Genomic DNA, 57,671 nt, shown 5'->3' on the forward strand with positions numbered 1-57,671 from the left:
TGGTTTTATTGAAGTAGGCACAGTAACACCTCGTCCACAGCCGGGTAATGATAAACCACGTATCTTTAGATTACCTCAAGCCAACGCGATTATTAATCGTATGGGCTTTAACAATAAAGGTGTTGATTACCTAGTATCACAAGTACAAGCGGCTAATTTTAAAGGTGTTTTAGGAATCAACATTGGTAAAAATAAAGATACCCCAGAAGAAAATGCTAAAGATGACTACCTTCACTGCATGCGTAAGGTTTACGATTTAGCGACTTACATTACCGTGAATATATCATCGCCTAATACCCCAGGTTTGCGCTCGCTACAATACGGTGATGCATTGAATGATTTATTGATAGTTTTAAAGGCTGAGCAGAAAATACTTGCTGATAAATACGGCAAGTATATCCCGCTTACGGTTAAAATTGCGCCTGATTTAACGGAAGATGAAGTAAAATCTATCGCTAAGTCATTAATTGATAATGGTATTGATGGCGTTATTGCTACTAATACCACGTTAGCCCGTGATGGCGTTGAAGGCCTTGAATTTGGCGGCGAACAAGGTGGCTTAAGTGGTCAACCGGTAAAAGATAAAAGTACTCAGGTTATCAAGATATTAAGTGAAGCGCTTGATAATAAACTACCCATTATTGGTGTTGGCGGCATAGCATCAAGTGATGATGCTAATGAAAAATTAGCCGCAGGGGCAAGCTTGGTGCAAGTCTATACGGGCTTTATTTATCAAGGACCGCCGTTAGTTAAAGAGATAATTAATGGTTTGTAAGTGATAAAAAAGAAAGTGGCACTTTGTAGTATTTAACTTTTTGTTTTTGTTACAAAATGTCGCTTGCTGTCAAGTCAGATTAAGCTACACTAGCCGAGTAAAAGTCTTTAAATAATCATTATTAAGAGAGATATGATGTCGATAAATGTCCTGAAAAAGAGTTTTGTAGCTATTACCCTTGCCACTGGTTTAGTCGCAGCAACTGCCGCTATGGCGCAACCAGCCAGCTCTGAAAAACATGCAATCAAAGCAACTGAGTTACGTCAATCAGTGTTCAAATTACTGGGTAGTAATATGGGTACGTTAGGTGCTATGGCGAAAGGTAAAATTCCCCTTGATGCCGTTGTTGTTGAAAAAAACGCCACCCGCATACAGCAATTATCCTTGATGATTGCCGATTATACCCGTACTGATACCTCTAAATTCGATGTTAAAACGGAAGCTTTAGCCAAAATTTGGCAAGAAACAGATCATTTTAGCAAAGATATTGATAAGTTAACCTTAGCTTCAACTAACTTAATTGCTGCAGCAAAATCTAACGATGAAAGTGCCATTAAAAAAGCGATTGGTGGAGTCGGTAAAACTTGTGGCGGTTGTCACAATGACTTTAAGAAAGATTAATTGATAGAGTTGTCTGCCAAGCTCATTTTCTAAAAGCCCTTGCCAGTTGCAAGGGCTTTTTTGTAGCACTTAATTAATCAGTAAGCCATTATTTAACGGTTAAAAGTCTAATAATGGTTTACTCGCACTAGCCGAAATTTCTTAAGTAATTAATGACTTAAATACTAGAATTAATAAAATTTATGTATTAAACTTGTTTGGCTTAATTTTAATAATAAGTAACATTTAACAAAAATTTACAGGGATTTATCATGAAAAAACTACTAATTGCTTCTACGTTATTAATATCTACTTCTGTACTAGCTGATGCACCGGGTAGCCAATCTTGTGGTTGGGGTAACATGCTTTTCGCGGGGCAATCTGGCACTCCTAGCCATGTGTTAGCTGCGACAACAAATAATTCAACAGGTAACAATACTTTTGGTATGACATTCGGTACTAACGGCTGTTCAACTAAAGGTACATTGACTTACGGTGGTAAGGAAATGATTGATATTAGCATGATTATGGATGAGTTCAGTGAAGACGTTGCTCGTGGTGATGGTGAAGCATTAACAGCCGTTGCTGTTTCTTTAGGTGTATCAGAAGCTGACCGTGCTTTATTTAAGTCGACGCTACATAACAACTTCAATACATTATTCCCTTCAGAAGAAGCAACTACTAAACATGTTGTTAGCTCAATGTTCACCTTGATGAAAAATAACGAAATCTTAGCTAAATACACAGTATAGTATTTATCTTTTTTAATGATAAAAGGCTGCTTTAAGTAGCCTTTTTTAATTATATAACCTTACTGTTTTAAGCGTAAATGCATTGCAACGGCATTCTTATCATATAAATATTATGAATTATAAAACGACCATTTTATCATTATCATTATCCTTATTTTTTTTATTGGCTGTAACAGCTAATGCACAGCAGCCAAATAATATTAGTCAATTGGCTAAAACAGAACAGTGGCACGCGTTATTGCATATTAATACGCAAGTAGAAGGTAGCGATATTGAAAGCTATGTTGATGACGCTAGTTTCTTTTTAGCGAACGATGGCGCAACAAATCCGATAAATGAATTATTAGCGACGATTTCTGCTTTGAAAAATCAAAGCGAAACTCAATGTAAATTTCCGGCCAGAACCCTGTTTTTATTAGAAAATATTCAAGGGCTTGCCAAAGAAGTTAAACCCTTTGTTTGTCAGGAGTATCTAGACTGGCGTAAAAAACTCAATACCACGAGTGTGGTGTTGGTCTTTGCCTCAGCACAATTAAATAGTCCATCCTCTATGTATGGTCACACTTTTTTTCGCTTTGATCCTGAAAATGTTGAGAAAAATTCTACTTACCTTTCTTATGCCTTGAACTTCGGCGCGACAGTACCTGCAGGTGATGGAGGTTTTTTATATGCGGCCAGAGGGTTAACCGGTGGTTACCCAGGTAACTTTGCCGCTAACCCGTATTTTGAAAAAATCAAAGAGTATAACCGCTTGGAAAACCGTGATTTATGGGAATATAAATTAAATTTAAAGCCCAATGAAATTGATGCAATGTTAGCCCATATTTGGGAATTACAAGGTATTAGCTTTGAATATTACTTTTTTGATGAAAACTGTTCCTTTCGTTTGCTTGAATTACTTGATGTTGCTAGGCCCGGTTTATACCTAGCGAATAATTTTCCGGTTACCGCTATGCCACTAGATACCGTAAGGGTGGTAGAAGAAGCTAATTTAATAACAGATACTCATTACCGACCGTCAATTTTAACAGAGTTAAAAGCGCAATTAGCTATGTTAAGTGATGATGAAAATGCCTTGGCACTGGCTTTATCTAAAGATATTGAGGTATTAAATAAAAACGAATTTATTAGTTTGGCGACTAAGCAGCAACAACTTATTGTTGATAGTGCCTATCGGTTTTTACGTTATCAAAATACTTTTAATGGTCGTCCTAAAGACACCACTCGTCGAAGTTTTTTATTACTAAGGCGCTTAAGCGAAAACCCAAGCAAGCTAACTATCCCCATTGAACAACCCTTGCGCCCTGATCTTGGTCATAAAACGTCTATGCTGGGTGTTAGCTTTGGCCAAAACCTAGACCAAGGTTTTGTCGAATTTAAATACCGAGGCAGTTATCATGACTTACTTGACCCTATTGGCGGTTATTACCAAGGTATGTCATTAAATATGGTCAATGTCATGATCAGAGCTTATAAGGGGGGGGATATTAAACTTGAAAAAGCAGAGTTACTCGATATTGTTTCTTTATCAACAAGGGATAGCTATTTCTCTCCTTGGTCATGGAAAGCCAATATAAGTGTAGAACAACAGTGGACAGTTGATAAGGAAGTATTAGTCAGTCAAGGCTCAGGGGGCGGCGGTGTTAGTTACCAAATATTAGATAATACCCATGTTTTTGCCTTTGTCACGGGGCGATTAGAGTTTAATCGTAAGCTGGATAGTTTTGCCGCCGTTGCGCCCGGTGCACATATCGGCTTTTTACATTACTGGCCCAAAAGCACGCTAATGATTGAAGCCGAGCATTATCAATTTTTATTTGATCAAACACAACGCAGCCGGGTCAGTTTGCAACACAGTATGCAACTTAGTAATAAGGATAGCTTGAGGATTTCCGCTGACTTTCACCGTGTCGAAGGTAAGGACCATGCCCGTCATAGTTTTCAAGAATTCAAAGTGGAATATCGCCATTATTTCTAGTGCTTGTATATGGCTGGCGCTATATTACTATTATAAAATCGAGTTAAGCCAAGGGTATAAAAACACAAAAGGTTAGCCAAGTGGCTAACCTTTTTCAGATCAAAACTGCTGTATAGCGATAGCGTGTAACAAGTATTTAATAGTAAAATTCTTCTAGTACTGGTGCATTAATGATAACAAGCCAATAAACAAAAACAAGACAACATACGGCAACAATGCCGCCGAGAATAAGCTTCGAATGTGGAATAGCATCAATAGCGTTTACTTGCTTAGCGGATTTTTTTCCGGTGATCATAGGCAATACTAAATTTTGTTTTTTTATGCACCAATAGTAAGTAATGGCAGCAAGGTGCAAAGCAATGGCGGCAATCATAAAGTCAAAGGTGTTGTGATGTAAAAAAAACATTATTTTCTCTAAATCATTACCAATACTGCTGTAGTATGGCCCGGAGGAAAAAATATCATCATTGATAAATAAGCCGCTAACGGCTTGTAAAGTGATTAATACAATCATCAATACCACCATCAAGGCACCTAAGGGATTGTGACCAGCGGTATTTTTACTCTCCTTTGCCGGGTGTAAATAGTGAATAAGCGTCTTGGGCGAGGGGATAAACTGAGCAAAGCGTGCATGTTTTGGCCCGATAACGCCCCATAGAATGCGAAATACAAGCAAAGCTAAGGCAACGAAACCCAACTGCATATGTAAGTCGACCATTTCTCCCTCTTGCTCTGAGGTATACCAGCAAGCTAAGATGGTAAAGGCAAAGCTCCAATGAAAAATGCGTAAGGGTAAATCCCAAATAAGATGTTTTTCTGTCACGTGATAGCCTTTAATTGCCCGAGTGAATAGTAATTGAGGGCGCTATTTTACCCTAAGTTACTAGGTAATGTTAAGCCGCTAAATGTTACCAATCATCATTTTTTTTTTGTGTTTAGTTTTGATATTTATTTTTTGTCTGTTATTGAGGCATGTTAAAGTGAACTTATTAGCTGCTCAAAATATCAATAACAATAGAAATATCATGAAGAAACTTCAAATGATTAGTGCCATTACATCACTGTTAATCGCTACGCCCCTTATGGCGCAGACAACCATAATAAAAAATATCAATGGCTACACTCTCAGTGGTGAGACCTTAATAAAATTTTCTGCTATATCGTTCACTAATGACACCATCAATAAAACATATCAACCAGGTGAAACTGTTGATATAGCCAGTGATGTGGTGGTTATTGATGGTCATGGTAAAACGATGCTGCCTGGCTTAATTGACGCACATGGCCACGTTCTTGGTTATGGGCACAGTTTACTGCGGGTTGACTTGGTTAATAGCGCATCAGAAGCCGATGCCGTTAACCGGACAATAGTTTATGCCAAAGATAATCCTTCCCAGCACTGGGTGCTTGGTCGAGGCTGGAATCAGGTGCAATGGCTTAATAATAGTTACCCCAGTGCTAAAAGTTTAGATAAGGCTTTTCCAGACAAACCTGTGTGGCTTAGACGAGTTGATGGTCATGCTGGTTGGGCAAACTCTAAAGCTATGGCCTTAGCGGGGATAACCTCAGCGAGTAAAGGCCCTGCTGGCGGGGAGATAATAAGAGATGAAAATGGCCAGCCTACCGGTGTTTTCATTGATAATGCTATGGAGTTAATCATCGCTAGCATTGCCCAACCATCACGTAGTGAAGATAAGCTAGCTTTAACAAAAGCAATGCATTCATTGGCAAGTTTGGGATTAACCAGTGTCCATGACGCCGGAATAGATCAAAATAATATTAACTTATATAAAGAGCTAGCCAGTGAAAATAATATGACCATTCGTATTAATGGCATGTTGTATTTACCCAGCGAAAACTGGCAGCAACAATTAGCACAGGGCCCTTTTAAAACTCACGATGACATGTTTATTTTTAACAGTGTGAAAATTCAAGCAGATGGTGCTTTAGGCAGTAGGGGAGCCTCATTAATTAACGATTATAGCGATCACGCTGGTCATAAGGGCTTGTTATTACATGATAAGGAAACCTTACAACACTATATTGATTTTGCTATGAATGCTGGTTTTCAAGTTAACACCCATGCTATTGGTGATAATGCCAATAAATTGATATTGGATCTGTATCAGCAAGCCATTGCTAAAAGTAACACTAAGTCATTACGGCATAGAATAGAGCACGCACAAGTACTGCGCTTAGTTGATATCCCTCGCTTTGCCTCACTTAATGTTATTGCCTCAATGCAAGCGACACATGCCACTAGTGATAAAAACATGGCAGTTACTCGTCTTGGTGAACAACGGATTTTAGGTGCCTATGCATGGCGAAAGTTGCTTGATAGTAATGCTGTTATTGCTGCTGGTTCAGATTTTCCGGTAGAGTCGCCCAATCCGTTTTATGGTTTACATGCAGCCATTACTAGGCAAGATCACAACAACTCACCCCAAGGCGGTTGGTATGGTGATCAAAAGATGACACCAGTTGAAGCGTTGAGAAGTTTTACTCTAGATGCCGCTTATGCAGCCCATCAAGAAAAGCTAATAGGCAGCTTAGAGGCAGGTAAAAAAGCCGATTTCATTCTGCTTAGCGATGATATATTTACTATGCCAGCAAGCCAAATATGGCAAAGTCAGGTGTTACAAACATGGGTAGCAGGTAAAAAGGTTTTTTCTTTAGCCGAGCCATCCGTAGCTAAATAGCATCTGCTGAATAGGCTCGATAAAAAATACAAAAGCCGATATTAGCCAATATCGGCTTTTTATGATCTTGCTAGTTAAACAAGCGCGTTACCAGCGGTTATTAATAACTTTCGTTATGTACACTTAATACCGCACGACCGGATGGATCAGCATTATTTCGAAAGCTTTCATCCCAAGCTAGCGCTTCTTCGGTACTACAAGCAACAGATTTACCACCCATTACACATTCAGCAGCCGTAACTAACGGGAACTTTTCTTCAAAAATTGTACGGTAGTAATAACCTTCTTTGTTATCAGGGGTATTTATCGGGAATCTAATGTGAGCATTTTCAAGCTGTTGTTCGGTAACCAGTGTTTCAACATGGGCTTTTAAACCGTCAATCCACGAATAACCAACACCATCAGAAAATTGCTCTTTTTGACGCCATAAAATTTCTTTCGGTAAATAACCTTCAAAAGACTCACGTAAAATAGATTTTTCCATTTTACCGTTACCACATAGCTTATCTTCAGGGTTGATGCGCATAGCAACATCCATAAAGTGTTTATCTAAGAAGGGTACACGTGCCTCAATACCCCAAGCCGACATAGACTTGTTAGCACGTAGACAATCAAACTTATGTAAGCGGTCAAGTTTACGAATTAACTCTTCATGAAAGGCTTGTGCATTTGGTGCTTTATGGAAATATAAGTAACCACCAAATAGTTCATCCGCGCCTTCACCCGAAAGTACCATTTTAATACCCATGGCTTTAATCTTACGTGCCATTAGGTACATCGGAGTAGAAGCACGAATTGTGGTGACATCGTAAGTTTCTAAGTGATAAATAACTTCTTTAAGGGCATCAATACCTTCTTGCTCGGTAAAAATAATGCTGTGATGGGTAGTACCAATATCGTCAGCAACGGTTTGCGCGGCAATCAAATCAGGAGAGCCCGCTAAACCACAAGCAAAGGAGTGAACTTTTGGCCACCATGCCTCGCTTAAATCATTATCTTCGATTCTGCGGGCGGCAAATTTTTTGGTAATGGCTGCGATTAAGGACGAGTCTAAACCACCAGATAATAATACTCCGTAGGGTACATCTGTCATTAAGTGACTTTTTACTGACTCTTCCAAGGCTTCACGAATTTTAGTGGTGCTGGTGGTATTGTCTTTAATGGCACCATATTCTTGCCAGTTACGTTTATAATATTGTTGTAATTTACCCACACGGCTATCTAAGATATGGCCAGGAGGAAATTCAGAGACTGTTTTACAAATAGGCATTAACGCTTTCATTTCTGAAGCGACATAAAAGTTACCTTCGCTATCATAACCGGTATAAAGTGGAATAATACCAATATGATCACGGGCTATTAGGTAAGAATTGTCTTTTTCGTTATATAAAATAAAGGCGAACATACCTTGTAGTTTATCAATAAAATCAACACCAAACTCTTCATAAAGTGGCAATATGACTTCACAATCAGACGCCGTTTGAAAGGTGTAATCTACATTTAAGTCATTGGCTAAGGCTTTATGGTTATATATTTCACCATTTACCGCCAAAACATTGCTTTTATCCTTGTTATATAACGGTTGAGCGCCATGCTCAGTATCAACAATAGATAAACGCTCATGTACTAAGATAGCATGGTCGTTGCTGTAAATGCCTGACCAATCAGGACCACGGTGACGTAAAAGACGAGAATATTCTAACGCTTGAGGACGAAGTGCTGCTGCACCTGTTTTTATATCTAATATACCAAAGATCGAACACATTGAAGCGCTACTCCTTTATTAATATTGTTATGTAAACTGATTATATTGACTCTTTAGGTCACATAATTAATTTAAGCCGAATTGTAGGGCAGGTTTTTTTGTAAGAGGGTAACCTGACCATACCTCTGCTAATTATCTATCTCTCAATGAATCATTAAAAGTGAGAATAAACAAGCACATTCACTTTGACAGCTTTCATCGAAAGATCAATATCAAATAATAAAGTTTTTACACTAAAGGTAATAAGCATAGCAATGTTAGTGACGGTATTCTCATTTAGGGTCAGATTCTCATATATCCTGTATATAATGATTTAGGATGATTTTTAAGATTACCTGTAAATGTAATGGTCAACTACTTGTCTATTCTTCTTAATAATATACTTTCATAGTCTGCCTTTATATGCAGGCACGATACTATGATCCCGTTATAGGGCGTTTTTATTCGAATGATCCGGTTGGGATTACCAATATTCACACATTTAATCGCTATGCTTATGCAAATAACAACCCATATAAGTATGTTGATCCCACAGGAGAAGCCGCTGAGATCACTTATAAAAAAAATGGCAGTATTCAAATTAACATTCCGATTTCTTATTCAGGTTCAGGATATACCTATGACAATATATCGTCGATCAAAAAATCTATCGCCAATGTTTGGTCAGGTACTTATCTCGTAAATGGAAAAGATACATATGTCAATGTTCAAATTACAAAAGGTAACGATTTAGGAGTAGACAACAATGTTGAACTGATAAACGGACCTACTAGTGATATTGAAACGCAAGGTAAGTCTTTTGTTCAAACTTATACTGATGGTACAACTTCAGGCGAATGGCGAACAGATAAAAACAATTTAACCAATGGTAGTATTGGCCATGAAGCTGGACATTTAATGGGTGCAGTTGATCAATATGATAAGATGAAGTGGCATAGTTAATTTTATTAGACATTGATGATTTGAATTTCGCCGATCAGTTACTCAGGATAAATCGGGGAAAAGGAAATAAAGAGCGTATTGTTCCTATTAGTACAAGAGCCTGTGAATGGCTTGCTTTGTATATCAGTAAAATCAGGACGAAGGTGTCACATATTGGCTCAGGAGGTACTTTATTTTTAGCTAACAATGGTAAGCGATATAATGCTAATAAACTCTCAGAAATGGCAGGACGTTATGTCAAACTTTCAGGGTTTAAACGTGCGGGAGCTTGTCATTTATTTCGCCATGCTACGGCTACTACGATGCTTGATAATGGTGCAGACATTAGACATGTGCAAGAGATGCTAGGTCATGCTGATATTTCAACGACACAGATTTATACACATGTATCGAGATCTAAATTAACTGAAGTTTATAATAAAAGTCACCCCTCTGCATTGAGCGGTAGTAACATATTTCATTAACTAATCTTGCAATGGTAATGCAGTTGCATTACCATTACTTTGTAAACCTAATAACTTGGAGGTTACTATGATACATGCAACTTTAGAAACAGAATCCACATTAACCGATCGATTCCAAACAACCGTACCAAGTGTTGTTCGTCAAGCACTACATTTGAAGAAAAAAGATAAAATAAAATTTATCATTCAGCCAAATGGTAGCGTCATACTTTCTCGTGTTGAACCCAAAGAAAGTGATCCTGTTGTTGAATCGTTTTTAGCTTTTGTTGCTAATGATATGCAAAGACATCCTAAAAAGCTTCAGTCACTTACCGCAAGTATGCGTGATCGTATTGAAGTATTAACCTCTGGTATTGAATTAGATTTAGATGCCCCATTATCCGATGAGGATGAATGATTTTGTCTGATAATGTCGCTATTGTCGTCAATGGGTGGACGTTATATACGCACCCATTATTTGTTGAGCAATATGAGATTTTAGAGAAAAAGGTCGTAGCGCTTAAGGCAAAAGATCCAAGAGGTTATATTAAAAAGAACGCTACAAAAAGGCTAGCAGCTATTCATAAGCTAGCTTTTGAAGTGATTCCACAAGATCCAACAAAATCGGATTATCGCCAAGGTAAAACATTAGGCGAAAACAATAAACACTGGTTCAGAGCTAAGTTCTTTCAACAGTACCGATTGTTTTTTCGATACGATATCCAATCAAAAGTAATTGTCTACGCTTGGGTAAATGATGATAGCAGCAAACGAGCTTATGAAAGTAAAACAGATGCTTATAAAGTATTTGCGAAAATGCTGAAATCAGGCAACCCACCAGATAGCTGGGAAGATCTATTAAAAGCCGTCAAAAAAGAAAAATCCTCCAATAAATGATTTTAGGGAGTTATTACCACTAAGGAATAGTGGATCATAAAACCAATTACTGTATATGCAGGTACGATAGTATGATCCAGTACCCGTACATTTCTTCTTTTTAAAAACCTTAAAAACCAGATATAAATAGCACCATCTAACGTCTTCTTGGTGAGCTTACTTGACGTTAGCGCTTGTTTCTCTAACGGCAGCTCTTCCGACGAAGCAGATGAGATATTAGTGGAATATACCGACAACCTATCAATAATTAGAAGACTGTGTTGCTGGAAATGAAATCCAATCGGTTGTTAATTTTTCACAAAAATTCAACTATTTTTGAATGGTAAGTTAAATTAAAATCAACATTAATACTCATTATTTAACTAAAAAACATGCTAAATTTTTCTATTCGTTTTCTATACGGTAAGAAAATAGAAAACCAATAAGACTTCTTTTCAGTCAATTTCATAATATCTCCTTATCAATTTAATAAGGAGCTATTATGAAAAAAATCATCACCACTTTAGTTATAGGGTTCACTACAAATCTATGGGCAAATTCGCTGCCAATAGAACCCGTGTTAGTGCCAATAGTAGAAGCAACAAAAAACATAAATATTCAAATGGGTAAGTACGAAGTTACTGTTGAAGAGTTTACTCGTTTTGTTAACGCCACAGATTATAAAATGTCAGGTAAATGTTATTTATATAACGCTAAACATGTACCTGCTGACGGTACCGGTACAGCGAATGATAAAGACTTAACAGCAAATCCTTTTCGGCCTATTGTCTGTATTGGTCCGTATGGTGCCATGGATTATGCAAGTTGGTTAGCAAAAACCACAGGAAAACCCTATAGATTACCCGAAAAAAATGAATGGCTGTATGCCTCATCCGAAGGTAAATCAAGTCGCTTTGCTTTTGGCGACGATTTTAACTACAGCGAAATGTGCGACTATGAAAATATTGAAGATGCAGCGAATAGTGCGGGATTAAAACAACATCATAATTACAGAAATAGAATCAGTGCTAACTGTAATGATGGCGCTATCTATCACACTGTTGTGGGTATGTATCGTCCAAATAATTTTGGTTTACATGACATGATGGGTAACGTGAGGGAGTTTCTGCAAACTTGTCATGTATTTAATAAGGCGGAGCCTAAACAATGTCAGGAGTATGTATTAGCAGGGAGTGGTTGGCATTGGATGCCAAGACCTACCGATGTATTCGACAGTATGGGTGGTAACTTTGTTGGCAGCATTGAAGGCTTTCGTGTAGTACTTGATAGTTCGACAAAACATTCTCAATCGGTACAAACTCAAACCTTTGTTAATAACCTAGTGGTAGCCCAACAGCACGAAAAACACAAGCATGATAGGTTAAAATCTTTACCGACCAGACCACCCGGATTATATGCAAAACTGGGAAATAAAAATCAAGTGAGCCTCAGTTGGTTACCTAGCACTGGTGAAAGCGTGAGTTATTCTTTGTATCGTAGCTATCTAGATCCTAGTGCAAAAATAAGCCGAAAAATGACGAAAATAGCCGAAGGCATTAAGATGCTCTACTATGTTGATAATTTACCGAGCGGTAGTGCGGCAAGTTATCAAGTATTTGCAGACAATGAGATAGGACAAAGTCAGGCAAGTAATGAAGTGAGTATTGGAAAATATCCAGTGTTTCATGTTGATGAACGAATTCAAGCGGAGTTTTATAACCAATATCGCAATACTAAAATATTTGAGAAAGAGCAACAACAAAGTGTTCTTTTTGATGGTAATGCCGGCGATAACATGCAAAATCAACGGCCATTTGTTCCATCATGGTTAAAGTATAAATTTAACAGTGAAAAGGCAGGCCAAGCGATGCTAAAAATGAACATTCGAGGGCAAAAAGGGGCTATTATTGAGTTTTGGCAAGGTAATCATTTAGTGGCTAAAACAGCGATTGAGGGCGGTGAAAATTATGCTGAGCAAAGCATTCCTGCTCAATTGATGGCAGGAGATGACCCGATACAAATTCGTGCCGCCAACAAACTATATTTTATACTTGATTGGTTTGAACTGCGTTACCAATAAGCTAAAGGTATAACGGCGCTAGGCTAAGACTTCAATTACCTAGCGTTTGTTAAGTAATGACTAACACTGCTATTCTTTATCCATTTTTTTCATCTGCTCATTCAGCCACGCTTTCAAAGCATTGCGTTCTAAATAGTCCATATACTCTGCTTGTATTTTTGGGGCATGGCTATTTAGCTGATATAGCCCAAAAGCTGCATGGACAGCCATATGAGTATTGTGCTCTAGCCGCGCTAATTCAAAGGCTTTTAAAAAATACGTGCGTGCTTCATTTTTGTTATCCGTGGCATGATGTAACTTGGCTGTTAACACCAGAGATGCTGGAGATTCAGGTCTGCTTTGCAAAAGCGACCTAGCTAAGTCGAAATCTTTTTGCACTATGTATTGCTCGATGAGTAACTCAGTTGAATGCTCGATAACCCAGGTATTATGAATTGTTCTAGGTAAAAGTAATATTTTCTCCAAATAAGGTAATGCCTTACTGTTATCTTTGGTGAATATCACGAAGTGATAATAGACGACAGCGAAATTAGATTCATTTAGCTTATGTTTCAGTAACAGAGCTTGTGCTTCATTTAGGTGAGCATATTTTTTGTGTCCGTCACCGGCTTTTTTAGCCAGTATTGAATAGGTAATATGTAACTCGAACAAACTTAGCGCGTTAACGTGTTTCTGACTAAACTCAAGACCTTGCTCTAGTATTTCAAACATTTTTTCAAAATCGTGTAGCTCTTGAGCTACCCACGCTCTTGCACTTATGTTTTCATATTTCAAAGCCCACAATGGTGTATCAGCTAATATAGATGATACTTTCTTTAAACTATTCGAGGCTAGTTTATATTTTCGATGCACTTTATAAATATCACTCATTAGTCGCTGAGCCTTAGCTCGATAAGGACTAAAACCATAGGACTCGTCTGCATTAGCTAGCTTTTGTGCATAAGTCATTGCCACTTCCAGCTGTTTTACCTCAAAATAATGATTTGCTAACCGGAATAGTAAATCCGGATCATTGGGTGAGGTTTCCATCATCGATGTCATTGTGCTGATATTTAACTTAATATTTGGCTTGGTAAATAAACCGAGTTGATCTAGCTCGATTAAGCGTTCTGACAATTTTTGAGTAACTTGTTCATGAGTTTTTCCAAATACATAACCACGCCAATAAGCGTCGCCATTTGATACCCCATAATTTAAGAAAACTCCGTTTGAAGAAGCGAAGTTTTCTGTCCATAACAACCACTCACTATCCGGAATATTCGATAACTTCCATGTTAGTTTAGGGGTATGAAAAGATTGTCTGGATGAATGATTGACAGTGGTATATTTGACCTCAAACCTGTTATCTTTGAGGATGCTTTTCTTAATTAAATCAGTAAAGTTTGCTGAATTTTGAGAGTTTTCTTTGGTATTATGTACAAGGTGTAATATTACTTGTTCTTTTAGTGTAAATGTTTGAAAAAGGTAAACAACTATTGCTAAAAAAACAGCTAAAAAGTAAATAAGCCAGTGCGACTTTACCAACGAGCGAGAGGCTTTATCAGCCTTAATTATATTTGGTTGTACGTCTACAGTTGAAACATTCTGTAATGGTATCTCCCACTTATAACCTTTTTTAGAAAAAGTCTTAATAGCATCAGAGCCCAAAATGGCTCTAAGTTGGCTGATGGTTTGAAAAACAACTTGTTCAGAGACAATTTTATCCTGCCAAACAGCGTCCATAATTACATCTTTGCTGTGAATACCATCAGGATTAGTGATGAAGAAATCTAATAATAGTGCTTGGTTACGTTTCAGCGGAATAATTTCTTCATGTTTATAAAGGATGAGTTGATCGCGTAAGAAACGGTATTCTGAAAATTTAACGTCCATATAATTATTGCTTAAGGAATTCATTACTATAGATGATTTTAATGGTGACTAACTTAGCATAGTAATGCAAATATGTAGAAAAATAATATTGGTATGAATTAGGCACCAAAGTTGTCTTTAAGATCTCAATAGCTAACGTCCGGTAAGTGGTACTTACCGCCATTAGCATCTGATTTTAAAAAATCAGTAAATTTCAAATGAAGTAGCCCTTTTGCTAAGGGTAACTTTGTGCGCTTAGCGGAAGTTAGCAATAATTTTTTTGCCCTATATTTGCTAATGAATGAATGAATCATTCACATAATGTTACTAAGACGTATCCATAATAAGCTGTTATATGCAAATGGAGTTCGCATGAAGTATTTACCCTTATTACTTATTATCCTTATATCAGGTTGTTCATCTCAACAAGTTGGTAATTTCATCTTGGGTGGGGTCTTTGACAAAGCAACTAAAACTGAAGTTAGTCACAACGCTGCAAGTTGCGTTAATGTAAAACGAAACTGTTCAAATGGTAATTATGAAGAGTGGTATCAAAAAGATGGGAACAAATCTTGTGCTTGCAATAAGTGATTTCATATAACAAGCTGTTTAATAAGGACAAAATACAGTTGGCTGTGTTTCGTTCCTCAACATGCTAACCAACAATATTTTGCCCATTAACGAGGGCGTTAGGCGTCACTTATATTTCGGAATCATTTGATTTATCTTATGTTTTTATCACTTTTCTATGTTTTTGTCTTTAAATTATGAATTTAATCCCCAGTATAATTAATGGGCACCTGTAATCTACATGTTATCAGGGTTTAATAATCACAATTAAAATGAGAATACATATGACAAAAGAACAAGTAATAACTCAATGGTTAACAGATAATACAGATCTATCTTGGACACGAACTGGTGGCGACACGCCAGCAGTAAAATTAGATCGACTGTACATCAATCGAAGTGAAGCGTATGAGATCAGAGACTTTATTTTAAAGTATTACAAGGAATGTAATTTGGAACATAAATCAGATAATTATAAAATAACGCTTAAGAAAATCATGTCGTATAAGTCAGGTGATAGAGTGAAAACTCAAGACATGCTTGATCACCTTACAAGCAAATTAAACGCATAATTTAGCAGCAACCTAACAAAAACCTCAATCAGACGGCTTTTACTGTCGCTTAGGTTGGCGTTAGACAGTATAAAGGATCTTAATTACATGAATTATCATGACTCTCATAAAAACCATATTTTTGATAAGATTGATGCCGTTAAATCAGCAATTTTTGAAAAACTACTACCTGTATATAATGATATTGAAACAGAAGCAGAATCAGTTTCGAAGGAAAAATATAAGGAGTTAGGCAAAAAATTTAACCCTGAGACTATGGATGAAAGTAGTGCTGCTGAAAAAGCATGGGAAGAAGGAGGTAAATATTATGAACTGCAACATGCTATGAAAGCTGAATTTTTACTAAGTACAGCCACATGGCTTTTTCATCTTTTTGAGAAAGATTGCAGAGAAATGTGTTCGAGATTGTATAACAAACATGATGAGCTTAAAATAAAACTTGAAGAAATGGGCATTAATTGTGATGATAACTCTGATTGGTATAAAACAAATACTGAACTCCGTTTAGTCGCCAATACCATTAAACATGGAGAAGGTAGCTCATCTAGAAAACTTCAACTAATTAAACCAGAATATTTTGACACAAAATCATCATACTTGACAGATAGTAAAATTGAAATTACAGATCAAGATATCCAACTTTATATCGAATATATGAAATCATTTTGGATTTCTTTTTTTGATAAAGTATTACGAAAATCAACATAAGTCTAACAAATAAAATGCACCGGGAAGACAAAGCTACAGTCGTGCCTCCTTCCGCTTTGTCTTCCCGGTGATTTTGGCCGTTAGCTGCCGAATAAATTATGGATATAGCATCATACATAGAAGATGGATTCGGTTTATCTGAATCAACTCTTATTTCAGATAAATTTATCGTTGAAAATGACGATTTGATGTGGATTAAGTTCGAGTGCATATTCTCATGCATCGCGATCACCTAATACCCTCTAAGCCGATCACCTAATACTATCCATCGCGATCACCCAATACCATCGATGCCGATCACTTTTCGTCAAAAGGGTATTGAGTGATCGGCTTGAATAGTATCGTTCTATTTTTGTACTTTTTTGTCTAGCCAGTAGGTGTTTTTAACCGTTATTCTTTTCATTTTTGATGATGAGAATAACCATGCCAACGGCAACTATTTCAATGCGTAAACTTAAAGAGATTTTAAGACTAAAATACGACTGTAAACTCAGTCATCGAAAGATAGCAAATAGCTTATCAATTTCACCGTCAATTGTGTCTAAATATGCCTGTAAATCAGCAGAGCTAGGGATCACTTGCTGGCCGCTTGATACAAAGTGGGATGATCACTCCCTGCAACAAGCGTTCTTCAAAACAAAGCCTAGATTAAAAGGTTTTTCGATCCCTGACTGGTCATTAGTTCAGCAGGAGCTGCGGCCCAAAACGATGACGCTATTACTGCTTTGGCAAGAATACAAAGAGCGACACGAGGAGGGTTTTTACAGTTATACCCACTTCTGCCGCCAGTACAAAGCATGGCTTAAATGTCAAAAACCTTCCATGCGCCAAAATCATAAAGCAGGTGAAAAACTGTTTGTCGATTACTGTGGGCCAACCATGAATATTGTTGATGCCAGTACCGGTGAATACCGCACGGCACAGGTATTTGTCGCCGTTATGGGGGCCTTGAGGCTACCTATAGTCAAAAGCTCGAAGATTGGGTGATGAGTCACGCCCGTTGTTTTGAGTTTCTGGGTGGTGTGCCTGAGCTGGTTATTCCTGATAACCTTAAAAGTGCGGTAACAAAACCCTGTCGGTATGAGCCTGACTTAAATCCAACCTACCAGCAATTGGCGACACATTACAATACCGTCATTGTTCCTGCTAGACCCTATAAGCCCAAGGATAAAGCCAAAGCAGAGGTAGGTGTGCAAATTGTCGAACGCTGGATCATGGCACGGCTTCGCAATGAAAGCTTCTTTAGCTTGCGCCAACTAAACTTAAAAATACAAGAATTATTGGTCGATTTAAACCAGCGGCAAATGAAAAAGCATCCTGGTTCAAGGCTCAGTCAGTTTGAAGCTATCGACAAACCAGCGTTAAAACCGTTGCCTGCACAAGCTTACAGCTACACCTTAGTCAAACAAGTTAGCGTGCATATTGATTACCATGTTGAAGTTGAAAAACACTATTATTCCGTGCCGTATACCTTGATCAAACAAAAGCTTGAAGCCCACGCCACCGGACAATTGGTGACACTTTACCATCAAGGCGTTCAAGTCGCTGTTCACCCAAGATCCCACCGACAAGGTGCTCACACCACACTTGATCTACATATGCCAGTCGCTCATCAAAAGCAACAGCAATGGACACCACAACGTTTTGAACGTTGGGCAAGTAAATTCGGACCATCAACAGAGCAGTTCGTTATGCAATTGATGCAAGCTAAAAAGCATCCAGAGCAAAGCTACCGCGCTTGTATGGGGTTATTAAGTTTAGGTAAGAAGTTTACCGACCAACGACTAGAAGCAGCCTGTTATCGCGCCTTAGCCACAGGCGTAACGCGGGTAAAACAAGTGAAAACTATCTTAGAAAAAGGCTTAGATAAACAAGACTTGCCTGAAGAGCAAGGTAACTTACTGAAAGATATTGACCATGAAAATATCCGCGGCAACCACTATTACCATTAAACCCAATCCCCATAAAACAAAGGAAACCCAATGCAAAATATAACGCAACAAGTAAATAGTCAATTAAGTAACTTAAAGCTAAGCGGCATACGTGATGCGCTACAGCAACAGTATGAACAGCCCAATCTATACGTAGAGCAGAGCTTCGAGGAGCGGTTAAGTTTACTGCTTGATGTTGAGATAACACAGCGTGATCAACGAAAAATTGATCGATTAACTCGACAAGCTAAATTCAGAGTGGGTGGCACGCTTAGTCAGCTCAATTATGGTGCAGAGCGACAACTAGATAAAACCCAGATCCGCTCATTGGCCCAAGGTGAATGGCTTCGCCTTCATCAAAACATATTGATCACAGGTGCAACGGGGTGCGGCAAAACGTATCTCGCTTGCGCGCTTGGTCAAAACCACTGCCAACAAGGGCATAGTGTTTACTATTTTAGGCTCAAAGAGCTATTAGAAAAAATGTTTCTGGCACAGGCAGATGGCAGTTATCGTAAGCTAATTAACAAGCTTAGCTCGGCCAGTTTACTGATCTTAGATGATTGGGGATTAGAGCCATTAACGGCTCAACAACGCAGTGATTTATTGGAGTTAATTGATGCGAGATATGATACCAAATCGACCTTGATTGCAAGCCAATTACCGATAGAAAATTGGTATGAAATGATCGGAGAATCTACCCATGCAGATGCGATCCTAGATCGGCTTGTTCATGGGGCAATAAAGTTGGAATTAAAAGGCGAATCGATGCGAAAAAAGCTAAATTCCTTGACGGATGGCGATCACTCAAGTTAGATTTTACGGAGGTCTACTGATTAACAAAAAAGTGATCGGCTTGAATAGTATTGACCGATCGGCATCATGGTATTACGCATCGAGATAGATCACATGGTATATGTTCCAAGTTATATACGGTGGTGCATCAAAAATAAAGATATAGATGGTAATCTTATTTGTGACAATACTATTAGCGCTCTTGCTGAATTTGGACGAATGAAAAGCTCAAATTCCGCTGCTCTATAGAGCAAAAAAAGCTAATGTTTTTGTTTTTGTCTTGGTGTGAGGCTAATTTAGATTTCTGTAATATAGAGCAAATACAACGCTCTCTTAAACAGTGGCGAAAAAGCAGCTAAGCAAATTAATCAGGACAAATAACAGTTGGTTTTTGCTCCTGCGTCGCCTATTTTAACCAACTATCATTTGCCCATTATTTGGGCGTTAGGAAAATACTGTAATCCTCAACCTACATGGAGCCGTTATGATTGAAGATATAATAAAAAAAGCAACTGGTGGTCTAGACGGTATAGTCGATGATTTACTAAAGTCTGCCAAAGGAAAAATTCAAGAAAAAATATCTGAAGCATTCGCTATTGGTAAGCTTAAGGCCTTTAAGAATAATGTTGACCGAATAGGGCAAGTCAAAACAATATTAAACCCTGATTCAATCGTGAATTTAAATAATATATTCTTTGATGAAGCAGTGCTTTTTGACGGTGAAAAAATTGAATCTTTTAGTCAATTTGGCACGAAACAAATTTTAGTTGAGGCAGGTCCTGGGCAAGGAAAATCTTTATATCTTAGAAAACTATGCATAAAAGAAGGAGCAGGTAGTAACTTTATCCCTATTTTTATCGAATTCAGAAATTTGAGCTATAAGAAAAAGCTCAAAGAAGAATTGATGGATGCAATCGAAGATCTTGGAGTGAAGCTTGATAATTCATTATTTGATTTTTTGGCAAAATCAGAAAAAATAGTTTTATTCTTAGATGGTTTTGATGAAGTTCCAAATAACGAAAGAACTCGAATCGCGAGGGAACTAGAAACTATTGTAAGAACTTATCCTGATTTACGGATTGTAATTTCATCAAGGCCAGACTCAGGAATGGGATCATCATTCTATTTTTCTAAACGAAAAATAAGTCCTATGTCACTTGATACACAAAAGAGATTTGTAAACCATTTATATAAATCAGATAAGCAGTCAGAGAGTATTAATACGATCCTTTCAAACAGTAAGTTTATATCTGAAGTAACTACTACTGCTTTATTACTGACGCTATTTACTATCACTTATAATGCGAGACAGTTTAAACCAGATAGTCTCTCTGAATTTTATAGTTTAATTTTTCCAACAATGCTTTATAGACACGATAGAATGAAAATTGGCTTTGAAAGAGAAAGAAAGGCTGGTTTAACTGATTATCAAATGCAGCGATTATTCAATTCCTTAAGTTTTTTGTCTTTAAACGATAATAACACACGATTCTCCAGCTATTTATTTCAAGATTATTTACATAACTCAGCAAAACTGAATGGACTCCCTGAGAATTTGGAAGATCGTTTAATTGACGATATAACAAGTATTACGGCTCTAATTGTTCGAGATGGCTTTAATGAATTTTCGTTTACTCATAAGAGTATTCAAGAATATTTTGCTTCTGTATTTATTTCAATGCTTAGTGAAGACCGTAAAATAGGCTTTTATAATTTAGTCATCAATGATTTTAATGAGTTTAGAAAGTGGCAAAATACCTTAGCGTTTCTTGAAACTATTGATGAAAGAAATTACACCAAATATTTTCTTATTCCATACAAGAAAAATGCACTTTGCTTAGATGATAACTCAAGTATTAATATAAATTACTCCTCGTTAATGAAACTTGTAGGTAGCGACTCAAAAGTCCGTATTGATGAATCGGGTAAACTAAAAGATTTTTATTGGGGTGATACTTTGTCTTCTGTTTTATACGTTCAATACTCAGAGTTCGCCAAAAAAGCTATAAGCACATACCTACAAAATAAATCGTTGATGCTCGCTGAGTTTTTATCTTATTGCGATGAGCCTGATTATGTCGATTCTCAAGATTTGGAAGGCGATTACGTTATTGTTATTGATAAGTTTTTTAAAGAAAATAGAATACAAAAATAAGTAACTAAATATCTATCTAAAAAGTTTGAAAATAGCTCCTTTAAAACGGAAGTTTTAAGCTTAGAGAGTGAACTGGATATATCAGACAAAGTAACTGACGCTATTTTGCCATTTTAAAAAATTTGCCAACTATAAGTTGCTCAAACGGACACGTACAGTTTGCTCGCGCTCCGCGCATTATAGCAAATTGTACTTAGCCGCTTAGCAAGGCGTTATCGATACAAAATCTAATCCAAATCACCGCTACTGATTAAATGCTAATGTCCGCAATGTGGTAATAGTTGTCAAAACGGGGTTACTTAGTGTTATTGACGGTAAATCGGTTGTAGCTTGGTTGAAATAATTAGGCACTAAAAAAGCTAACTATAAGGTAGTAATATGAGTAATGATAAAACTTACAAAACAAGAGGAATTGTACTGGGGATATCTCTGGTTATTTTGCTTTTGCCTGTCATAGTTTACAGCTATCAATTTGGCATTGGTATGTGGACGTCTCATTCTGAATGGGCTGAAATGGGAAGCGCTCTCGGAGGGATTTATTCTCCAATCCTAACTGTGTTAATGGTTTTACTTTTATTTAAACAAACGAATATTCAATCAGACATGGCTAAACAAACCTATGATACTTATAGAATATCGCAATCAAAAGAACGGCTGGACTACCACAAAATAAATATACTTAAGGTCTTATCAATCAAAGGTAATGATGGCTTTTTAATGAGCTTAAATAAAGTTAGGCAAGCTTGTAATGATATATCTGTATTGACTAAGATTGATGACTGGTTCGATAGTCACTTGAATCAACTTTCAGTGGATTGGGTCAATATACAAGGAATTCTTGCGGGGCTTAATCAGCCTGAAGAGTCGGAATATATATTACACTTTTCAATTATTAAAAGTATGTTAATCAGTGAGTTAAGCCATGAGGTTTGTACAGGGTTAGATAATATTTGCTATAATAAAGAGATGCATCAAAACAAAGATTTTTATTTTTTTATGAAGTAATGAAAAATCAAAAGTGAAACACTTCTCTACGGAACTGTTGCACATCTCACAACCTTTCGGCTAATCCATGACCGAAAGAATAAGGCATGTAGCCGCACCTTAACGCGGCGTTATCGATACAAAATCTAATCCGAATCAATATTGCAGGTTAAATTCTAATGTCTTCTTTGTGGTACTTACCGCCCTTAACATCTCATTATAAAAAATTAGTGAATTCCAAATGAAATAGCTCTTTTGTTAAGGGCTTATTGGTGCGCTAAGAAGACATTAGCAGTAAATATTTTTCCCTATATTTTCTAATGAATTACTACTGTCATTTTACTAAGAAGTCTCAGTGATGCCCAAGTCTTAAAAAAGTTGAAAATATGTAGTTTATAATGCTTTGGAATTGTGGGATATTAAATGAAATTTATGGACGGTCTTTGCTAAGAAGTATTCATAAAACGTTAAATTTTAAAGGAGTATTAAATATGTTTTCAGAGATTACAAATGATGTTGTTAATTTAAGAAAGTGTAATGGAGAAATTGTCAAAGATATAAAAGCTAGTGTTCAGGCCAATATGATATTTATCGAAGGATCGCATATTCTTATTGAAACAGGTGACTTAATTCAACGAGTAATGAGCAATAGTGGAGTTGAAACATACGAAGTTATAGACCCTGGGTTCAAAGAGGCATTTGGAAGTGATATACCAGCTCACTATCAAATAAAGCACCGAAATCTAGGCTTACCTGAAGCTGAAAAAGCAATACGACAAATAACTTATAATTTTAATGGTCATAACGCTAGGGTCAATAATAACTCTGTTGATAATTCTGTGAATACAGCCAACATTAACTCGGATATTGTTGAGCATATTGAACTACTTCGTTCGGAAATCACTCGACTTGTAAAAACACCTCAAGAAAAGCAAGATGCGCTTGAAGTCGTTGGTGCTCTTGAAGGGCAATTTCAAGCAGAGAAACCAAGCAAAGTTGTAGTAAAGACACTTCTTTCAGCATTACCTCATGCTGGGAGCATTGCATCGATTAGCTCATTTTTATTAGCTGCTATCGGTGGTTAAGCAATTTAGCAAGTTGCTTAAACGGAAAAGTAACAGTTGGCTATCGCTTTGTAATTATAGTTATGTGAGCGTTATAACTTTAGGCAGTTATTCGTGAATAAACTAAATGATGCAGTTTTTATACTTGATGGACTGGCCGGAGATCTAACCGGCTCAGTTCTATTACTAAAGGAAACGAGAAGATACAATTTTCTCGCAAATACCCCTATACAACACAAGCATATCTTTAGACTTTGTTTTACGTCTATCTTCATGAGCTGCACTAAGTATGTTGAATATTGTGATAAATATGGAAAACTTATAAATGATGAAGCTCCTCAATTATCTAAACTGCAAAACAAGTTCAAAGAAGAAATAAAAAATAGAGGGATTGTTGCTTTTAGAAATGATTATATTGGTCATATTCATTCTAAAAAATTGGGTAGAGCGTTAAGTAACATAGAAGCGCAAGACAAATTAGAAAGCTGTATTGGAGGTCAAAATTCGTTACCTTTTCTAAATTGGATTTACCCTGATGAAGTAGAGTTAGAATGTAGGGAAAATTATTTAGTGGGCGCTATTGAGTTGTTGCACAATGCATTACAAGCAAAGTTATAATAAATTACTCAAACGGTCAAAAAGCAGTTACCTCATACTCGCTGATTTTAACCAACTATTTTATTGTCGCTTAGTAAAGGATTACAAAATCTAATCCAACCTTTCCAATTAGCTGTAATTGCTAATGTCTTCTTTGTGGTAACTGCTGTCCTTAGAATTTGGTTAAATTTCTCTTATGGTCTTTTAAGTGGAGGTTAGAAATATAGCCGATAGTAATGAATAATGATTTATGAATCTCATTTTTATTGACTCAGTCTCATGGTTTGTGATTGTATTTTATTTAAACACTAAATCTTAATCATCAGTTTCCCCCTTTGTTTACGCTACTTTAAAATGAGACCAGTCTCATTTATTTTGCGCAGTCACAGGCGTGTTATTATCGCGCGGCAGATTTGAATAAAAACAACGGGTATAAATGAGGTTAATGTCAATAATTCTAAGGGGGCACAGTGAACGTTATAGCAAGATATGCATAACGTTCACTGCTCGTTACCTTGAGTAGGGGGGATACAGTGAGTGGCTGCTATTTTTTAGCCAATTAGCCAATTAGCCGCGAAATATACACAGATATACCCCACGGTATAGGCGATAATCAAAGCGAAAATATTTTGCAAGTAACTGATGAAGTTCAATTCGTTAATTTTGCTCATGGCAATAATACCTGCGGCTGAGCCTATAACGAGAATAGAGCCACCGACACCCGTGGCATAGGTGAGCATTAGCCACTCGGTGACTTTCATATCAACGCCAGATTTTAATAACGCGGCGGTTAAGGGCACGTTGTCAATTGCAGAGGACATAAAGCCAACTAAATAGTTAACTGTTATGGCGGGTAAGTACTGATAGAGTTCAGTAAAGCCCTGTAGTACGCCAATTTCTTTTAAAATCCCGACCAGTAATAATACCCCTAAAAAGAACAGTAGGGCATCATATTCTACTTCGCGTATATAGTTTAAAGCATCTTTATTATTTTTATTGGGTAGCATATTAGCCACTAAAAACATCACAGATAAACCAAACAAAAAACTCAATACGGGTGGAATATGAAACAAGACATTGGCAAGTAAAGTACCTGAAATAGTTAAAACAAAAATTAGGGCGATAATGATATCCCCTTTATCAATCTTAATACGTGTTTGCGCTAATTTAACCTCGCCGGTGAGTTTGAATGATAATAAAGTCGCTAAGGTTAATACCCCCAAAAATGCCGGTAGAATTAAAATAAGCAAGTTAGCAATGGTGACTTTGTTTTCCATGAATATCATTAAGGTAGTGACATCACCGGTGATCAGCGAAACACCACCACTGTTAACGGCAAATATTATTAGGGTGGCATATTTTAAGCGTTTTTTTACTTCTAATTGTAAATTTACCACCACAGTAATAGACACCAGTGTTGCGGTGACATTATCGGCGAAAGAAGAGAAGACAAAAGCAAAAATGGCAATGACAAACATCAAACCACGTTCAGAGATGGTTTCCGGCAATATCCGTTGCACTAGCGCGGAGATAAAACCTTTGCTATTTAAATAAGCAACAAAGGTCATTGCCGACATCAGAAATAACCACAGGGTGGCAATTTCAAGTAAATTTTCATTCAGTTGCTGAGTTGTTTCACTGGTAAGGCTTTGGTTTATTGGAAAGATAAATGCGAGTATCCAACAAAGGGTGCCAAAAAAGAGGGTTGTTTTGGCCTTGTTGATGTGAATTAAGTCTTCAAAAATAATCATCAAAAAACTGATCACCACTAGGGTGAGAATAACGGTATTAATCATAATAATGGGCTGCTAGGACAATAAGAATCTGTTATCACCATTAAAAAATAGTGACAAGAAGTCTCCAAAAAAGAGAAAATACTATGCTTTATCGCGGTTTATTTATCGCTTGGCTGATAGTATTGAGTGCTGTTTTTGTAACGTTTAAGAGGCCGGTGGGTCACGATTACAGCAAGGTAATCTTTGCAGGTTTAGGCTTTCTAAGGGGGGATGAACAATGAGTAGGCTAGGTTTGTCAAACCTTTTTATAGTAAGGTGACTGCATAAAAGCGCACTAGGCTCATGATTATCTTCTAACTCAAGTTGGCCATAATAGCCGTTGCTTACGTTAGTTTCTGCTAAGCAGGGCTGAGCTAAGCTTGTACTTAAAAAGCAAAAGCATAATAAAAAACACAATAAGGCATAGGGCTTATTGAAGGTCATTTTTTTATCATTAATTAACACCATGGCGGCGCATTATATACGCAAGTTTACTCTAAGGAAACGTTAATTTACTGCTCTAAGTGAATAAGACAAGCACGCTGAGGCAGGGCCACATAGTTAAGTGTTTTCCCATTAAGCCGAGTAAAACTAGCTTAATAAAAGCCGATGGCGAGATTAAATATCGCCATAGTGTTTTGTTTTAAGGTAAAATAACCCCTATGGAAATTGGATTTAACCTTGATTAAGCCATCATCAGTCACTCTGTCGAACAAGGTTAATATCAAGACAATTAAAGGCAATAATGAAAGCGATACAATCCACCGTTAAAAAATCACTGCAATTACACCAGCATAAATTAACCGCTAAATTTAAGCTTGTTTTGTTCGTTGTTGTTCTTAGTAACCTTAGTGCTTGCAGTAGTTTGGGAGTAGAGCCGTGGCAGAGGGATTTATTGGCGAAAAAATCAATGGCGCTAACATCCAGCTCTATTGATGCTGCTTTGGACGATCATATTTATTTTTCCAAAGAAGCCTCTAGCGGAGGCAAGAGTTTTGGCGGTGGCGGCTGTGGCTGCAATTAATTTTAGACAATAAGCACTAAGTATAATAATCGATGAGTTATCCAGACAATAAAAACACTAAACAACATAACCAGTATAAAAAAACCAATCTCAAAACCGCTTTATCTATGGCGGCGGGCGCTTTATTAGGTACTGGCGCTATAGTGCATGAGGCAAAAGCTGAAGTGTTAAAAGATTGGCAATTTGATAGCGCCTTTTTATATTATTCCGAAGCCGAGCGGGTAACCGCGGCTGAGATCATTGTCAGCGGCAACAAAACCTTTGCCAATGATGAAGTATTAAATGTAAAGCTGACTATCGATTCCTTAACCGGCGCTTCTGCTAATGGCGCTGTGGTGCAAGCTCAGGCGCAAACCTTTACCCGCCCCTCAGGTGAGGGCCAATATGTTACTCCCGCAGGTGATAACCCCCTTGATGACACCTTCAAAGATACTCGAGTGCAGTTAAACGCCCAGTGGACACAACCGCTAGCTGAAAACTATACCGCCAGTATTGGTGGCCATTTATCGAAAGAGTTTGATTATTTATCCCTGGGTATTAATGGTAATTTAGCGCTGGATTTTTATAAGAAAAACTCAACAATTTCATTAGGTTTGAGTCATTTTCAAGATAGATTTACCCCTATTGGTGGCATACCTAAACCTTATGCCGCTATGCTTATTGGTGATAGCAATGCACCTAGTTGGCATGAAGATTTTGCGGCAACGCGAATAGCCAGTGGCGATAATAAGATCACCACTGATGTCTTAGTGGGTTTTACCCAAGTTATTAATCGCCGGATGATCACCCAGTTTAATTACTCCTATTCTATGGTGCGGGGTTATTTAACCGATCCCTTTAAAATTGTCAGTGTGTTGAACCAAGCGGGCACGGCCCAAGATTATATTTATGAACACCGGCCGGATGAGCGCAAAAAGCAAAGTATCTTTGCGCAAACTAAATACCATTTTGACCAAAGCCTGTTGAATAGTGTGCTGGATGTTTCTTATCGTTATATGTGGGATGACTGGCAAATTAAATCGCACACCCTAGATAGCACTTTGCATATGCCTCTTGCTAGTCGCTTTGGTAAAGAAAGCTATCTACAGCCACATATTCGCTATTATCAACAAAGTGCCGCTGAATTTTATCGCCCCTATACTTTTGTGGAGCAAACAAGTAATTGCTCATCAGAAGAAAACTTTATCAGCGCCGATTACCGCATAGGGGAAATGACCGCGGTAACGCTTGGGCTGAAATATGGTTTCAGTCTCAATAACGGTAACAATTTTTCCGTAAGGTTAGAATATTATCGACAAATGCCAAGCAATGCTGGTTTTGACCAACCTAGCGAGCTGGCTAACTTAACTGTCTATCCCGTGGTGCAAGCCGTTATATTCCAGTTAAGTTATTCGTTCTTATAATTGCTAACATGGAAAGTACTATTGAAGTTACTATGGCAGTTGATATGACAGTGAATATTAAATTTTATCCTGATAATAACCTTAAAGAACAAAGCTATTAATAAAGTACGTTACAACAGCCAGCGCACCCTGGCGGTCAAAGCTCAAGAGCAAGGCTATGTGATATCTTTTTACGCAATGGCCAGCCCTTGTGAAGTACTGATCCAAACAAAGGATCATCGCTTGGCTAAACGCGTCGCCAGCGCGGTCAGTGATGAGGTTTGGCGTATTGAAGATAAATTTAGTCGTTATAATAAACACAGTGTTTGTTACCAAATTAATAACAGTGCCGGACAGAGCATTGCCATCGATGAAGAATGCTACCTATTATTAAATTTTGCTGAGCAGTGTTATCAGCTCAGTGATGGTTTGTTTGATATTAGCGCCGGTATTCTAAATCAAGTGTGGCACTTTGATGGCAGTGATAAAATCGCCACAAAAAAGCAAGTTGCCGCTGTTTTACCTTTAGTTGGCTGGCATAAAGTTAGCTATCAGAAAAATAGCATTACCTTGCCCCAAGGTATGGCTCTTGATTTTGGTGGTATTGGTAAAGAATATGCGGTGGACCGCGGTATTTTATTAAGCAAGCAAATAACCGCTCTGCCGGTTCTGGTGAACCTCGGAGGCGATTTGGCGGTCACGGGTCCCAGATTAAACGATTTACCCTGGCAAGTTGCCATCGAGTCAACGGAGCACACTAAGCCAAACAGTGATAATAACAAAGAAATAATAGTGGCCTTAACTCACGGCGCCTTAGCAACAAGCGGTGATAGTAAGCGCTTTCTCGTTAAAGATGGCCAGCGATATAGCCATGTGCTTAACGCGTTAACAGGTTGGCCCATCGAGCAGGCGCCAAGATCAATTACCACGTTAGCACCGCAATGTATTCAAGCGGGCATGTTAGCTACCCTAGCCTTGCTGCAAGGAGAGGGCGCAGAGCAGTTTTTGTCTGAGCAAGAGGTTACTTATTGGGCACGAAGATAGTCATAAGCCAATAAACGACAACAGAGCCATTAAAAATATTCGTTATGCTTAATTATTCGGTTTTTTGCTGTGTTGATCGTTTTTGAGCTCTGGCTTATCACCTTGATTAAATATACCCTTCATTAACTCCATCGGCATGGGAAATAAAATGGTCGAATTTTTTTCGCCAGCAATCTCGGTCAACGTTTGCAAGTAACGTAATAAAATAGCATTGGGCTCCTTGGCTAAATTATTAGCAGCCTCGACTAATTTAGTGGAAGCTTCCATTTCTCCCGAGGCATGAATGACCTTGGCTCGCCTAGTTCGTTCTGCTTCGGCTTGCCGAGCAATAGCCCTGATCATGGTTTCATTTAAGTCAACATGTTTTATTTCGACATTTGATACTTTAATGCCCCAACCGTCGGTACGTGCATCCAATATCGCTTGTATATCGGTATTAAGCATATCTCGGTTGGCAAGCATCTCATCTAACTCATGTTGACCCAGCACTGAGCGCAACGTTGTTTGTGCTAATTGTGACGTTGCTTGCAAGAAATTCTCGACATTAATGATGGCCTTTTGTGGGTCGATAACGCGAAAATAAATGACCGCATTAACCCGCACCGAAACATTATCGCGACTGATAACATCTTGACTGGGCACATCCATAACCACAGTACGTAAATCTACCCGTACCATTTGTTGAATTATCGGGATAACAATGATTAAGCCCGGCCCTTTTACTTTTTCAAAGCGGCCTAAAAAAAATATTACCCCACGTTCGTATTCTCTTAAAACACGGAACATACTAAACGCAAATAATAACAATAAACTTATGATTGCTATTGGCATCAGCATGCTGGTATTAATTAAAATTTCCATTCTGTTGTTACCTCTATCTTGCTGGCTATTTTTTCTGCGGTTCTGATGATCTTGTCACGCTGACAGTTAAGCCAGTAAAGCTATTCACTGTCACTAACTGCCCTTGTTTAAGTGGCTCTGTGCTGATTGCCGCCCAATGCTCGCCTTTTAATAAAATAACCCCTTCAGGGGTGAAATCCTCAAGTACTGTACCTTGTGCGCCAATAAGCGCGGCCAAGCCACTAACAACTTGATTACTACGCATACGCCATATATAGCCTAGAATAAAAACAATAAATGAGCCGCTGGCAATGGCGAGGGAAAAAATGAGCGTTAAGGACACCTGAAACTGTTGCTGATCGGTATCTATTAGAAAAATAGAACCTAAGATAAAGGCGACTAAGCCACCCATGCCAAAGACGCCAAAACTCGGTATCATAGACTCAACAATGAGTAAGCTGATACCAAGTAATAATAACGCAAAACCTGCGTAGTTAATCGGTAACAGCTGAAAGGCATAAAGAGCAATAAACAACGAAATAGCCCCGGTAACACCAGCAATGCCAATACCAGGGCTATAGAATTCCAGTAATAAGCCATAGATACCAATTAGCATTAACAGATAAGCAATATTCGGATCGGTAATGGTGGCAATAAATTTACTGCGCCAATCGGGTTGGCGGTAAACCAACTGCGCACCCGCGAGCTGTAGAGGGTATTCTTGCTGTTTAACTATGATGGTTTTACCATCAAGTACTTGTAATAATTTTTCAGGACTCTCAACTAAATAGTCAATAACATTTTTTTCCAACGCTTCTTTCGCAGATAAAGTGGCTCCTTCGCTAACGGCCAGCTCAGCCCATTTGACATTGCGCCCCCTTAATTGTGCTAAAGAGCGAATGTAGGCGATGGCATCATTGAGGACTTTTATCTCCATGGCGGATTTTTGTCGGCTTGCTTCTTTGTCTTGTTGCTTAGGGGAGAAACCCCCCGCGATATTTACTGGCGTAGCTGCGCCCAATGTGGTCGCTGAAGACATTGCCGCGACGTGACAAGCATAAAGTATATAGGTGCCTGCACTAGCGGCGCGTGCACCTTGTGGAAAAACTAAGCACAATAGCGGTATGTCTGAATCAAGTATGCGCTGATTTATATCGCGCAAACTACTGCTTAAACCACCGGGAGTATCGATAATAAGTATGATAGCCGATGCTTGTGCTTGTTGATTGGCTCTGCTGATTTCTTTGGCAATATAATCACTCACTGCAGGGCCAATAGCACCTTTTATCGTTAACACTGGGATATGTTGTTGAGTAGCAGGGCGGTGTTCTGCTGCCAGTAGCTCGCCGAGCAACAAAGGGCTGCTAAGTATAATAAATAATAATAAGCGCAACATAACTGCACACCCAAGTTAATCACCACTTGTACTTATTTTAGCTCAAATAATGAACAGTTGCTAAATAGAATTAACCTTAGAGAAAAGCTAAATAGATGAAAGTAATAATGTCAGCAAGCGGATGTTCAGCCGAGTTTTACCTGGGAGTTTGTCGCAGGAAAATCTACCAGCGCCATGGTCTAATAGAGTGAGAAATGGGGGAGGTAATTGCTATCTCCCCCTTAGCAATGTCAGTGTCGATGTGCTCGTTAGCAACTTGTTGTTAACGATATATTATGGCCAAGGTTACTTCTTATGAACCCGGTAATTTGGGTCGGTCCAGCACCGAGGTAAGTCTTCACCCGATAAAAAAACCAGCTCTGATTTCTTAAATTCTTGTGGGTCTTGTACCTCTTCCCCCACTTGATAACATCCCAAAACCTTTTCATGATACAAATTGGTTAAATCTCGTATTGTATCGACATCGACCATATCGCCATTTTTTCTGTTTTTTAAAAACATAATAACCTCCAGAAAGCGTAACCCCTGTGCTTACTAGTATAACCGCTAATCGGATTGATGACGGGTAAACAGGCTTTAAAAACGTAGGGGGACAGAATAGATTGTTACCTCAATAGCTAGCACACTATTAAAATATGCAATTGCTTGTTTATTGGTCACATTTGGCGTATTAGGCCGGTGTTTATATCAGTACTTAAGCTTGTATTTAGACGTCATTTAACGCATGGTAATAACAATCAGATTGCTACAAGGTCGATATTCAATGAAAAAATTAAAAAATGAAGCTGAATTGCTAAAAAAAGCGTTAAGCATTGGTGAAAATTACGCGGTTAACCGTGGCTACAATAGTTTTGCCGCGACAAACTCTGCCAAAGATAAAATAGAAAGTCTTTATCGCTTATTGGTGAATGATAAGCTCATTCAACCCTTAGCTATCGATAATGAAGACCAACCCAATATGAAGCATAAATTGGCACTTTGGATCGCAAAACAGTTACCCGAGGGTCATGATTTACTTAAATAATGATGTCGCTTTACCGTGTTAATTCACCGGGGGTGTTAGTTAATATTTACGGAATTTGTCGTCATTTTTCAATATTAGAATATTTATTCTAATAACTAGCCTGTAACAGCAATTTTTCATGGTATTCAACCAGCAACACTGCTAGATTGTTTTTGGGATTCTAATTAGGAATTAATAATAAGGTATTTAGGGGACGTTATTTTACTAAAGCCATAACTAACGATATGGCAAAGCTAAAAGTAACATAAACACCACTGAGTATCGTCAACATTCAGGCTAAATGAATTAGTCATGAATAAGCAACAAATAGCAGTAGAGAGCCAACTATGTACCAAACTGACGATGTACGCATCAATAAAATTAAAGACTTATTACCTCCAATTGCTTTATTGGAGCGATTTCCTGCGTCAGAGCAAGCCACTAAATCCGTTGTTGCCGGCAGAACTGCTATTCACAATATTCTCAACGGTAAAGATGATCGCTTACTGGTGATTATTGGACCTTGCTCTATTCACGATCCTAAAGCTGCGCTTGAGTATGGCCAGCGTTTGGTCAAGTTACGTGAAAAGTATAAAGGTAGTCTTGAAATAGTGATGCGGGTTTATTTTGAAAAACCACGGACAACGGTCGGTTGGAAAGGCTTGATCAATGACCCTTATATGGATAACAGCTTTCAATTAAATGATGGCTTACGTTTAGGTCGGAAATTACTGTTGGATCTTAATGATCTTGGTTTGCCAACGGCGGGTGAGTTCTTAGATATGATCACGCCACAATATATAGCGGACTTTATGTGTTGGGGAGCTATAGGTGCGCGTACGACCGAATCACAAGTACATCGTGAATTAGCCTCAGGGCTTTCTTGTCCGGTTGGCTTTAAAAACGGTACTGACGGTACCATTAAAATTGCTATCGATGCTATTGGCTCTGCCGCTGCATCTCATCACTTTTTATCGGTGACAAAATTTGGTCATGCGGCCATAGTCGAAACGACAGGTAATGGTGATTGCCATATTATTTTACGTGGCGGAAAAACCACTAACTTTGATGCGGACAGTGTTAAATCGGTCATCGAGCAGTTATCTTCGTGTGATTTAAACCCTAAGGTGATGATTGACTTTAGCCATGCTAACTCAAACAAAAAATTTGAAAATCAAATGTTAGTCTCTACTGATGTAAGTCAGCAAATAAGCCAAGGCAATGAAAATATCTTCGGTGTTATGGTTGAAAGCCATTTAGTGGCAGGTAATCAAAACCTAGTTAACGGTAAAGCTGAAGTCTATGGACAAAGTATTACCGATGCTTGTATTGGTTGGCCTGATACCGAGCAGTTATTAAGTCAGTTAAATGAAGCGGTTGCTAATCGACGTTATATTAACGACTAACTGCAGCTAGTGATTCCCTTTATTGTCAATTCATGATAAAACGTCTAATTAACTCATTATAATTAGACGTTTTTTTATGCCGCAAACGCCGCCAGTTGTAGATATAGTACAAGCCAGTCAAGCAGCCATCACTGCCATTCTAAATAAAATTGAAACCGTGGTATTAGGTAAACCGAAAGAGTGCCGTTTAGCGCTTGCTTGTTTACTTGCTCAAGGACATTTATTAATAGAAGATTTACCGGGTATGGGTAAAACGACACTGGCCCATGTGCTCGCCACCACCTTGGGTTTAACTTATCAGCGCACACAATTTACCAATGATTTATTACCGGCTGATATAGTCGGTTTTTCCATTTTTGATCAGGCAACTAATCGTTTCGAGCTGCACAAAGGCCCTATTTTTAATCAAGTGGTCTTGGCCGATGAAATTAATCGGGCGAGTCCTAAAACCCAAAGTGCTCTGCTTGAAGCCATGGCTGAACAGCAAGTGAGTATTGATGGTATTACCCATGAATTACCAAGACCATTTTTTGTTATTGCTACGCAAAATCCTTTATTTCACGCCGGTACATATCCATTACCTGAGTCGCAACTGGATCGGTTTATGATGCGTTTATCCCTCGGCTTCCCTGATATAAAAGCGGAAAAGCAGATTTTATTAACTAGCTCTCAGCGGACTAATCAGAAGACCGCAGATAATCAGGCTGCAGTAGTTAGTCAAGATGAGCTTATTGCCATGCAAGATGCCGTCAGTCAAATAAGTGTTTCAAATGACGTGCTTGAGTATATTATTGCGTTAAGTCATGTCAGTAGACGGGCTTATAGTAGTCACACTAGCCAGGTAAATAATAGCGGAGAAACTGCCGCTGAAATTAGCTGCAAGCCATTATCACCAAGGGCATCAAAAGCACTGTTACAAGCCGCTAAAGCGATGGCTTTTATTGATAACCGTGATTATATTTTACCTGATGATGTACAAGCGGTATTTTATGTGGTGTGCCAGCATCGATTAGAAATGCAAGCTAACCAACAGCTAGACCCAAGTCAACAGGAGTCTACCAGCGTGGCTAGGCAAATACTCAATAGTGTTGATGTGCTTAATCCGCTTGGTTACTAAGTAGATCGCTAACGGGTATCATTATGGCAATAACTTCATTTTCATTGGTTAAACCGCTGAGACGTTTCCTTGATGAAAACTTTGAGCGTTGGCTCGCTCATCGCCTGCCAAGTAGGCGGGAGCATCAACTAAATAGCCGAAATATAATGATATACCCAACCCGTTTTGGCCTTACCTACGTAGGTTTTGTCGTCTTGGTGTTTTTATTAGGCACCAACTACCAAAATAATATCATTTTATTGTTTAGCTATTTATTAGCGAGTTTGTTTATTAGTGTCATGCTGCATAGTTTTTATAACTTTTCACAATTGCGTTTTTATAGCAGGGCAAAACAACAAGGTTATGCTGATGCCACCTTATATTATGCCATTAAAATAACGGCTAAAAAAACGCATTATGATATCAATGCTCATTTTAGTGATGTCAGCTTAAACAGCCCCATTGTCAACATGGGGCAATGTAAACAGGGGACACAAGAGTTAATCCTAGCCTATAAACCCTCTAAACGAGGCCAATATAAATTAGGCCGAGTCACTGTATTTAGCGAATATTCCTTAGGGCTATTTAAAAGTAAAGCCATGTTAGATTTTGGCCACTATGCCATTATTTATCCTAAAGCTAAAAGTTTAATTGCTGGTCAATATCAATTATCAGGGCAAGTAGATGAGCCAAACAGAGAAAGTTATCAAACTATGAATAGTGTTGGCAGCGATGATTTTTTAGAATTAAAGAGCTTTGTTCGCGGTGAATCCAAAGCCAGAACCGCTTGGAAGCAGTTAGCAAAGGGGCAAGGGCACTACTCAAAACACTATCAAACAAGCCAAGGGCAATTAACATGGTTAAAACTTAGCGACATGCCCAGTAATGATCTAGAAATACAATTGGCCTATTTAAGCTTTCTTATTGGTGAATTGACGGCAGCTAAGCAAAGCTTTGGTTTAGCGCTATCCTCTGATATGGCAAATAAATCCATGAACATCCCACCTAACTCTGGCTTTGAGCACCAACAAGCTTGTTTGACGGCACTGGCTTTATATTGATGATGTTATTCAAAAAGAAAAAGAAGCAGCTGTCAAAAGGCACGAGCGGGAACGTTAACAGTAAAACCAGGAGTAACTTTTACTTAAGCCGACAAAACACCTGGCTACTTTGGTTGTGCCAATGTTTAAATATCGCCGTCGTTGCCATGGAACTAAGCACCTGGATGTTGACAATTATTGCTTTATCATTGGCATGGCAGGCACTTTTATTACAGCAAAATAGCGATAGGGCTACCACCAGCAGGGGGAAACATCCTGGCACAGTTCAGAGTAACTTAGCGAATAAGCGCCACAGTCATGGCCTAAGTAAACAACTAACAACTAATGTCTCTCCCGTGGTGCTGGGCATATTTGCACTATTGGGCTGCGTTGCAATCGCGCTTACCGCCAAGCAGGTCGGTATTCTGCTTAGTATGGTGCATTTACTTTGTTTTTCTTATGCACTTAAAGGTTTTGAATTAAGAACACGTAGAGATTTTTATCAACTGTTATTATTGGGTTTGTTCATTTTAGCTTCGGCACTTATTTTTAGGCAAGACTTGGCTTTTTCCCTGATAATATTCAGCTTATTAATCCTTAATTTAACGGTATTGTTACAGTTTTTTTCCTCGGAAAAGGCTTTTGCCACTAATCTTAAGGTGGTGGTGGTCTTATTGGGGCAAAGTGCTCTTTTGGCTATGGTACTCTTTTTAGTTTTTCCTCGGCTGTCACCTTTTTGGCAAGTACCATTCGCTAAGTCCGCTGAAACGGGTTTGTCCGATACCGTTAAACCAGGTGATATTGCCAATTTAACCCGCTCAACTAAATTGGCTTTCCGTGCTGATTTTGGTACACAAAAAGTACCCGATTATGCACAGTTATACTGGCGGGCCATAGTGCTAGAAAATTACGATGGCAGGCAGTGGCGCAGACAAAATAAAGTTACCACAAACAATACTGCGGCTAGAAGCATAATTTTTGATGCCAGTAACACTGAGGTTTTACCCTTAACGTATCAAGTATTTGTTGAAGCGAGTTTCCAAAAATATTTGTTTGCTTTAGCGCCGGCGGTTGTGACCGGCAATACCAGTGGCATTACTGCCCAAACTGATTACACCATCCAGAGCTCAACCATTATTAGCCAAGCTAAGTCTTATCGGTTAACTAGCTATTTAACCGCGCCATTAGCACTTGAGTTATCGCCCCAGAGTAGACAAATAAATTTGAGCTACCCTCAGGGGAGTAACCCTAGGCTTGAGCAATTGGCGTTACAGTTACAACATAACTATGTTGATGTGCAGGCGCGTGCACAGGCGGTATTAACGCTAATTAACCAACAAAATTATTCTTATACCTTACAACCGCCCTTATTGATAAATAACAGCTTAGATCAATTCTTTTTTGATAGCCAAGCAGGTTTTTGTGTACATTATGCCAGCGCATTTACTTTTCTTATGCGCGCTTCAGGAATACCGGCACGACTGGTTACTGGCTATTTAGGTGGTGAATATAATGGTGTTACTGCTGAGGTAAATAGTGCCGGAAAAATAGTGAATAAAGGCCATTTAAGTATTTATCAATATGACGCTCATGCTTGGTCTGAGATATGGGTGGCAGGTAAAGGATGGTTGCGTATTGACCCAACGGGTGCGGTAGACCCGCAGCGGGTAAATATTGGTTGGTCAAATCAGTTACTGCAAGAGCAAGCTGAGCTGAATAATAGCTTCTTTAGCTTATATCGTATGAAGAATATTACTTGGCTAAATACTTTACGTTTACAATTTGATGCCCTCGACTACCAATGGACCCGCTGGGTTATTGGTTTTACCAGCCAGCAACAATATGACTTATTGAAACACTGGTTTGGCAAGATGGTCCCGTGGAAATTAGCGTTAATTATAGCCGTGACCTTGGTGCTCAGCATGCTAATGCTGATGTTGTTATTACACTGGTTAAATCGTCCTAAGGTAAAAAAACAAACCTTTGCTCAGTGGCAAATAATTTATCATAAAGCCATCGACCGATTAGCAAAACAAGGCATAGAAAAACCTTTAGCCATGACGGTTAATGATTTTGCTAAAAAGATCAGGCAGCAATGTCCAGAGTTAGCTATTGTTTTCACTCGACTCAGTGCTAGTTATAATCGACTGTGCTACCAGACGTTATCAATAAGTGAACAAGAAAAGCAGGCAGTAACAATGCAGCAACAATATCATCACTTTATCCAAGTATTAAAAAATAGCGATAAAAAACATTTATAGGATTTATTCATAAAATTGAAATAATTAGCTGCTATTTTAACTGACAACACATAAAACCATCTTGTTGAATGACATTATTTTTCCTAAATTAAGGTTAAGTCCTAAGTAACATATTTAGCTACTTACATTCGTTACTCAGGCGGTTTTCCCTAAACATTAGTTACGGAGTGTCTGTTATGCCACATATACCAAGTGATTATGACAATGTTTTTGAAAAGAAAATGAATTGGGCCGAGCGACATAAAATGGCAATACTCGTTGCGGTTATTAGTTATTTCACCCTAATAGGTTGGGTGGTAGCTATGGTTATCTATGATAAACATCAATCTTCACTAGCCAGTTTTCATTTACGGCAATCTTTAGGTTTAATTATTACTGGAGCCATACTTTCTTTGATCCCTTTAGTGGGTTGGATACTTAATATAGCTGTCGTAGTAGCATGGGCCGTAGGACTATATTGTGCGATTAAAGGGCGTGAATATAAAGTGCCTTTACTCGGTGATTCGTATCAACAACATCTAGATTTTATTAAGTGATGCTAGTAGTTGCCAAGATGAATTTATGCTAACCGTCAATACTGTTGGCACAATTTACTTGCAACCAAGCAGCAATATTGCTCGAGCAAGCAAGCTTGTTACCACCACTTAACCACTTTTTTGGTGCAGTGCGTGGTAATAACCTGCTTTGGCGAGTAGCTCTAGATGAGTGCCTTGTTCGACCAATTCGCCTTGGTTGAGCACGATAATTTCATCGGCATTTCTTATGCTTGATAACTTATGGGCAATAATCAATAAGGTTTTGTTTTTGCTTAGCCGAGTGAACGCTTCCTGTATATGTTGTTCACTGTGGTTGTCTAAGGCGGAAGTCGCTTCATCTAAGATGATAATGCTGGCATCACGTAAAATGGCACGAGCAATGGCTATTCGTTGGCGTTGCCCTCCCGATAAATTGCGACCATTTTCTCCTATTGGCGTATTTAAACCTAAGGCTAGCTCTTTAGCAAAAACGGTGACATTGGCATCAAGTGCAGCTTGCTCAACTTCTTCGTTTGATACGGGGCGATTACAGCCAAAACGGATATTGTTTGCTAGGGTGTCATCTATTAACACAATATCTTGTGAGACAAAAGCAAACTGTGCTCTAAGTGACGCTAAGCTATAATTTTCAATGGCTATGTCATTAATGAAAATGGACTGTGGCGGCGATTGATATAAACGTAATAATAAGCGGGCTAGGGTGCTTTTACCGCTGCCGGATTCACCGACAAAAGCAACACTGCTACCGGCTTTTATCTTCACTGAAAAATGTTTTAACGCGGGTTGAGCCTTACCTTGATAAGAGAAAGATAAATTGTTAAAGGTAATTTTTGAGCATTGTGATAATAAATGCTTGCTACCCGTATCAGGCTCTTCTTTTTCATCTAGAAAACTAAACAAACTGCTTGCTGCCGTTAAACCCTTTTGTAAGTGTTGATTAATATTACTTAGTTGCTTAAGTGGTTTGAGCAATGAGCCCATGGCAATTAAAATCAGCGTGAAACTGCCGGGGCTTAATTGATTGAGCACCTGCTCATTACTGGCAAGGAGTAGTACCGCAGCAATAGCAAACGAGGCAATAAGTTGAATGACCGGATTAGTTATGGCACTTGTTGCTTGTAACTTCATATTTTGTTGACGGTTATGGTTGTTTATTTGCTCGAACTGAGCGCTTATTTGACCACTAGTATTGAGTAATATTATTTCTTGTTGATTTGAAATTGCTTGCTCTGTTGCCTTACTGACTTGCCCCATACTTTTTTGTAATGCGCGGCTAATCATTTTAAAGCGCTTCGATACCTTGTTAATAATTAACGCGATAATGGGTGCTATCACCAAGAAAATTAGTGTTAATTGCCAACTGTGGTAAAACATCATAGTGAGTAATACTAAGATGATGACAGACTCTCGGATGACAATAACGACAGCCGTTGCAAAGGTCTGAGATACTTGCTCGCTATCATAGATGAGTTTAGCAATAAGGCTGCCACGGCTATTGTTATCAAAAAAGGTTCGAGGTAAAAATAATAACTTATCAAAAGCTTGTTGCCGTATTTGATACGTTACCTTGCTACTGACGTAGGCAATGGCATAGTTTGAGATAAAACTTGCACTACCACGTAGCAAAAAAATCCCGATGATTAATAAAGCGCCTAGTTGTAAGGTGTTGCTATCGGCTTTTCCTAAACCTTGGTCAATAAGTGGCTTGACCAAATAAATCATACCAGCATCAACCAAACTAAATAAACATAGAGCAAGCAAGGCAATGAAAATAAGCTTTTTATGTATCAGGTAATAAGCGAGTAATCTGCGGTATAAACGGGTGCTTTTATTTGCAGTGTTGCTTGAAATATAATTTACCGTATTGTTTGATGATTTTTCCAGACTATTTACCTTGCTTATCATGATTCGTAGTTTTTCCAACGGTTATATGACCAATACCATTGGCTTGGATATTGTCTAATTATTTGCTCAAAGCGTTGGTAAATTTGTGCCATCACTTGTTCAACGTTTTGCTCAATTTCTTGCTCTGCTAGGTTTTTTTCAGATCTTTGTTGTTGCAATGTTTCAAAAAATACTTGTACTTGGCCGTCGTCTTGATAAACCGCATAGGCCAGTAATAGCGGTTTTTTAGTCATTTTTGCCAGTAAAACTACGCCAGCAGGTGCTTTAGTTTTTTGTCCAAAAAAGGTTACTTCAGTTTGGTTGGCGTACAGATCGCAATGCAAAGAAATATACGCATTATTGCCCGCTTGGATTAATAACTGGCTAAAAGCATGTGCAGATTTTTTATTGATGGCGGTAATATTAACGGCAGAATAAAAGTCCATTTCATCGGCTAAAAAATTAGGGATGTTAGTTAAAGTGACTGAATTATTGGCAAATTTTGCCACAGCAAGCGGCACTGCTTCGTAGCAGCCTAAATGCATGGTGGCAATGCAAGCCCCTGTTCCTGATTGCAAAATTTGTAAGGTTTCTTCATCACAAAAAATATCAGGATCTACTTGTGATAACCAAAAAGACTCGGCCACGCCATAGGCACAATTACCATAAGCTTCAAAGGCCAAGTCAGTTGCTTCTTTAATACTGAGTTCTGGCATGGCTCGGACAATATTATTGATGGCACGTTTTCTGGTTTTTGTAGCAAAACGTAGTATTATTTTGCCGATATTGTTGATTAATTTCTTACGTCGATTTTTAGTTAACTTCATTAAAGTACTCACCAAAAATCTTATGCTGAGACTCATTGCTTTATGCTTTATTAAGGTTCGTTTCGAACCTGCTACCTCTTTGTCTGTAGACTTGCTAGAGCGTTCAACTTTCATGGTGCTGCTCAACCCAAAAAATAAACTCATCGATTTGTCTTAAGTTAGCGGTAAGTGCCTGCTCAAAGGGCAGTGTTAGCTTGAATTTCTGTTCCAGCTCTAGCATGAGCATCATGAAATCGAATGATTTTATCGTGCCAAGTAAGTTGTCCGTTAGGTCTATTAACGGGCAATGGGTCTTTTCTTCAATGAACTGAATGATACTTTGTTGTATTAACATTATAGGGTCTCCTTAGGAGTAGTTATTTTATTATGATCACCACTAAGTAGCGCTTTGATATCCACTTTGCCACTGATATTACGGGGTAATAATGGCTGAAAATCAAACTCATCAGGCACCATGTAAGTGGGTAAATGCTGTAAACAATGCTTGCTTAGGGCGGCAAGAGTGTGTTGGTAATTGTCTAAGACTGAAGTTGAACTTGAACTTGAACTCGAAGCTGAACAAGTGGAGGAGTTTTGTTGGTATTCAATAAAGGCGATGATCCTAGTATTGCCGCTATGATCAAGGTGTGCAGCAACAACACACCAAGTGATATCGTTGGAAAAGCTAACAATGGCAGTTTCAATCTCGGCAGCTTCGACCCGATGACCTGATACTTTAAATTGCTGATCGTTACGACCATGAAAGACGATATTTTGTTGTTGGTCATAATAGACAATATCGCCGGTACGGTAGAAACGTGTTGCGCTTTGAGCTAACGGGCTTGCTAGTGTGATAAAAGCTTGCGCTGTTTTCTTACTGTCTTGGTAGTAACCGTCAACAAGTTGATCACCGGCTAGATACAATTCAGCTAAGGTATTGCTGGTTGTTATCTCTTTATTATCGTTGACCAGTATGGCCGTTAATCCAGGCAAGGCTTGACCAATGGGTACTGATGCTGAGGTGATTGCTTGCTGGTCACTTAATTCAAAATAAGTGGCGGTAATCGTACACTCTGTTGGACCGTAGAGATTGATTACCCGACTATTATGAGCACATTTTTGCCACTTTAACGCTTGGCTGGTGAGTAGTTTTTCACCACCAAAACAGCTTAGTCTCAAGCTAGGTAATTGCTGAGGTTTTAATAAGCGCATTTTATCCATAAAAGATAACACTGAAGCAACGGCGGAAAAAACAGATAATTGATGCTGTTTAATAAATGCCATCGGGCAGATAAGCTGTTCATTAGGAATAATATAGAGCGCCGCGCCTTTGTGCCAGCAACTGAACATATCATGTACGGATAAATCAAAAGATAATTCAAAAAACTGACTGACTTTATCGCTTGCCGTTATCTTTAAAAGCTTATCGAGCCGGTGCAGGTGACTGATAATGTTTTTATGACTAACGGCAATGCCTTTTGGTGTGCTGGTACTACCCGAAGTAAATAAGATATATGCATAAGGGGATGCCGTTAATGATGCTATGTTCGTTGTAGTTGTTGCAGTGGTATTTGCTCTTAGGTCAGAGCTGCTTATTGAAATCGCATCGTCAATGTTAATATACTGATGGCGTTTGTTATTTGTGCCTAAATACAAGACAACTAATGGCTGTTTAGTGTGTTGTAATAACTCCGATGGGTCTTCGTTAGCAGCAACCAAGAGTACCTGGCTATTTATTTCTGACAATATCTTGCTATTTCGCTTGGCCGGTTGTTTGATATTAAGCGGTACATAGGCATTATTACTGGCCAGAATGGCGAGTATGCCGGCGTACATCTGCCATTGTCGGCCACCATAAATAGCCACTGGGTATGACGCATCATTAAAATAACGAATGCTGTTCGCCCATTGTTGACTCAGTGCAAATAAAGCTTGGTAGGTAAAGGTTTTCACCTGTCCTTTTTTGCCTTTGACACTGTTATTTTTTATGGCACTAGCGTCAACATAAAGGGCGATATTATTGGGAAACTGCTTTGCGGATGTGGCAAAGCTTGCTTGATATAAATTCATTCGTTGTCGTTGGGCTGCTGATTTTATGAAAGCTAATGTAACCAATAACACGGTTATCTTCGGTAACTATTTTGTCGATAAAATGTCGTAACTATGGGTAAATTTGTAAAAAAGTGTCAAGGTAAGGGAAAAAATAGCAGAGCTTTCTTCGCTAGCTAACTAATTTTACTCGTATTCTTTAACGCCTTATGGTTAAATTTAAGGTAATTTTATTAGTTGATTTCTCATGTCATAATGAGTGGTTTTTAGCCACTGGCAATCATAGTCATTTACAATTAAGGCATTATCTTGATCCATCTTTATCCTGCCAACAAAATGGAAAATTTGTTGCTCTTGCTCAACAAAATATCGGAACTTTCCCCTCTAGGTGTATTTAATCAAGAAGTCATTGTCGTGCAAAATGCGGGTATGCAGCATTGGCTTAACTTAGCGATCGCTAAAGAGCGTGGTATAAGTATGAATATGCGTTACGCGTTACCGGCTCAATTCCTGTGGAAGTTAATAAGGTCACTGGCTAGCGAAGATAAAGTGCCTGATCAGTCACCTTACTCCAGAGAAGTGCTTTGTTGGCGTATACATGCACTTCTAGCACTCGATTCAGTGGTCGAAGATGATGATTTTAGTCAAGCCAGCCACTATTGGCGTGGTGACATATCGGCAGATTCAGTAGATGGCAGTAGTTATAATGAAGACAAACAAGCGCAATTAAAACGTTATCAATTAGCCACACAATTAGCTGATTTATATGAGCAGTATTTGATTTTTAGACCACAGTGGTTAGACAGTTGGCAACAAGGAAATTTTGAACTGCAAGGTCTTGAAAAAATTGCTGCCAGTGAACATAAATGGCAAGGCAAATTATGGCGCTTGTTAATTGAGCAATTACCTTATAACCCGGTTGAATTACTCAAGGATGCTATTGCCAATATTGCCAACAAAAAAGATCTTATTCCGCCCCGCATTAGTTTCTTCGGTCTTAATACTATGGCGCCGATGTGGCTTGATTTTATTAATGCCTTGAGTGAGCATGTTGAAGTACATTTCTTTCATCTTAATCCGTGTTTCTCCTATTGGGGAGATATAGTGACTGAAAAACAGGCGCTCAATAAGTTATCACAATGGTCCGATGGTGTTTCAGCCGATGAGAGCGAGGTACAAAACTTTGTCGGCAATCCTCTATTAGCTAACTTAGGCCAACAAGGCCGAGAGTTTATCTCCATGTTGCAAGATTACAGCACCATAGATGTTGAATTGTTTGAACACGCTAAAAATGACCAACCGAGCATGGCAGCAGCGGAAAAAACCAGTGTTTTACATCAGCTGCAAAATGATATTCTTTCGCTTACTGATGCCAGAATTGAGGGAAAAAGTGAGGCTAGCGATGATGACAAGGATGCGCTAAATACGGCTGGTCAAGATGATTCTATTGTCATCACTAGTTGTCATAGTGCTTTACGAGAAGTGCAAGCATTGCATGACTACTTATTACATCAATTTAACCAAGATAACAGCTTAACACCAAAAGATATCTTGGTGATGTGTCCACAAGTGGAACAATATGCTCCTTATGTTAATGCTGTCTTTACTCGGGGTTGGCAAGATATAGCCGGTGAAGTACCGCCACTGCCTTGCTCTATTGCTGATCGTAGTGCTAAAGATAGTGATCCCTTAGTCGCCGCTTTTACCGAGTTACTGACCTTACCTGATAGCCGATTTGGTGTCGCACAATTGTTATCGTTTTTACGTTTACCCGCCATGGCAAATAAATTTGCCATCAACACGGAAGACTTGGCTAAGATTTCAGCTTGGCTTGAACAAGCAACGGTGCATTGGGGCATTGATTTAAGTCATAAACAAGCATTGTTAGGGCAACAGGCCAGTGGTGCTTTTACTTGGCAACAAGGCTTAGCACGACTATTACGTGGCTTTGCTTATGCCGACAGTGAACAAATTTATCAAGAGCAACTGTTATTGAGTAATGTTGAAGGCAGTGATGGCGTGTTATTGGGTCAGTTAATGCTTTTTATCGAACAGTTACAATATTTTAGTGAAAACCTGCAACGCTCTCGTAGCGCAATACAATGGCAAAGTTTTTTACTTGCACAACTCGAGGGTTTATTTAGTCGAGTTGATGCTGATAATATCAGTAATGAAAGCAGCCTAATGGTGATTGAGCAAGCCATTGCCGGTTTGGTAGAGCATTGTCACCATGCCCATTTTGACGATGACATTTGCTGGTTAATTATCGTTGATTACCTAAGCCAACATTTTAGTCAGGGTGATGCCAGTAAGCAGTTTATGGTTGGTCAGGTCACCTTTTGTTCCATGTTACCTATGCGCAGTATCCCCTTTAAAATCATCGCGGTATTGGGCTTAAATGATGGCGAGTTCCCTCGGCAACGCCAAGCCTTGGGCTTTGATCTTATGTCGCTGTCTAAGGCTCAATTAGGCGATAGATCGCGCCGTGGTGATGACAGGTACTTATTTTTGGAAGCGATTATTTCCGCCAGAAATTCCTTGTACCTGAGCTATCAAGGGCGAAATATCAAAAATAATAATGAAAGACAACCCTCATTGGTGGTTAAAGAGTTGATGGAATATTTAGCTCAAGGTTATGGTTGGAATTTCTGTGAACACGATAGCAGTAGTCATAATGAAGCGCAGTCAACGGGAGTCTATCAATTAGCCATGCAAGCGTTTAGTGCCGATAATTATTGCGGCAAGTGGCCAAGTTTCGATGCCAATTGGTTGGCGTTAGGGCAACGTTCTGTTGCTGATGCTGGCTCAGTTGCCGATTCAATCGATAACAGTGCACAGTTAGCCATACAGGCACAAGATAATAATAAAGAGGTAAGTTTATCTTGCCAGCAATTAATACGCTTTTATCAACATCCAGCAAAAATGTTTGCCCAACAACAACTTAATTTGTACTTTGATAATGATCATAGCTTGTTAGAAGATGTTGAGCCTTTTAGTGTTAATCACTTACAAAGCTACTTATTACGCCAAGACTTGCTCAATGCAGCATTAAATAGTGAAGCATCAGCGGAGGTGTTAACCCGTGCACAGTTATCGGGTAAATTCCCCGATTTACCCACTACAGCAAGCTTGTTTAAGGATTATCAGCAGGATGTGCAGCAATTCAGTGAGGAAATAAGCAAGCTTAATTGTGCTAATCCTGAGATCATTGACTGTCATCTTGTCCTTGATGTTGACAGCCTAAGCGGTAACAAAGTTAAGGTGACATTGAATACTCAATTAGCGGTTAAGAACAACTTATTGGTGCACTATCGTAGCTCAAGCGCTAAAGCGAAAGATAAATTTACCATGTACTTTCAGCAACTTGTGGTGCAGGTATGGCAACAGCAACTCATTGCTAATGAACAGACGGCCAATGAAACGATTATTAACAATGAAGACTCGGTAAAACTACAACAAGTAACTGAAACTATTGGCTTATATTTTAATACTAAAGCGCAGAAGGTAGAGCAGTTTACGGTCGCCAATATTATTGATGCAAAAACAAAACTCATTAACCTCATTAAGATATTTTTTAAAGGTCAGCAACAAGCCTTACTGTTAAACGGTGAATTGGCCGACAAAGTCTTTACCAAAAAGCGCGGCCAGTTAACGGAAATGACCCAAGGGCGTTTTGAAAGTTTGTGGCAAGGGGATATGAGTACACGTGGCTTGGCTGATGATGATTATTTGAGTTATTTTTGGCCAGAGTGTCCGCAATACGCTAAACACCAGGCGGACATCGACTTTATTTATCAGGATTTATATCAAGTGGTCACTAAACAGGCAGCCAAACAAGTCGCTAAAAAGACAACCGCTAAAACTGCTAAGGAGAACAAATAATGACCCAGGTTAATACTCCTGACGCTAACCAAGTAGTTAACAACCTTGATAATAAGGTAGCTAGCGCAGCACTAACGCTGAAAAATCTTGATGCGGCTACTATCCCATTAAGTGGTAAACATCTAATCGAAGCCAGTGCCGGTACTGGCAAAACCTATAATATTACTCGAATCTATTTACGTTTATTACTTGAGCGTGAGCTAACGGTTGAACAAATATTATTGATGACCTTCACCAAAGATGCCACGCAAGAATTACGAGGCCGCATTGATAGCTTTATTCGCCTCGCCTTGAGTGATTGGCAGGTATTGTGTGTTGATGACCCTTATTTTACCGCCCTCGATAAACGGCTCGACAAAACTAAGCGCGAGTTTTTATTAAAACGCGCGTTACTTTTTTTAGATGAAGCGGCAATTTTTACTATTCATGGTTTTTGCCAACGGGTATTAAATCAATATGCTTTTACCAGTGGTTTACCTTTCAATGCCAACATGGCGGCGAACTCAACAGAAATCACCTTGCAAGTGTGCCAAGACTGGTATCGCAGTTTAGCTAAAACTGATGGTGATAGTTTTATGCTGTTGGCGAGCTTTTGGGCAACGCCAGCAAGCTTTTTATCAAGCTTTAATAAAGCCATAGGGCATAGCAGTGCTTTATCGGTTATCGATGTTGAAAGTATTGCCGCTGAATTTATTACCCTAGTACGCCAGGCTAAAGAACATTTAACCACAAACAGCGATTTATTTGAAAATGCGCTGATCCTGGTTAAAAAGGGCGCAGAGCAAGAAAAAAGGCGCAGCGAGCTGGCGCAATTAAACACTTGGCTGGCAAGTATTATCGACCAAGAGTTATCACTGATGGCTGTCGGTGAAGGCAAAGTTAAAATGCCCGATGCTTTTTTTGATGGTAAACGTTACGCCAGATCCACTTATAAAGCTGAATTGCTTGACGCTTTTGCACCGGTAAAACAAGTGAAAGAGCAGGTTAAGAAAATTGCCAACAAAATCAATAAAGCGAAAGCTTATACCATTGTTAAATCCGGCATTTATAACATTCGCCAGCAAGTGATCACACAAAAACAAGCGCTGAATTTACTTGATTTTGACGATCTAATTAATACCTTAGCCTATTGTCTTAGCTCTGCTGGTTTGACTGATAAAAGTTCCAACGATGAAAGCTCAAGTGATGACAATGCTAATCAACTGGCGAAACAATTACTGGCGCAATACCCGGTCGCTTTAATTGATGAGTTTCAAGATACCGACCCTAAACAGTTTGGTATTTTGCAAGCTATCTATTATGGCGATAATGCGGTCAAAGCCAATGCAGCTTTGTTTCTTATTGGCGATCCTAAGCAAGCCATTTATGGTTTTCGTGGTGGTGATATTTTTGCCTATCTCAATGCCCGTAGTGGCTGTGACTACCATTGGTTGATGGATACTAATTGGCGCTCAACGCCTGAAATGATTGCTGGTTATAATCAGCTTTTTAGCAAGAAGGCTAAAGAAGTAAGGCCTGAAGATGCTACTGGTAAACCAAGTGAGAGTGTCTTTGGTTTTGGTATTCCTTATTTAGCGGTATTGGCCGGTAAAAAATCGGCTAGTGCCAAGCAAGAAAATGCTGAGAGCGGACACGTGTTAGCAGACAGTGATAAAGCGCTGCAGTTTATTCATTTTACTGACCATGAACAACCAGATAGCAAGGTTAGTCAAGGCTCTCGGCCTATGTTGGCTAACTGGTGTGCCAATGAAATAGTGACCTTGCTCACCTCGAACGAGCATGCGGCCAAGCCAAAAGACATTGCCATATTAGTCAGAGATGGCGCTGAAGCGCGTGATATAAAACAAGCCCTAGAGCAAGCGGGTCTTGATAGTGTCTTTCTATCTGACCGAGCCAATTTATTTCATTCCGAGCAAGCCAGGCAATTGTTATGTTTGCTTAAAGGGGTACTGTTACCCGAAAATGAACGTTTGTTTGTTGCGGCATTATCATGTGGTTTATTGGGCTATGATGCAGAAAAACTGCATCAGCTGCAGCAAGATGAACTGGCCTATCAAACCCTAAAGTTTGCTTTTGTCGATTACCGCAGTCAATGGCAACGACAAGGTTTCATTACCATGGCCATTACTTTAATGCACAATCTGCTTGAGGTACCGCTACGCAATAAAGATCGTTGTTTAACCAATATTTTACATTTGTTTGAAATATTACAGGCGGCGAGTGTGCGCTTAAGTCAGGGGCAAGAGCTGTTACATTGGTTTGAACAGCAATGCCATGCCGAGTCGAATGACGTTGAAGCCGAGTTGCGTTTAGAAAGTGATGGCGACCTTATTCGTTTAATTACCCAGCATGGCTCGAAAGGCATGGAATATCCTTATGTGTTTATTCCGTTTGCTTGTCGTCATAAAGATCCACTCAAATTTGGCAATAAAGCGGTTAGTTATCTTGAGTACCATGATAAACAAGGTAATTTGTGTTTAAGCCTAGATGGCTGCAAAGAAGCTAAACAAGCCATGAGTAATGAAGCTTATGCAGAAAGTATTCGTTTACTGTATGTAGCGATAACGAGGGCAGAGCGACGTTGTTATATACTTTGTTGTGCTTTTGATGGCTATCATTTATCACCTTTAGGCAAAACGCTACAACTACAAGAGCAAGACAGCATTATTAAGGGGCTAGAAGTAGTTAAAGCAGGTGCTGAGCATGCCATTGGTATTCGTCAGGTCTCACTTGATTGTCCCCTTGATGATAATGGGCAAGTGTTAAAACAATGGGCAAGTAACAGTCAAGAGTCGGTCAATAGCGCGGTTAGTCAATTCAACGGGACCATAGAGCGAGATTGGTGGTTGAGTTCTTTTACTGCCTTAAGCCGCAATATTCGTCATGCCGGTGTTTCTAATCCTGACCGAGATACGGATACTGCCCAGAGCCAACTAGCCACATTGAGCAATAGCCCGCTAGGTAATAGCGAACTTGCCGCGTTAACTCACGGGCAACAAATTTGTTTCAACTTAGCTAAGGGTGCTCATACCGGTAACTTATTACATGATATTTTAGAGCAAACTGATTTTACTGCGCCCAACTGGCAAGAAAGTTTAGCAAAGCCGTTGTTAGTTTATGGTGAGTTAACTAGTAGCGGGGTAAATACCAGTGCCAATACTAGCTTTACTGAAGATGATTTAATTGCCTGGTTAGAGCAAGTGCTTAATACCGCTTTTATTACCGGTCATGATAATGACAATTATGCCAGTCTTAGCGATCTCGCCTTGAATAAAACCTTGCGTGAAAGTGAGTTCTATTTTCCCATGCAAGGCGAGGGCACCAGTGCCTTAGCTAAATTGCTAACCGATCACCGAAATAGTGCTGAGCGTAGTGAAAACAAGACATCAACTAGCCCCTCAACGGTAACGTTAAAGTATCCAGTGATGTTACCTAGCCATAAAAAGCTTAGCGGCATGATGCATGGTTTTATCGATTTGATTTTTGAATACCAAGGTAAATATTACTTGTGTGATTATAAATCTAGCCACCTAGGTGATAGCTTTCAAGACTATCAGTATGATGCTTTACTCGATAATGTGGAAAAAAACTATTATGACTTACAATATCTTATTTACTCCTTAGCACTACATCGCTATTTAAAGCAGACTCTTAGTGATTATCAGCCCAGTAAACATTTTGGTGGTGTCTATTATTTATATCTTCGTGGTATGACGACAGAGCCAGAGCATAAAGGTGCTGGGGTGTATTATCGTAAAATTTCGGTGCAAGAATTAAATAATTTAGATGCACTATTTGCACATGAAAATAGCGAGGAAGCGCAGTATGACTGAGATGAGAGTGAATAGTAGGAGCGAGCAAGTGTATAGCCACTTTAATCAAGTCAAAGACGCTATTCAAGGTGTTGAAGCCATTGATTATTTTTTTGCCAAAGAAATGTTTACTGCATTAATTCATAAGACAAATACTGAGACCGCCGTTGATATCGAGCCGCAAAAAACTTTATATCATGTATTTTTAGCCTTAAGTGCTAGCCTACGCGCCGGACATACGTGTTTGCCCTTGGCAGAAATTGCTGAGCAACATTGGGGCAAAGGCGTGCCAGTAAAAAATGGCGATAACTATGATTTCAGCCATGCTGGTTTTGTTTTTGCCTCGTTAACTGAACTGCAAAGCCTGTTAACAGAGTTAACTATTCAAGCCGGTGATCAACAATTACTGGTGCTGCACAAGGATAAGTTATATTTGCGCCGTTACTTTCAGTTTGAACGTGACTTAGGACATGCCATTAACCACCGCTTAAGTCAGCAATGTCGGTATGATAATGGACAAATTCAACAGTGTATTTCGGCCTTATTCCCTAAGGAGCAAGGCCTAGCATCGTTAGAAATTGATTGGCAAAAAGTGGCGGTCGCCAATGCCATTAATAAAAACTTTAGTGTTATTGCTGGCGGCCCGGGTACGGGTAAAACCTATACAGTCACTAAATTATTAGCAGCGCTGGTGATGTTAGAGCAGTTAAGAGCAAAGCCGTTAGCTGTAGCCGCGCAAAGTAAACAGGGCACACCGACACTTAATATTGCCCTTGTTGCTCCGACAGGTAAAGCAGCACAACGTTTGTCAGAGTCCATTGTTACTACTATTGCTGGTTTTAAAGACTTAATCGATGCCGAGGTGTTGGCGGAAATTCCGAGCCAAGCGCAAACCATTCACCGCTTGTTAGGGGTATTGCCCAATTCGCCTAATTTCAAACACCATGAAGATAATCCCTTAGCGTATGACATTGTCTTAATAGATGAAGTCTCTATGGTGGATTTACCCTTAATGACTCGGATATTTCGCGCGCTCAAGGATACAGCGAAAGTCATTTTATTAGGTGATGCCGATCAATTACCCTCGGTTGCAGCTGGCAGTGTGTTAGCGGATATAGCGCCACGGCCACATGGCGGCTTTAGCTCGGATAATGTGCAATATTTACGGCAAGTTTGCCAACTTACGGCTGAGCAAGGTAGCGAATTTTTATCTGGGCAGTTAACCGATCATAATAGCAATGTTGATTACTTATCGTTTCTGCTTAAATCAAGACGTTTTGACGGTAAAGGCGGTATTGGTTTGCTCGCCAATAGTGTTATTCAAGGTGATGTTAACCGTAGTTGGCAGCTACTGTGTGATGCACATTCTCAGCAAGCGGGTCAATTATCATTGGCACAAGGTGAGCTTGCTAACTGGTTAGCGCCTTTGGTTAAACAGTATTACCAGCCGATTGAATTTTGCGCCAATGTTAGCGATGCCTTTGTCTTGTTAGCACAATTTCGGGTCCTTTGTGCTACCCGGCAAGGCGATTATGGGGTCGAGCGTCTCAATGACGTGATTAAACGCTATTTAGGGAAAAATAAAGCCCTTTATCAGCAAAATGAGCCGGCGCTTTATCATGGTCAGCCCATTATGATTAATGAAAACGACTACCGTTTAGGTTTGTATAATGGCGATATCGGCATTATCTGGCGAGTAATAGATCAAGCAGGCAATACGCATCTTATGGCGTGTTTTGAAGACTCGACTGTTGAAACTAACAGGGGTGAGGACACTGACACAGGGCAGCAACCGATAAGACAAATATTGCCATCACGCTTACCGAAATTTGAAAGTGTTTATGCCATGACCATTCACAAAACCCAAGGCAGTGAGTTTGCTCATGTTGCTCTGGTTATTTCAGCGACACAGAGTGCAGCACACAATAAGCAGCAAAGAGCGAGTAAATTGTTATCACGAGAATTACTCTACACGGGGATCACTCGGGCGAAAAAACAGCTGACTATTGCCGCCCACCAAGGGGTTTGGCAGCAAGGTGTTAGCGCACAAGTTAAGCGTCATTCGGGTTTAGTTTTATGCGCAACGCGTGAAAAGTGATAACATAGCCCCTGCTCACTACTTTTTGTTTTTACCTTTTACGGTTGATTTTTATTTCTAATAAATACCCAAGGATTTCAGTAAACACATGCAATTAATTGATATAGACAAAGCACGATATAGAAAACATTTAAATATTGTTATTGTGGGCTTTATCAGCTCATTATTAGTGATGTCATTGCTTTTTGGTACTCTGCTGATCAGCCTATTTTCCAATGTTGGTGAAGTGACTGCGCTAGTGCAAGCGACGATTGATTCGGTAGCGGTAGAGCCAGAGACTAATTTTAGCTACAACTTAATTGGCGTTATTTTGGCACTAGTTGTCAATGGTGTCTTTTTGTATAAGGTTAAAAACAGTGATTTTTTTACTGAGATATATTACGTGTGGCGGGTAAAACAGCTACAGAACTTAGTGTATCGTAAGTTTAAAAAAATTAAACTTGCCGGTAAAAATGGTGAAGAAACCGCGCTGATCATTTTATCATTTTACTATCAGAGTCAAATACAAGTGTATCAACTCGATGATAATACCATTACCTTATCGACCATCGAAAAAAGCTTACAACAGCTCAATGAAACAATTGCTAACAAAGGCTTAACTATTAGTGCTGCCCAATTTGAAAAAAAGCTGATAGCTTGTTATTAGATAGCAAATAAATGCGATTATACTAATATCGTTAAAAAAAAAGGCCAAAGACAACTGGTCTTACATCACAAGCCGAACACAGCTTAATTTAAGGAAGAAATATGATAGGTTATATTACTCTAGGCACGAATGATTTTGATAAAGCCGTCAGTTTTTATGATGAGCTTTTTAGCAGTATTGGCGCGAGTCGATTTTTAGAGACCGAGCAGTTTGTTGCTTGGTCAACAGGTATGGAGCACGCGGGTTTTTCAATCACCAAACCTTTTGATGGTAAAGCCGCAACTGTTGGTAATGGTACTATGATTGCCATTATGCTTGACTCAAATGAGCAAGTGGCTAGCTTTTATCATAAAGCGATGAGTCTAGGTGCTACTTGTGAAGGAGGCCCAGGACCACGGAATGAGATGGCTGGCTTTTACGCGGCATATTTTCGTGATTTAGACGGCAATAAGCTGAATGCCTTTCATATGGAAATGCCTAAAGGGTAACATGTAAAGCAAGGAGTTCTAAGCGAGACTGAAGTTAAATCGTAGACAATAAAAAACCAGCATTCTAAAAAGAGTTGCTGGTTTTTTTATATTGGTTTGAAATAACTTAAGAATATTAAGTTATTTACTGGCTTATCTAGCGCGGAAAGTAATGCGACCTTTTGATAAGTCGTAAGGTGTCAATTCAACCGTTACTTTATCGCCCGTTAAAATACGTATGTAGTTCTTACGCATTTTTCCAGATATATGTGCCGTTACGACGTGACCATTCTCAAGTTCAACTCGGAACATAGTGTTAGGTAAAGTATCAATAACAGTACCTTGCATTTCAATGTTTTCTTCTTTCGCCATGGGGCGCTAAACCTCTAATGTTGTGCAAATTAGCCAAGAATTTACTCTGTAATAGTAATATTTTCTGGCAGATAAAAAAGCTGCGCGAATCATGCCTAATTGCTCGGCCAATGTAAAGGCTTGCCGCACTTTATTTAGCAATTTTAGCGTTATTAGCGATAGCTTTGCTGTTTAATTGCCATTGGCCGTTAATAAAGCGCTCAAAGGGGAAATATCGGTCTTTATAATTCATCTTTTGACAATCATCTATTTGATAACCCAAATATAAATAAGGTAATGACATTTCTCGGCAAAAGTTTAGTTGGGTGAGAATAGAGAACACCCCTAAACCATGGGCTTTATATTCTGGGTGATAAAAGGTATAAACGGCGGATAAGGCGTTACTTAAGACATCGGTTACGGCAACACAGACAAGTTTCTCTTGCTCTTGCTCATTTGCCGGTGCCCAGGTTTCAATAAATAATTGTTGGGTTAAATTGCAGCTTAAAAACCCCTGATATTGCTCAAAAGAAGCGGGGTACATACTGCCTTCTTGATGAAAAGTATTAATATAAGCTTCAAACAAGGGGTAATAGCTGTCTTTTAATTGTGAAGATTGTTTAATAATAAAATGATTATTACGCTTTTTGGATCTTCTTTGGCTTTTAGACGGGCTAAACTCCTGGCTTAATACACGAATTGACTGACAAGCATTACAATGAGGGCAGTGTGGTCGGTAGCTTTGTTCACCGCTACGGCGAAAGCCTTGGGTCATTAACCAAGCATAACTTTCACTGTTGGCCAAGCGTTCATCAACAGCGATCAGTAACCGCTCTTCTTTATCAGGTAAATAATTACAGGGAAATGTTTTACTTATACCCAATTTATAGGAAATTTCATTCATTGATCATTTACCCATTGCACACCAGTATCAAGGTTAATTATAACTAAAATTATGACGCTCTGTCTTAACATCAGTCATTTAATTTATGGTTAAGGTCCGGGCGTGCCAAAAGTCATCGGGCACTTGCTTTGTTATCGCCTGTTGGTGTTTTTGTAGAAAAGCCACACGGCTTATTTCTTTGGCGCCCATGTCTGCGAGAAAGGGGTTGAGCAACTGACAATCAATAAAATTAATACCGACACTCTGGAGTAATTGTCCTAGGGCAATCAGGGCAAATTTTGAGGTATTACTGCGTTTATAGAACATAGACTCACCCGAAAAAAAACCGTTAATCGCGACACCGTATAAACCACCGACTAACTCATTATTATTATTTTCGTCTGTCTGCCAAATCTCAATAGAATGAGCATGACCTTGTTGATGCAAACCAATATAGGCAGCCTGCATATCATCCAGTATCCAAGTCTCATCTTGGCGAAAGGGCGCATCGGCACAAAGCTGTATAACCTGAGTAAAGTCTTGGTTTAGGGTGATGGTATAGGGCGCTTTACGTATTGCTTTCGCCAACGTGCGATTTATTCGTAATTGGCTAATGTCTATGATGGCTCTAGGATTGGGTGACCACCACATTAATGGATCATCTTCGCTATACCAAGGGAATATACCTTGGGAATACGCACTCAGTAACCTAGCACTAGATAAGTCACCACCGACCGCCAGTAAACCATTTGGCTCGGTTAGTGCGGAATTAAGGGGCGGGAACGCTAAACTGGCATCATCAAGTTGATACAGTAATTGACTCATATCTTACTCTTACTATTACGCTTACTTTTTTCGGCGGAGGAACTCAAATAAATAAACCACTTAAACGGTTAAAGCTCAAGTGGTTTATTAAGGTGCAATAAGTAAATGCAGTGCTAAAGAGGTCTTAACGGCAGCTATTTATTCTTGTGCATCTAAATAGCGCTCAGCATCCAATGCCGCCATACAACCCGCACCTGCAGACGTGATTGCTTGACGATAAATATGATCAGCAACATCACCAGCCGCAAAGACACCTTCAACACTGGTTTGTGTTGCGTTCCCTTGTGTGCCACTTTGAATGGTTAAATAACCATTTTTCATGTCGAGTTGACCTTTAAATATATCGGTGTTTGGTTTGTGGCCAATAGCAATAAATACGCCTGATACATCAAGGTCTTCCGTGGCATCCGATTTGGTTTCTTTTAAACGTAAACCGGTCACACCCATATTATCGCCTAATACTTCGTCTAAAGTACGGTGGGTGTGTAAAGTGATATTACCGTTCGCCACTTTTGCATGTAAACGGTCGGTTAAAATCTTTTCGCTACGGAAGGTATCACGACGGTGAATTAAATGAACTTCACTGGCAATATTGGATAAATAAAGTGCTTCTTCAACCGCAGTATTACCACCACCAACAACCGCTACTTTTTGGTTTTTATAGAAGAAACCATCACAAGTAGCACACGCTGAAACACCGCGACCCATAAAGGCTTCTTCTGAAGGTAAACCTAGGTATTGTGCTGAAGCACCGGTACAAATAATTAACGCGTCACAGGTGTATTCACTGCTACCTGTTAATTTAAAAGGCTTAGACGAAAAATCTACTGATTCGATATGGTCGAAAATAATTTCAGTATCAAACTTCTCCGCATGTTTTTGCATACGTTCCATTAAGGCTGGACCGGTTAAATCATCCGCATCACCTGGCCAGTTTTCTACCTCAGTGGTTGTGGTTAATTGACCACCTTGTTGCATACCAGTGATCATTACTGGTTTTAAATTTGCGCGGGCAGCATATACAGCAG

General features: G+C 39.0%; 45 protein-coding genes and 2 pseudogenes (2 of these 47 cut by a window edge). 32 read left to right on the forward strand and 15 right to left on the reverse strand.

Annotated features, from left to right (window positions below; genetic code table 11):
- The 4 genes from pyrD to ASU03_RS07310 form a co-directional block, all read left to right on the forward strand.
- Positions 1–775: the 3' portion of a quinone-dependent dihydroorotate dehydrogenase gene (gene pyrD, locus ASU03_RS07295; RefSeq protein WP_057831212.1), read on the forward strand. Its footprint begins 236 nt before the window's first position; the window shows 775 of its 1,011 coding nt (coding positions 237–1,011); its start codon lies beyond the left edge, outside the window; its stop codon occupies positions 773–775.
- Between the two features lie 132 nt (positions 776–907).
- Positions 908–1,396, forward strand: coding sequence for a c-type cytochrome (locus tag ASU03_RS07300; protein WP_231731519.1), 489 nt, complete (start codon positions 908–910; stop codon positions 1,394–1,396).
- A gap of 251 nt (positions 1,397–1,647) precedes the next feature.
- Positions 1,648–2,127 (forward strand): DUF3015 family protein, encoded by a 480-nt coding sequence (locus ASU03_RS07305; protein ID WP_057831213.1) that lies wholly within the window; start codon positions 1,648–1,650, stop codon positions 2,125–2,127.
- A 112-nt stretch (positions 2,128–2,239) separates the two neighbouring features.
- The gene (locus tag ASU03_RS07310; protein ID WP_057831214.1) at positions 2,240–4,105 is read left to right on the forward strand and encodes an Lnb N-terminal periplasmic domain-containing protein; all 1,866 of its coding nucleotides are present in this window, start codon (positions 2,240–2,242) and stop codon (positions 4,103–4,105) included.
- 136 nt (positions 4,106–4,241) lie between these two features.
- On the opposite strand, the gene ASU03_RS07315 is transcribed toward ASU03_RS07310, so the two are convergent.
- The gene (locus tag ASU03_RS07315; RefSeq protein ID WP_057831215.1) at positions 4,242–4,928 is read right to left on the reverse strand and encodes a cytochrome b/b6 domain-containing protein; all 687 of its coding nucleotides are present in this window, start codon (positions 4,926–4,928) and stop codon (positions 4,242–4,244) included.
- Positions 4,929–5,130: 202 nt separating this feature from the next.
- Here ASU03_RS07315 and ASU03_RS07320 point away from each other — a divergent pair, with 202 nt between their 5' ends.
- Entirely contained in the window at positions 5,131–6,804 is a 1,674-nt protein-coding gene (locus ASU03_RS07320) for an amidohydrolase (protein WP_057831262.1), read from the forward strand.
- 100 nt (positions 6,805–6,904) lie between these two features.
- Here ASU03_RS07320 and asnB read toward each other — a convergent pair whose 3' ends face one another.
- A complete protein-coding gene (gene asnB, locus ASU03_RS07325; protein WP_057831216.1) occupies positions 6,905–8,569 on the reverse strand; it encodes an asparagine synthase B in 1,665 nt (554 codons plus the stop codon).
- Between the two features lie 402 nt (positions 8,570–8,971).
- Between asnB and ASU03_RS21415 the strand changes: the two genes are divergently transcribed.
- The 5 genes from ASU03_RS21415 to ASU03_RS07350 all read left to right on the forward strand — a co-directional run bounded on the left by ASU03_RS21415 (position 8,972) and on the right by ASU03_RS07350 (position 12,910).
- Positions 8,972–9,511, forward strand: coding sequence for an RHS repeat-associated core domain-containing protein (locus ASU03_RS21415; protein WP_057831217.1), 540 nt, complete (start codon positions 8,972–8,974; stop codon positions 9,509–9,511).
- 11 nt (positions 9,512–9,522) lie between these two features.
- Positions 9,523–9,975 carry a tyrosine-type recombinase/integrase gene (locus ASU03_RS07335; protein WP_269433000.1) on the forward strand — a complete coding sequence of 151 codons (453 nt, stop codon included), beginning with the start codon at positions 9,523–9,525 and terminating at the stop codon, positions 9,973–9,975.
- A gap of 67 nt (positions 9,976–10,042) precedes the next feature.
- Positions 10,043–10,372 carry a type II toxin-antitoxin system PrlF family antitoxin gene (locus ASU03_RS07340; RefSeq protein WP_057831218.1) on the forward strand — a complete coding sequence of 110 codons (330 nt, stop codon included), beginning with the start codon at positions 10,043–10,045 and terminating at the stop codon, positions 10,370–10,372.
- A 2-nt stretch (positions 10,373–10,374) separates the two neighbouring features.
- Positions 10,375–10,851, forward strand: coding sequence for a type II toxin-antitoxin system YhaV family toxin (locus ASU03_RS07345; RefSeq protein WP_231731520.1), 477 nt, complete (start codon positions 10,375–10,377; stop codon positions 10,849–10,851).
- 481 nt (positions 10,852–11,332) lie between these two features.
- Positions 11,333–12,910, forward strand: coding sequence for a formylglycine-generating enzyme family protein (locus tag ASU03_RS07350; protein ID WP_057831220.1), 1,578 nt, complete (start codon positions 11,333–11,335; stop codon positions 12,908–12,910).
- A 69-nt stretch (positions 12,911–12,979) separates the two neighbouring features.
- Here ASU03_RS07350 and ASU03_RS07355 read toward each other — a convergent pair whose 3' ends face one another.
- Positions 12,980–14,782, reverse strand: a complete 1,803-nt coding sequence (locus ASU03_RS07355; RefSeq protein ID WP_057831221.1) for a winged helix-turn-helix domain-containing protein — start codon at positions 14,780–14,782, stop codon at positions 12,980–12,982.
- A gap of 833 nt (positions 14,783–15,615) precedes the next feature.
- Here ASU03_RS07355 and ASU03_RS07365 point away from each other — a divergent pair.
- The 8 genes and pseudogenes from ASU03_RS07365 to ASU03_RS07400 all read left to right on the forward strand — a co-directional run bounded on the left by ASU03_RS07365 (position 15,616) and on the right by ASU03_RS07400 (position 24,158).
- On the forward strand, positions 15,616–15,903 hold the full coding sequence (locus ASU03_RS07365) for a hypothetical protein (RefSeq protein WP_057831223.1): 288 nt from the start codon (positions 15,616–15,618) through the stop codon (positions 15,901–15,903).
- Positions 15,904–15,990: 87 nt separating this feature from the next.
- Positions 15,991–16,611, forward strand: coding sequence for a hypothetical protein (locus tag ASU03_RS07370; RefSeq protein WP_057831224.1), 621 nt, complete (start codon positions 15,991–15,993; stop codon positions 16,609–16,611).
- 423 nt (positions 16,612–17,034) lie between these two features.
- A pseudogene (gene istA, locus ASU03_RS07375) lies at positions 17,035–18,563 on the forward strand (IS21 family transposase).
- 30 nt (positions 18,564–18,593) lie between these two features.
- Positions 18,594–19,358 carry an IS21-like element ISShfr5 family helper ATPase IstB gene (gene istB, locus ASU03_RS07380; RefSeq protein WP_057831225.1) on the forward strand — a complete coding sequence of 255 codons (765 nt, stop codon included), beginning with the start codon at positions 18,594–18,596 and terminating at the stop codon, positions 19,356–19,358.
- Between the two features lie 463 nt (positions 19,359–19,821).
- Positions 19,822–21,609, forward strand: a pseudogene (locus ASU03_RS07385) (NACHT domain-containing protein).
- A gap of 261 nt (positions 21,610–21,870) precedes the next feature.
- A complete protein-coding gene (locus ASU03_RS07390) occupies positions 21,871–22,497 on the forward strand; it encodes a hypothetical protein (RefSeq protein WP_057831226.1) in 627 nt (208 codons plus the stop codon).
- A 470-nt stretch (positions 22,498–22,967) separates the two neighbouring features.
- Positions 22,968–23,561, forward strand: a complete 594-nt coding sequence (locus ASU03_RS07395; RefSeq protein WP_057831227.1) for a hypothetical protein — start codon at positions 22,968–22,970, stop codon at positions 23,559–23,561.
- 93 nt (positions 23,562–23,654) lie between these two features.
- Entirely contained in the window at positions 23,655–24,158 is a 504-nt protein-coding gene (locus ASU03_RS07400; RefSeq protein ID WP_057831228.1) for a hypothetical protein, read from the forward strand.
- A gap of 530 nt (positions 24,159–24,688) precedes the next feature.
- On the opposite strand, the gene nhaD is transcribed toward ASU03_RS07400, so the two are convergent.
- The gene (gene nhaD, locus ASU03_RS07405) at positions 24,689–25,933 is read right to left on the reverse strand and encodes a sodium:proton antiporter NhaD (RefSeq protein ID WP_197411217.1); all 1,245 of its coding nucleotides are present in this window, start codon (positions 25,931–25,933) and stop codon (positions 24,689–24,691) included.
- Positions 25,934–26,657: 724 nt separating this feature from the next.
- On the opposite strand from nhaD, the gene ASU03_RS07415 reads away from it, so the two are divergent.
- The 3 genes from ASU03_RS07415 (at position 26,658) to ASU03_RS07425 (ending at position 29,362) form a co-directional block, all read left to right on the forward strand.
- Positions 26,658–26,936, forward strand: coding sequence for a DUF4266 domain-containing protein (locus tag ASU03_RS07415; protein ID WP_082627196.1), 279 nt, complete (start codon positions 26,658–26,660; stop codon positions 26,934–26,936).
- A 32-nt stretch (positions 26,937–26,968) separates the two neighbouring features.
- Positions 26,969–28,339, forward strand: a complete 1,371-nt coding sequence (locus ASU03_RS07420; protein WP_057831230.1) for a DUF3570 domain-containing protein — start codon at positions 26,969–26,971, stop codon at positions 28,337–28,339.
- Positions 28,340–28,498: 159 nt separating this feature from the next.
- The gene (locus ASU03_RS07425) at positions 28,499–29,362 is read left to right on the forward strand and encodes an FAD:protein FMN transferase (RefSeq protein ID WP_231731521.1); all 864 of its coding nucleotides are present in this window, start codon (positions 28,499–28,501) and stop codon (positions 29,360–29,362) included.
- A gap of 48 nt (positions 29,363–29,410) precedes the next feature.
- Here ASU03_RS07425 and ASU03_RS07430 read toward each other — a convergent pair whose 3' ends face one another.
- The 3 genes from ASU03_RS07430 to ASU03_RS07440 all read right to left on the reverse strand — a co-directional run bounded on the left by ASU03_RS07430 (position 29,411) and on the right by ASU03_RS07440 (position 32,099).
- Positions 29,411–30,199 (reverse strand): slipin family protein, encoded by a 789-nt coding sequence (locus tag ASU03_RS07430; protein WP_442855132.1) that lies wholly within the window; start codon positions 30,197–30,199, stop codon positions 29,411–29,413.
- Positions 30,200–30,248: 49 nt separating this feature from the next.
- The gene (locus tag ASU03_RS07435; RefSeq protein ID WP_057180878.1) at positions 30,249–31,598 is read right to left on the reverse strand and encodes an NfeD family protein; all 1,350 of its coding nucleotides are present in this window, start codon (positions 31,596–31,598) and stop codon (positions 30,249–30,251) included.
- Between the two features lie 285 nt (positions 31,599–31,883).
- The gene (locus ASU03_RS07440; RefSeq protein ID WP_057831233.1) at positions 31,884–32,099 is read right to left on the reverse strand and encodes a hypothetical protein; all 216 of its coding nucleotides are present in this window, start codon (positions 32,097–32,099) and stop codon (positions 31,884–31,886) included.
- A gap of 262 nt (positions 32,100–32,361) precedes the next feature.
- Here ASU03_RS07440 and ASU03_RS07445 point away from each other — a divergent pair, with 262 nt between their 5' ends.
- The 6 genes from ASU03_RS07445 to ASU03_RS07470 all read left to right on the forward strand — a co-directional run bounded on the left by ASU03_RS07445 (position 32,362) and on the right by ASU03_RS07470 (position 38,940).
- Positions 32,362–32,622: a DUF5062 family protein gene (locus ASU03_RS07445; protein ID WP_057831234.1), complete on the forward strand. Its 261-nt coding sequence runs from the start codon at positions 32,362–32,364 to the stop codon at positions 32,620–32,622.
- Positions 32,623–32,948: 326 nt separating this feature from the next.
- Positions 32,949–34,007 (forward strand): 3-deoxy-7-phosphoheptulonate synthase AroG, encoded by a 1,059-nt coding sequence (aroG, locus tag ASU03_RS07450; protein WP_057831235.1) that lies wholly within the window; start codon positions 32,949–32,951, stop codon positions 34,005–34,007.
- A 76-nt stretch (positions 34,008–34,083) separates the two neighbouring features.
- Entirely contained in the window at positions 34,084–35,124 is a 1,041-nt protein-coding gene (locus ASU03_RS07455; RefSeq protein WP_057831236.1) for an AAA family ATPase, read from the forward strand.
- A 23-nt stretch (positions 35,125–35,147) separates the two neighbouring features.
- Complete coding sequence (locus ASU03_RS07460) at positions 35,148–36,164, forward strand: hypothetical protein (protein WP_231731522.1); 1,017 nt, start codon at positions 35,148–35,150, stop codon at positions 36,162–36,164.
- 164 nt (positions 36,165–36,328) lie between these two features.
- Entirely contained in the window at positions 36,329–38,404 is a 2,076-nt protein-coding gene (locus ASU03_RS07465) for a transglutaminase TgpA family protein (RefSeq protein WP_231731523.1), read from the forward strand.
- 176 nt (positions 38,405–38,580) lie between these two features.
- A complete protein-coding gene (locus ASU03_RS07470; RefSeq protein ID WP_057831238.1) occupies positions 38,581–38,940 on the forward strand; it encodes a DUF4870 domain-containing protein in 360 nt (119 codons plus the stop codon).
- A 108-nt stretch (positions 38,941–39,048) separates the two neighbouring features.
- Here the strand turns inward: ASU03_RS07470 and msbA are convergent, their stop codons facing one another.
- The 4 genes from msbA to ASU03_RS07490 all read right to left on the reverse strand — a co-directional run bounded on the left by msbA (position 39,049) and on the right by ASU03_RS07490 (position 43,700).
- Complete coding sequence (gene msbA, locus ASU03_RS07475) at positions 39,049–40,845, reverse strand: lipid A export permease/ATP-binding protein MsbA (RefSeq protein ID WP_057831239.1); 1,797 nt, start codon at positions 40,843–40,845, stop codon at positions 39,049–39,051.
- The gene (locus ASU03_RS07480) at positions 40,842–41,651 is read right to left on the reverse strand and encodes a lysophospholipid acyltransferase family protein (RefSeq protein WP_197411218.1); all 810 of its coding nucleotides are present in this window, start codon (positions 41,649–41,651) and stop codon (positions 40,842–40,844) included. The genes msbA and ASU03_RS07480 overlap by 4 nt, the downstream gene beginning before the upstream one ends.
- Positions 41,652–41,754: 103 nt before the next feature.
- Entirely contained in the window at positions 41,755–41,985 is a 231-nt protein-coding gene (locus tag ASU03_RS07485) for a hypothetical protein (protein ID WP_057180887.1), read from the reverse strand.
- The gene (locus ASU03_RS07490) at positions 41,985–43,700 is read right to left on the reverse strand and encodes an AMP-binding protein (RefSeq protein ID WP_157465848.1); all 1,716 of its coding nucleotides are present in this window, start codon (positions 43,698–43,700) and stop codon (positions 41,985–41,987) included. The genes ASU03_RS07485 and ASU03_RS07490 overlap by 1 nt, the downstream gene beginning before the upstream one ends.
- 288 nt (positions 43,701–43,988) lie before the next feature.
- On the opposite strand from ASU03_RS07490, the gene recC reads away from it, so the two are divergent.
- The 5 genes from recC to ASU03_RS07515 all read left to right on the forward strand — a co-directional run bounded on the left by recC (position 43,989) and on the right by ASU03_RS07515 (position 54,605).
- Positions 43,989–47,561: an exodeoxyribonuclease V subunit gamma gene (gene recC / locus ASU03_RS07495; RefSeq protein WP_082627199.1), complete on the forward strand. Its 3,573-nt coding sequence runs from the start codon at positions 43,989–43,991 to the stop codon at positions 47,559–47,561.
- Positions 47,561–51,394: an exodeoxyribonuclease V subunit beta gene (recB, locus tag ASU03_RS07500; RefSeq protein ID WP_057831243.1), complete on the forward strand. Its 3,834-nt coding sequence runs from the start codon at positions 47,561–47,563 to the stop codon at positions 51,392–51,394. The genes recC and recB overlap by 1 nt, the downstream gene beginning before the upstream one ends.
- A complete protein-coding gene (gene recD, locus ASU03_RS07505) occupies positions 51,387–53,471 on the forward strand; it encodes an exodeoxyribonuclease V subunit alpha (protein WP_231731524.1) in 2,085 nt (694 codons plus the stop codon). Before recB ends, recD begins: the two co-directional genes overlap by 8 nt.
- An 88-nt stretch (positions 53,472–53,559) precedes the next feature.
- Positions 53,560–54,117, forward strand: coding sequence for a DUF3087 family protein (locus ASU03_RS07510; RefSeq protein WP_057831244.1), 558 nt, complete (start codon positions 53,560–53,562; stop codon positions 54,115–54,117).
- 101 nt (positions 54,118–54,218) lie between these two features.
- Entirely contained in the window at positions 54,219–54,605 is a 387-nt protein-coding gene (locus ASU03_RS07515; protein WP_057831245.1) for a VOC family protein, read from the forward strand.
- Positions 54,606–54,737: 132 nt separating this feature from the next.
- Here the strand turns inward: ASU03_RS07515 and infA are convergent, their stop codons facing one another.
- The 4 genes from infA to trxB all read right to left on the reverse strand — a co-directional run.
- Entirely contained in the window at positions 54,738–54,956 is a 219-nt protein-coding gene (infA, locus tag ASU03_RS07520; protein WP_019029000.1) for a translation initiation factor IF-1, read from the reverse strand.
- A gap of 130 nt (positions 54,957–55,086) precedes the next feature.
- Positions 55,087–55,839, reverse strand: a complete 753-nt coding sequence (locus ASU03_RS07525; protein ID WP_057831246.1) for an arginyltransferase — start codon at positions 55,837–55,839, stop codon at positions 55,087–55,089.
- 78 nt (positions 55,840–55,917) lie between these two features.
- On the reverse strand, positions 55,918–56,643 hold the full coding sequence (gene aat, locus ASU03_RS07530) for a leucyl/phenylalanyl-tRNA--protein transferase (RefSeq protein ID WP_057831247.1): 726 nt from the start codon (positions 56,641–56,643) through the stop codon (positions 55,918–55,920).
- 138 nt (positions 56,644–56,781) lie between these two features.
- A protein-coding gene (gene trxB, locus ASU03_RS07535) for a thioredoxin-disulfide reductase (RefSeq protein ID WP_057180895.1) crosses the window boundary here: on the reverse strand, positions 56,782–57,671 show its 3' portion. The gene runs 61 nt beyond the window's last position; 890 of the gene's 951 nt are visible here — the last part of the coding sequence; its start codon lies beyond the right edge, outside the window; its stop codon occupies positions 56,782–56,784.

It is taken from the genome of Colwellia sp. TT2012 (assembly GCF_001440345.1).
GTDB lineage: Bacteria > Pseudomonadota > Gammaproteobacteria > Enterobacterales > Alteromonadaceae > Colwellia.

Bases quoted from the DNA above. Each gene is read 5' to 3' on its own strand.
- ASU03_RS07300 (WP_231731519.1), top strand. From the start codon at position 908: ATGATGTCGATAAATGTCCTGAAAAAGAGTTTTGTAGCTATTACCCTT.
- ASU03_RS07305 (WP_057831213.1), top strand. From the start codon at position 1,648: ATGAAAAAACTACTAATTGCTTCTACGTTATTAATATCTACTTCTGTA.
- ASU03_RS07310 (WP_057831214.1), top strand. From the start codon at position 2,240: ATGAATTATAAAACGACCATTTTATCATTATCATTATCCTTATTTTTT.
- ASU03_RS07320 (WP_057831262.1), top strand. From the start codon at position 5,131: ATGAAGAAACTTCAAATGATTAGTGCCATTACATCACTGTTAATCGCT.
- asnB (WP_057831216.1), bottom strand. From the start codon at position 8,569: ATGTGTTCGATCTTTGGTATATTAGATATAAAAACAGGTGCAGCAGCA.
- ASU03_RS21415 (WP_057831217.1), top strand. From the start codon at position 8,972: ATGCAGGCACGATACTATGATCCCGTTATAGGGCGTTTTTATTCGAAT.
- ASU03_RS07340 (WP_057831218.1), top strand. From the start codon at position 10,043: ATGATACATGCAACTTTAGAAACAGAATCCACATTAACCGATCGATTC.
- ASU03_RS07350 (WP_057831220.1), top strand. From the start codon at position 11,333: ATGAAAAAAATCATCACCACTTTAGTTATAGGGTTCACTACAAATCTA.
- ASU03_RS07355 (WP_057831221.1), bottom strand. From the start codon at position 14,782: ATGGACGTTAAATTTTCAGAATACCGTTTCTTACGCGATCAACTCATC.
- ASU03_RS07365 (WP_057831223.1), top strand. From the start codon at position 15,616: ATGACAAAAGAACAAGTAATAACTCAATGGTTAACAGATAATACAGAT.
- ASU03_RS07370 (WP_057831224.1), top strand. From the start codon at position 15,991: ATGAATTATCATGACTCTCATAAAAACCATATTTTTGATAAGATTGAT.
- istB (WP_057831225.1), top strand. From the start codon at position 18,594: ATGCAAAATATAACGCAACAAGTAAATAGTCAATTAAGTAACTTAAAG.
- ASU03_RS07390 (WP_057831226.1), top strand. From the start codon at position 21,871: ATGAGTAATGATAAAACTTACAAAACAAGAGGAATTGTACTGGGGATA.
- ASU03_RS07395 (WP_057831227.1), top strand. From the start codon at position 22,968: ATGTTTTCAGAGATTACAAATGATGTTGTTAATTTAAGAAAGTGTAAT.
- nhaD (WP_197411217.1), bottom strand. From the start codon at position 25,933: ATGATTAATACCGTTATTCTCACCCTAGTGGTGATCAGTTTTTTGATG.
- ASU03_RS07415 (WP_082627196.1), top strand. From the start codon at position 26,658: ATGAAAGCGATACAATCCACCGTTAAAAAATCACTGCAATTACACCAG.
- ASU03_RS07420 (WP_057831230.1), top strand. From the start codon at position 26,969: ATGAGTTATCCAGACAATAAAAACACTAAACAACATAACCAGTATAAA.
- ASU03_RS07430 (WP_442855132.1), bottom strand. From the start codon at position 30,199: ATGCTGATGCCAATAGCAATCATAAGTTTATTGTTATTATTTGCGTTT.
- ASU03_RS07435 (WP_057180878.1), bottom strand. From the start codon at position 31,598: ATGTTGCGCTTATTATTATTTATTATACTTAGCAGCCCTTTGTTGCTC.
- ASU03_RS07440 (WP_057831233.1), bottom strand. From the start codon at position 32,099: ATGTTTTTAAAAAACAGAAAAAATGGCGATATGGTCGATGTCGATACA.
- ASU03_RS07445 (WP_057831234.1), top strand. From the start codon at position 32,362: ATGAAAAAATTAAAAAATGAAGCTGAATTGCTAAAAAAAGCGTTAAGC.
- aroG (WP_057831235.1), top strand. From the start codon at position 32,949: ATGTACCAAACTGACGATGTACGCATCAATAAAATTAAAGACTTATTA.
- ASU03_RS07455 (WP_057831236.1), top strand. From the start codon at position 34,084: ATGCCGCAAACGCCGCCAGTTGTAGATATAGTACAAGCCAGTCAAGCA.
- ASU03_RS07460 (WP_231731522.1), top strand. From the start codon at position 35,148: ATGGCAATAACTTCATTTTCATTGGTTAAACCGCTGAGACGTTTCCTT.
- ASU03_RS07465 (WP_231731523.1), top strand. From the start codon at position 36,329: ATGTTGACAATTATTGCTTTATCATTGGCATGGCAGGCACTTTTATTA.
- ASU03_RS07470 (WP_057831238.1), top strand. From the start codon at position 38,581: ATGCCACATATACCAAGTGATTATGACAATGTTTTTGAAAAGAAAATG.
- msbA (WP_057831239.1), bottom strand. From the start codon at position 40,845: ATGATAAGCAAGGTAAATAGTCTGGAAAAATCATCAAACAATACGGTA.
- ASU03_RS07480 (WP_197411218.1), bottom strand. From the start codon at position 41,651: ATGAAGTTAACTAAAAATCGACGTAAGAAATTAATCAACAATATCGGC.
- ASU03_RS07485 (WP_057180887.1), bottom strand. From the start codon at position 41,985: ATGTTAATACAACAAAGTATCATTCAGTTCATTGAAGAAAAGACCCAT.
- ASU03_RS07490 (WP_157465848.1), bottom strand. From the start codon at position 43,700: ATGAATTTATATCAAGCAAGCTTTGCCACATCCGCAAAGCAGTTTCCC.
- recB (WP_057831243.1), top strand. From the start codon at position 47,561: ATGACCCAGGTTAATACTCCTGACGCTAACCAAGTAGTTAACAACCTT.
- recD (WP_231731524.1), top strand. From the start codon at position 51,387: ATGACTGAGATGAGAGTGAATAGTAGGAGCGAGCAAGTGTATAGCCAC.
- ASU03_RS07510 (WP_057831244.1), top strand. From the start codon at position 53,560: ATGCAATTAATTGATATAGACAAAGCACGATATAGAAAACATTTAAAT.
- ASU03_RS07515 (WP_057831245.1), top strand. From the start codon at position 54,219: ATGATAGGTTATATTACTCTAGGCACGAATGATTTTGATAAAGCCGTC.
- infA (WP_019029000.1), bottom strand. From the start codon at position 54,956: ATGGCGAAAGAAGAAAACATTGAAATGCAAGGTACTGTTATTGATACT.
- ASU03_RS07525 (WP_057831246.1), bottom strand. From the start codon at position 55,839: ATGAATGAAATTTCCTATAAATTGGGTATAAGTAAAACATTTCCCTGT.
- aat (WP_057831247.1), bottom strand. From the start codon at position 56,643: ATGAGTCAATTACTGTATCAACTTGATGATGCCAGTTTAGCGTTCCCG.